The organism is Prosthecobacter fluviatilis (genome assembly GCF_042655725.1).
Taxonomy (GTDB): Bacteria; Verrucomicrobiota; Verrucomicrobiia; order Verrucomicrobiales; family Verrucomicrobiaceae; genus Prosthecobacter; species Prosthecobacter fluviatilis.
The window spans coordinates 1,036,154-1,091,286 of record NZ_JBHSMQ010000001.1; the positions used below are offsets into that span (position 1 = coordinate 1,036,154).

Annotated in this window: 56 protein-coding genes and 1 pseudogene (2 of these 57 running past the window's edge); 24 read left to right on the forward strand and 33 right to left on the reverse strand. The window is 62.4% G+C overall.

Annotated elements, in window-relative coordinates; all coding sequences use genetic code 11:
• The 3 genes in view from ACFQDI_RS03985 to ACFQDI_RS03995 are tightly spaced (at most 44 nt apart) and all read right to left on the reverse strand, a layout consistent with a single transcriptional unit that may run on beyond the window.
• Positions 1-529, reverse strand: partial view of a HEAT repeat domain-containing protein gene (locus ACFQDI_RS03985; RefSeq protein WP_377163644.1) — the 5' portion only. It extends 29 nt beyond the left edge of the window; 529 of the gene's 558 nt are visible here — the first part of the coding sequence; the start codon lies at positions 527-529; its stop codon lies off the left edge, out of view.
• Between the two features lie 40 nt (positions 530-569).
• A complete protein-coding gene (locus ACFQDI_RS03990) occupies positions 570-941 on the reverse strand; it encodes a VOC family protein (protein ID WP_377163646.1) in 372 nt (123 codons plus the stop codon).
• Between the two features lie 44 nt (positions 942-985).
• Positions 986-1,687, reverse strand: a complete 702-nt coding sequence (locus tag ACFQDI_RS03995) for a GAF domain-containing protein (protein ID WP_377163648.1) — start codon at positions 1,685-1,687, stop codon at positions 986-988.
• Positions 1,688-1,880: 193 nt separating this feature from the next.
• Between ACFQDI_RS03995 and ACFQDI_RS04000 the strand changes: the two genes are divergently transcribed.
• Together ACFQDI_RS04000 and ACFQDI_RS04005 are read left to right on the forward strand one after the other, a co-directional pair.
• Positions 1,881-3,107 carry a polysaccharide lyase 6 family protein gene (locus ACFQDI_RS04000; RefSeq protein WP_377163650.1) on the forward strand — a complete coding sequence of 409 codons (1,227 nt, stop codon included), beginning with the start codon at positions 1,881-1,883 and terminating at the stop codon, positions 3,105-3,107.
• Positions 3,108-3,114: 7 nt separating this feature from the next.
• Complete coding sequence (locus tag ACFQDI_RS04005) at positions 3,115-3,501, forward strand: DUF2237 family protein (protein WP_377163652.1); 387 nt, start codon at positions 3,115-3,117, stop codon at positions 3,499-3,501.
• Between the two features lie 42 nt (positions 3,502-3,543).
• Here the strand turns inward: ACFQDI_RS04005 and ACFQDI_RS04010 are convergent, their stop codons facing one another.
• The 3 genes from ACFQDI_RS04010 to ACFQDI_RS04020 form a co-directional block, all read right to left on the reverse strand.
• Complete coding sequence (locus ACFQDI_RS04010; protein ID WP_377163654.1) at positions 3,544-5,166, reverse strand: excinuclease ABC subunit UvrC; 1,623 nt, start codon at positions 5,164-5,166, stop codon at positions 3,544-3,546.
• A 201-nt stretch (positions 5,167-5,367) separates the two neighbouring features.
• Entirely contained in the window at positions 5,368-7,359 is a 1,992-nt protein-coding gene (locus tag ACFQDI_RS04015; RefSeq protein ID WP_377163656.1) for an adenylate/guanylate cyclase domain-containing protein, read from the reverse strand.
• 55 nt (positions 7,360-7,414) lie between these two features.
• Positions 7,415-7,861, reverse strand: a complete 447-nt coding sequence (locus ACFQDI_RS04020; RefSeq protein ID WP_377163658.1) for a hypothetical protein — start codon at positions 7,859-7,861, stop codon at positions 7,415-7,417.
• A gap of 127 nt (positions 7,862-7,988) precedes the next feature.
• On the opposite strand from ACFQDI_RS04020, the gene ACFQDI_RS04025 reads away from it, so the two are divergent.
• The 8 genes from ACFQDI_RS04025 (at position 7,989) to ACFQDI_RS04060 (ending at position 14,210) form a co-directional block, all read left to right on the forward strand.
• Positions 7,989-8,603, forward strand: a complete 615-nt coding sequence (locus tag ACFQDI_RS04025; RefSeq protein ID WP_377163660.1) for a superoxide dismutase — start codon at positions 7,989-7,991, stop codon at positions 8,601-8,603.
• A 102-nt stretch (positions 8,604-8,705) separates the two neighbouring features.
• Positions 8,706-9,023, forward strand: a complete 318-nt coding sequence (locus tag ACFQDI_RS04030; RefSeq protein WP_377163662.1) for a hypothetical protein — start codon at positions 8,706-8,708, stop codon at positions 9,021-9,023.
• Between the two features lie 11 nt (positions 9,024-9,034).
• Complete coding sequence (locus ACFQDI_RS04035; protein WP_377163664.1) at positions 9,035-9,940, forward strand: thiamine-phosphate kinase; 906 nt, start codon at positions 9,035-9,037, stop codon at positions 9,938-9,940.
• Between the two features lie 4 nt (positions 9,941-9,944).
• Entirely contained in the window at positions 9,945-10,232 is a 288-nt protein-coding gene (locus tag ACFQDI_RS04040) for a hypothetical protein (protein WP_377163666.1), read from the forward strand.
• Positions 10,229-10,651 carry a tRNA (adenosine(37)-N6)-threonylcarbamoyltransferase complex ATPase subunit type 1 TsaE gene (gene tsaE / locus ACFQDI_RS04045; RefSeq protein WP_377163668.1) on the forward strand — a complete coding sequence of 141 codons (423 nt, stop codon included), beginning with the start codon at positions 10,229-10,231 and terminating at the stop codon, positions 10,649-10,651. The genes ACFQDI_RS04040 and tsaE overlap by 4 nt, the downstream gene beginning before the upstream one ends.
• Positions 10,652-10,702: 51 nt before the next feature.
• Positions 10,703-11,341, forward strand: coding sequence for a tRNA (adenosine(37)-N6)-threonylcarbamoyltransferase complex dimerization subunit type 1 TsaB (gene tsaB, locus ACFQDI_RS04050; protein ID WP_377163670.1), 639 nt, complete (start codon positions 10,703-10,705; stop codon positions 11,339-11,341).
• Entirely contained in the window at positions 11,338-12,186 is an 849-nt protein-coding gene (locus ACFQDI_RS04055; RefSeq protein WP_377163672.1) for an SMP-30/gluconolactonase/LRE family protein, read from the forward strand. The genes tsaB and ACFQDI_RS04055 overlap by 4 nt, the downstream gene beginning before the upstream one ends.
• A 224-nt stretch (positions 12,187-12,410) precedes the next feature.
• The gene (locus ACFQDI_RS04060) at positions 12,411-14,210 is read left to right on the forward strand and encodes an FAD-dependent oxidoreductase (RefSeq protein WP_377163674.1); all 1,800 of its coding nucleotides are present in this window, start codon (positions 12,411-12,413) and stop codon (positions 14,208-14,210) included.
• Positions 14,211-14,260: 50 nt separating this feature from the next.
• Here the strand turns inward: ACFQDI_RS04060 and ACFQDI_RS04065 are convergent, their stop codons facing one another.
• A complete protein-coding gene (locus tag ACFQDI_RS04065; protein ID WP_377163676.1) occupies positions 14,261-15,265 on the reverse strand; it encodes a phosphodiester glycosidase family protein in 1,005 nt (334 codons plus the stop codon).
• Between the two features lie 105 nt (positions 15,266-15,370).
• Here ACFQDI_RS04065 and ACFQDI_RS04070 point away from each other — a divergent pair, with 105 nt between their 5' ends.
• Entirely contained in the window at positions 15,371-16,669 is a 1,299-nt protein-coding gene (locus ACFQDI_RS04070) for an acetylxylan esterase (RefSeq protein ID WP_377163678.1), read from the forward strand.
• 63 nt (positions 16,670-16,732) lie between these two features.
• On the opposite strand, the gene ygfZ is transcribed toward ACFQDI_RS04070, so the two are convergent.
• Complete coding sequence (gene ygfZ / locus ACFQDI_RS04075) at positions 16,733-17,620, reverse strand: CAF17-like 4Fe-4S cluster assembly/insertion protein YgfZ (protein WP_377163680.1); 888 nt, start codon at positions 17,618-17,620, stop codon at positions 16,733-16,735.
• A gap of 98 nt (positions 17,621-17,718) precedes the next feature.
• Here ygfZ and ACFQDI_RS04080 point away from each other — a divergent pair, with 98 nt between their 5' ends.
• Together ACFQDI_RS04080 and ACFQDI_RS04085 are read left to right on the forward strand one after the other, a co-directional pair.
• Positions 17,719-18,819 (forward strand): transporter substrate-binding domain-containing protein, encoded by a 1,101-nt coding sequence (locus ACFQDI_RS04080; RefSeq protein ID WP_377163682.1) that lies wholly within the window; start codon positions 17,719-17,721, stop codon positions 18,817-18,819.
• 29 nt (positions 18,820-18,848) lie between these two features.
• Complete coding sequence (locus tag ACFQDI_RS04085) at positions 18,849-19,538, forward strand: hypothetical protein (protein ID WP_377163684.1); 690 nt, start codon at positions 18,849-18,851, stop codon at positions 19,536-19,538.
• Positions 19,539-19,550: 12 nt separating this feature from the next.
• Here ACFQDI_RS04085 and ACFQDI_RS04090 read toward each other — a convergent pair whose 3' ends face one another.
• From ACFQDI_RS04090 to ACFQDI_RS04100, 3 genes are all read right to left on the reverse strand, one after another.
• Positions 19,551-20,249, reverse strand: coding sequence for an HPP family protein (locus ACFQDI_RS04090; protein WP_377163686.1), 699 nt, complete (start codon positions 20,247-20,249; stop codon positions 19,551-19,553).
• Positions 20,250-20,460: 211 nt separating this feature from the next.
• Complete coding sequence (locus ACFQDI_RS04095; protein ID WP_377163688.1) at positions 20,461-20,865, reverse strand: hypothetical protein; 405 nt, start codon at positions 20,863-20,865, stop codon at positions 20,461-20,463.
• A gap of 109 nt (positions 20,866-20,974) precedes the next feature.
• Positions 20,975-22,678: a chloride channel protein gene (locus ACFQDI_RS04100; RefSeq protein ID WP_377163690.1), complete on the reverse strand. Its 1,704-nt coding sequence runs from the start codon at positions 22,676-22,678 to the stop codon at positions 20,975-20,977.
• A 166-nt stretch (positions 22,679-22,844) separates the two neighbouring features.
• Between ACFQDI_RS04100 and ACFQDI_RS04105 the strand changes: the two genes are divergently transcribed.
• A complete protein-coding gene (locus tag ACFQDI_RS04105) occupies positions 22,845-23,264 on the forward strand; it encodes a MarR family winged helix-turn-helix transcriptional regulator (RefSeq protein WP_377163692.1) in 420 nt (139 codons plus the stop codon).
• Positions 23,265-23,289: 25 nt separating this feature from the next.
• Here the strand turns inward: ACFQDI_RS04105 and ACFQDI_RS04110 are convergent, their stop codons facing one another.
• The 4 genes from ACFQDI_RS04110 to cobA form a co-directional block, all read right to left on the reverse strand.
• On the reverse strand, positions 23,290-25,701 hold the full coding sequence (locus ACFQDI_RS04110) for a response regulator (RefSeq protein ID WP_377163694.1): 2,412 nt from the start codon (positions 25,699-25,701) through the stop codon (positions 23,290-23,292).
• Complete coding sequence (locus ACFQDI_RS04115; RefSeq protein WP_377163696.1) at positions 25,698-26,090, reverse strand: response regulator; 393 nt, start codon at positions 26,088-26,090, stop codon at positions 25,698-25,700. Before ACFQDI_RS04115 ends, ACFQDI_RS04110 begins: the two co-directional genes overlap by 4 nt.
• A gap of 3 nt (positions 26,091-26,093) precedes the next feature.
• Complete coding sequence (locus ACFQDI_RS04120; protein ID WP_377163698.1) at positions 26,094-28,259, reverse strand: ATP-binding protein; 2,166 nt, start codon at positions 28,257-28,259, stop codon at positions 26,094-26,096.
• A gap of 64 nt (positions 28,260-28,323) precedes the next feature.
• Positions 28,324-29,850 (reverse strand): uroporphyrinogen-III C-methyltransferase, encoded by a 1,527-nt coding sequence (gene cobA / locus ACFQDI_RS04125; RefSeq protein WP_377163700.1) that lies wholly within the window; start codon positions 29,848-29,850, stop codon positions 28,324-28,326.
• Positions 29,851-29,961: 111 nt separating this feature from the next.
• Between cobA and tilS the strand changes: the two genes are divergently transcribed.
• Positions 29,962-30,924, forward strand: coding sequence for a tRNA lysidine(34) synthetase TilS (gene tilS / locus ACFQDI_RS04130; protein WP_377163702.1), 963 nt, complete (start codon positions 29,962-29,964; stop codon positions 30,922-30,924).
• Positions 30,925-31,019: 95 nt separating this feature from the next.
• Here the strand turns inward: tilS and ACFQDI_RS04135 are convergent, their stop codons facing one another.
• The 3 genes from ACFQDI_RS04135 to ACFQDI_RS04145 form a co-directional block, all read right to left on the reverse strand.
• Positions 31,020-32,255 carry a DUF1015 domain-containing protein gene (locus ACFQDI_RS04135; protein WP_377163704.1) on the reverse strand — a complete coding sequence of 412 codons (1,236 nt, stop codon included), beginning with the start codon at positions 32,253-32,255 and terminating at the stop codon, positions 31,020-31,022.
• Between the two features lie 95 nt (positions 32,256-32,350).
• The gene (locus tag ACFQDI_RS04140) at positions 32,351-33,832 is read right to left on the reverse strand and encodes a CbiX/SirB N-terminal domain-containing protein (RefSeq protein WP_377163706.1); all 1,482 of its coding nucleotides are present in this window, start codon (positions 33,830-33,832) and stop codon (positions 32,351-32,353) included.
• Between the two features lie 278 nt (positions 33,833-34,110).
• Positions 34,111-34,488: a DciA family protein gene (locus ACFQDI_RS04145; protein ID WP_377163708.1), complete on the reverse strand. Its 378-nt coding sequence runs from the start codon at positions 34,486-34,488 to the stop codon at positions 34,111-34,113.
• A gap of 128 nt (positions 34,489-34,616) precedes the next feature.
• On the opposite strand from ACFQDI_RS04145, the gene ACFQDI_RS04150 reads away from it, so the two are divergent.
• A complete protein-coding gene (locus ACFQDI_RS04150; protein WP_377163710.1) occupies positions 34,617-35,762 on the forward strand; it encodes an Lrp/AsnC family transcriptional regulator in 1,146 nt (381 codons plus the stop codon).
• 254 nt (positions 35,763-36,016) lie between these two features.
• On the opposite strand, the gene ACFQDI_RS04155 is transcribed toward ACFQDI_RS04150, so the two are convergent.
• The 12 genes and pseudogenes from ACFQDI_RS04155 to ACFQDI_RS04210 form a co-directional block, all read right to left on the reverse strand.
• Positions 36,017-36,559: a hypothetical protein gene (locus ACFQDI_RS04155; RefSeq protein WP_377163712.1), complete on the reverse strand. Its 543-nt coding sequence runs from the start codon at positions 36,557-36,559 to the stop codon at positions 36,017-36,019.
• Between the two features lie 63 nt (positions 36,560-36,622).
• Positions 36,623-36,865, reverse strand: coding sequence for a hypothetical protein (locus ACFQDI_RS04160; protein ID WP_377163714.1), 243 nt, complete (start codon positions 36,863-36,865; stop codon positions 36,623-36,625).
• A gap of 3 nt (positions 36,866-36,868) precedes the next feature.
• On the reverse strand, positions 36,869-37,507 hold the full coding sequence (locus ACFQDI_RS04165; protein ID WP_377163716.1) for a hypothetical protein: 639 nt from the start codon (positions 37,505-37,507) through the stop codon (positions 36,869-36,871).
• Positions 37,508-37,712: 205 nt separating this feature from the next.
• A complete protein-coding gene (locus tag ACFQDI_RS04170) occupies positions 37,713-38,159 on the reverse strand; it encodes a hypothetical protein (RefSeq protein WP_377163717.1) in 447 nt (148 codons plus the stop codon).
• Positions 38,160-38,227: 68 nt separating this feature from the next.
• Positions 38,228-38,638: a hypothetical protein gene (locus tag ACFQDI_RS04175; RefSeq protein ID WP_377163718.1), complete on the reverse strand. Its 411-nt coding sequence runs from the start codon at positions 38,636-38,638 to the stop codon at positions 38,228-38,230.
• A 26-nt stretch (positions 38,639-38,664) separates the two neighbouring features.
• Positions 38,665-39,720, reverse strand: coding sequence for an acyltransferase family protein (locus ACFQDI_RS04180; protein ID WP_377163720.1), 1,056 nt, complete (start codon positions 39,718-39,720; stop codon positions 38,665-38,667).
• A gap of 121 nt (positions 39,721-39,841) precedes the next feature.
• Positions 39,842-40,402 (reverse strand): GrpB family protein, encoded by a 561-nt coding sequence (locus ACFQDI_RS04185; protein WP_377163722.1) that lies wholly within the window; start codon positions 40,400-40,402, stop codon positions 39,842-39,844.
• Positions 40,399-41,031: a glycerophosphodiester phosphodiesterase gene (locus tag ACFQDI_RS04190; RefSeq protein ID WP_377163724.1), complete on the reverse strand. Its 633-nt coding sequence runs from the start codon at positions 41,029-41,031 to the stop codon at positions 40,399-40,401. The genes ACFQDI_RS04185 and ACFQDI_RS04190 overlap by 4 nt, the downstream gene beginning before the upstream one ends.
• A 161-nt stretch (positions 41,032-41,192) precedes the next feature.
• Positions 41,193-41,631: pseudogene (locus ACFQDI_RS04195) on the reverse strand (IS200/IS605 family transposase).
• A gap of 249 nt (positions 41,632-41,880) precedes the next feature.
• Complete coding sequence (locus ACFQDI_RS04200; protein ID WP_377163728.1) at positions 41,881-42,258, reverse strand: hypothetical protein; 378 nt, start codon at positions 42,256-42,258, stop codon at positions 41,881-41,883.
• Between the two features lie 123 nt (positions 42,259-42,381).
• On the reverse strand, positions 42,382-43,245 hold the full coding sequence (locus ACFQDI_RS04205) for a sugar phosphate isomerase/epimerase family protein (RefSeq protein ID WP_377163730.1): 864 nt from the start codon (positions 43,243-43,245) through the stop codon (positions 42,382-42,384).
• A gap of 131 nt (positions 43,246-43,376) precedes the next feature.
• The gene (locus ACFQDI_RS04210) at positions 43,377-44,012 is read right to left on the reverse strand and encodes a hypothetical protein (protein WP_377163732.1); all 636 of its coding nucleotides are present in this window, start codon (positions 44,010-44,012) and stop codon (positions 43,377-43,379) included.
• A 148-nt stretch (positions 44,013-44,160) separates the two neighbouring features.
• Between ACFQDI_RS04210 and ACFQDI_RS04215 the strand changes: the two genes are divergently transcribed.
• From ACFQDI_RS04215 to ACFQDI_RS04240, 6 genes are all read left to right on the forward strand, one after another.
• A complete protein-coding gene (locus ACFQDI_RS04215) occupies positions 44,161-44,748 on the forward strand; it encodes a PEP-CTERM sorting domain-containing protein (RefSeq protein WP_377163734.1) in 588 nt (195 codons plus the stop codon).
• A gap of 123 nt (positions 44,749-44,871) precedes the next feature.
• The gene (locus ACFQDI_RS04220) at positions 44,872-45,927 is read left to right on the forward strand and encodes an NUDIX domain-containing protein (RefSeq protein WP_377163736.1); all 1,056 of its coding nucleotides are present in this window, start codon (positions 44,872-44,874) and stop codon (positions 45,925-45,927) included.
• Positions 45,928-46,047: 120 nt separating this feature from the next.
• A complete protein-coding gene (locus tag ACFQDI_RS04225) occupies positions 46,048-46,404 on the forward strand; it encodes a dihydroneopterin aldolase (RefSeq protein WP_377163738.1) in 357 nt (118 codons plus the stop codon).
• A gap of 101 nt (positions 46,405-46,505) precedes the next feature.
• Positions 46,506-46,736, forward strand: a complete 231-nt coding sequence (locus ACFQDI_RS04230) for a hypothetical protein (RefSeq protein WP_377163740.1) — start codon at positions 46,506-46,508, stop codon at positions 46,734-46,736.
• A 203-nt stretch (positions 46,737-46,939) separates the two neighbouring features.
• A complete protein-coding gene (locus tag ACFQDI_RS04235) occupies positions 46,940-47,260 on the forward strand; it encodes a hypothetical protein (protein WP_377163741.1) in 321 nt (106 codons plus the stop codon).
• A 49-nt stretch (positions 47,261-47,309) separates the two neighbouring features.
• Positions 47,310-48,278 carry a peptidylprolyl isomerase gene (locus ACFQDI_RS04240; RefSeq protein ID WP_377163743.1) on the forward strand — a complete coding sequence of 323 codons (969 nt, stop codon included), beginning with the start codon at positions 47,310-47,312 and terminating at the stop codon, positions 48,276-48,278.
• A gap of 306 nt (positions 48,279-48,584) precedes the next feature.
• On the opposite strand, the gene ACFQDI_RS04245 is transcribed toward ACFQDI_RS04240, so the two are convergent.
• Positions 48,585-50,117, reverse strand: coding sequence for an outer membrane protein assembly factor BamB family protein (locus tag ACFQDI_RS04245; protein WP_377163745.1), 1,533 nt, complete (start codon positions 50,115-50,117; stop codon positions 48,585-48,587).
• A 101-nt stretch (positions 50,118-50,218) separates the two neighbouring features.
• On the opposite strand from ACFQDI_RS04245, the gene ACFQDI_RS04250 reads away from it, so the two are divergent.
• Positions 50,219-51,214 (forward strand): ThuA domain-containing protein, encoded by a 996-nt coding sequence (locus ACFQDI_RS04250; protein ID WP_377163747.1) that lies wholly within the window; start codon positions 50,219-50,221, stop codon positions 51,212-51,214.
• Positions 51,215-51,547: 333 nt separating this feature from the next.
• The gene (locus ACFQDI_RS04255) at positions 51,548-53,251 is read left to right on the forward strand and encodes a hypothetical protein (RefSeq protein ID WP_377163749.1); all 1,704 of its coding nucleotides are present in this window, start codon (positions 51,548-51,550) and stop codon (positions 53,249-53,251) included.
• A gap of 85 nt (positions 53,252-53,336) precedes the next feature.
• Here ACFQDI_RS04255 and ACFQDI_RS04260 read toward each other — a convergent pair whose 3' ends face one another.
• Both ACFQDI_RS04260 and ACFQDI_RS04265 read right to left on the reverse strand, forming a co-directional pair.
• Entirely contained in the window at positions 53,337-54,746 is a 1,410-nt protein-coding gene (locus ACFQDI_RS04260; protein ID WP_377163751.1) for a DUF1501 domain-containing protein, read from the reverse strand.
• Positions 54,743-55,133 carry the 3' end of a DUF1553 domain-containing protein gene (locus ACFQDI_RS04265; protein ID WP_377163753.1) on the reverse strand. The gene runs 2,696 nt beyond the window's last position, so only the last 391 of its 3,087 coding nucleotides appear in the window; the start codon falls outside the window, past its right edge; its stop codon occupies positions 54,743-54,745. Before ACFQDI_RS04265 ends, ACFQDI_RS04260 begins: the two co-directional genes overlap by 4 nt.

Sequence of the window (55,133 nt, forward strand, 5' to 3'; positions counted from 1 at the left end):
TTCGGATTAAAGGCGGACCCTCTGCTATCAGGCGCGTGCGTTCATCGGAGGGAATTGTCCCTCCGAGCGCTTCGATGCAAGAGATCAGACTGCTGAGCCTGTCCAGATCCACCGTTTCTGTCGCCGAAGTTTCGTGAAGCTCGGCCAGCAGTTCCGGAATCACATCTTGATCGCCAAGCCACCTCAGAGCATGGCATGCCAGGTGTTGATAGGTTGAACGGTCATGAATCGCTCTCAGCAGGAATCGGTTATCAAGAGGCTGTTTGAAGTGAGCCAGCCCGATTGCAGCCAAAATTCGAATCGATTCGTCGGGAACCGATTCGGCCATTTCCTTCAATGGTGGAATCATAAAATCTCCGAAACGAGGAATTCGTTCTAAAACGAAATACGCATCGCCTGGGTAGAGCAGCATCAAAGAAGCGACTTGCTTAGCGTGCTTTTGCGGATCGAGCGCAGCTTTGTCAATTGCAGCCAATCGAGTTAATAAATCAGGGGCTTTTAACTCTCTGACAAGTGCATCTTCAGACATACATTTCAGACATACATATTTGAATGACGGTGTGCAAAAATCACCCCTCCGTCTCCGAATGCAGCGCGATGCAGTTTCCCTCTGAATCCAGCACCTCCGCGCGGAAGCCATATTCCCCGATCGAGTGCACATCCGCCTGCACTATCCCGCCATTCGCCCTCACCGCAGCCACCGCCTCCTTCAGCCGCCCGTTCACATCAAAGTAAATCATGATTCCGTCCGCCGAAGGCTTGAAATCCTTCACCACCACCACGCATCCCTGCTGCCCACCATCCGCCGTCGGCAGCATGGCGGTGGGGACGCCGCCGAAGTTTTCCTCCTTGATCTCCCGCCCGAGCACGGCGGAGTGGAAACGGATGGCGCGTGCGAGGTCGGTGGCAGGAATGTCGAACCAGACGAGATTGGGCTTCATGGGCGGGAGCTTGGATGCTCCGCAGGTGAAAGCAAATGCCTGCGCTAGCTGCAAATCGAAGGATAATGCACCTTCATGCAGGTCGGGCAGATGCCATGGCTGAAGTCCGCTTCGCTATGGGCATGCACGTAGCTTTCCACGCTCTCCCAGTAGCCGGCGTCATTGCGCACACTCTTGCAGTGGGAGCAGATGGGCAGCAGTCCGTGCAGCGTCTTCAGATCACTGAGCGCCGCCGCGAGATCTGCTGCCGTGCGGCGGAGTTCCAGCTGCGAAATGATCTGGCGGGCCAGTGTCTTCAGCAGCTTCTGCAGGGTCTGGCTTTGCTCAGCGGTGAGCGACCGGCGCTCGCGGTCGATGACACACAAGGTGCCCAGCCCATGGCCTTCCAAGTCAATCAAAGGCGCTCCGGCATAAAAGCGTATGTGGGGAGCTGCGGTGACGAGCGGATTCTGCGCGAACCGTTCATCTGCCGTCGCATCCGGCACTACCATGACCTCGGTGCCGAGAATCGCATGAGCGCAGAAGGCATGCTCGCGCGGAGTCTCGGTGGCCGTCAGTCCGACGCGCGCCTTGAACCACTGGCGATCCTCATCCACCAGAGTCATCAGCGCGATGGGCGTGCCGCACAGCGTGGAGGCAAGAAACGCGAAATCATCATAAGCCTGCTCTGCCGGAGTGTCGAGAATCTGATAACGACGCAACGCAGCGAGCCGTTTGGTTTCGTTCGGAGGAAGGGGGGCTGTCATATGAATCCTGCCAAAGTTTAGAATGCGAATGCCCTGATGTGCAGCGTTTTTTGCCAGGGTGCGATTTTGAATGCATCACTTAGCAAGTTGTGAAAGTGAACGCGGTGAAAGTCATGACGGAGAACAATTCTGCTGACGATCCTGGCCAGGATTTCCACCTTGCCGTCAAGCCTCCCCCGTCTCTGATGGCCCCATGCACAAGCCTTTGTTTCTCGCGCTCCTCCTTGCCCTACCCGCACTGGCCAAAGACATCCCCATCGCTGATGCCGCCGCATTTGCAGAGGCCGCCAAAAAGATTACCGCAGGAGACACCCTCATCCTCCAGGACGGCACCTGGGCAGATGCTCAGTTAAAACTCCACGCCGAAGGCACCGCCGAAAAGCCCGTCACCATCAAGGCGCAAACTCCCGGAAAAGTCATCTTCACCGGCACCTCCCGCCTCTCCGTCGGCGGCTCCCACATCATCGTGGACGGCCTCTGGTTCCAAAATCCTACCGGCGAACAAGTCATCGAACTCCGCAAAGATTCCAAGCAGCTCGCCTTCGACTCACGCATCACCAACTGCGCCGTCACTAACGATGCCCAGCTCACCTCCGCCAAGTCCTCCCAGTTCGTCTCCATTTACGGTGCACGCAATCGCGTCGATCACTGCTACATCGCAGGCAAGACCACCCAGGGAACCACCATGGTGGTCTGGCTCTCCAACGAAGCCAAAGACCAGGGCAAACACCAGATCGACCACAACCATTTTGGCCCCCGTCAGAGGCTGGGCCAGAACGGCGGCGAAACCATCCGCCTCGGCGACAGCAAGACCTCCATGCAAACCGCCTCCTGCATCGTCGAGCACAACCTCTTTGAGAAATGCGATGGCGAAGCCGAGTGCATCTCCAACAAATCCTGCGGCAATCTCTACCGCCACAACACCTTCAAAGGCGTGTCCGGCACCCTCACCCTCCGCCACGGCAACGGCTGCAAGGTGGAGAACAACGTCTTCGTTGGAGACGGGGCCAAAGGTGCCGGCGGCGTCCGCATCATTGGCGAAGACCACATCGTCACCGCCAACCGCTTTGAAAACCTCACCGGCGACAATGAACGCAGCGCCTTGTGCATCATGCTCGGCATCCCCGATTCCGTGCCCAACGGCTACTTCCAGGTCAAGCGCGCCAAAGTCACCGGCAACACCTTCATCAACTGCAAGCACAACATTCTCATCGGCATGAGCGGCGACAAAAAGGCCACCCTCCCACCGCTCGAAAGCGAGATCAGCGGCAACGCCATCCAGACCAACAAAGGAGAAGCCTTTGAGATCAAATGCACAGCAGAAGGCGTAACGATGAAGAACAATAACACTGGCACCGCCGAGCCTCCCGCTGCATCACCTTCCTCCCTCGAACCCACCGGCCCTTCCTGGAAAAAGTAGTCCCCCCATGCGTACCAACGTCCTCCGCAAACCACTCACCTGCTGCTGCCGCAAGCCCATGACCGGGTTCTACCGCGATGGCTACTGCCGCACCGGCCCCGGAGACGTCGGCCTGCACACCGTCTGCATCGAGGCCACCGAGGAGTTCCTCAATTTCTCCTACCTCAGCGGCAATGATCTCTCCACCCCCGCCCCCGAATGGGATTTTCCAGGTCTCAAGCCCGGCGACCGCTGGTGCCTCTGTGTTTCACGTTGGAAGGAAGCCCTTGATGCCGGCTGTGCCCCGCCAGTGTCTCTCTCAGCCACGCATGAGTCCGCCCTTGAATGGGTCGATCTCGAAGACCTCCGGGCCCATGCTCTCGATGATCCCGGTGAAGTGATGGATGATGAATGAGGAGTGCTGGGCAGTTTCTGGCTGACTCTCCATTTCTTGGATTCAGCGGCTCTCCAAAAACTCCCGCACCTGCTGCGCCAGCACCTTGCTGATGCCCGGCACTTGAGCGATCTCCTCCACCGTCGCCTTTCGCAGCCGTGTCACCGAGCCAAAGGTCTTCAGCAGCGCCGCCTTGCGTGTTTTGCTGATGCCGGGGCAGTCATCCAGGATGCTCTCGGCCACACGGCGGCCCAGCAGCAGCTGGTGGTAGCCATTGGCCCAGCGGTGGGCTTCATCGCGGATGCGTTGCAGCAGCTTCAGCGCGCCGCGCTCGTGCGGGATGATCACGGGATGGCTTTCCCCGGGGCGGTAAACTTCCTCGTTTTCCTTGGCCAGACCGATGATGGGCAGCTCATGCAGGCCCAGCTTTTGCAGCTCTGCCACGGCCATGCCGAGCTGGCCTTTGCCACCGTCCACAATCACCAGGTCCGGCAGGCGGATGAAGGTGGCGCCTCGGTCAGCAGATTCTGAATCTGTGCCTCCGTCGGCCTCGGCCTGCGCTTCGTCTTGTTCCAGCCGGCGCATGGCCTCCAGCGGAGACTCCTGGGAGAAATCGGCATCCGGTCCGGCGGCCTTGCGACCCAGCAGCAGGATGCGTGAAAAGCGGCGGCGTATGACCTCCGCCATGCTGATAAAGTCATTCTGCCCGGAGACGGACTTGATGCGGTAGCGGCGGTAGTTGGAGTTGTCCGGAACGCCGTTTTTAAAGCGCACCATGCTGGCCACACAGTGGGCGGTGCCGATGTTGGCAATGTCAAAGCACTCCATGACGAGCGGCGGCTTGTCCAGATGCAGCAGCTCCTTGAGCTCCTGTACGTCCGCCATGGGGTCGATGGTGCGGACGACGCGTGCCCGCGCACCACGCTCAAAGGTGCGGGAGGGAATGAGCGTCTTGCGGAAATCCTCGATCATGTCCCGAAGCTGGGCTGCTTTTTCGAAGTCCAGCTTGGCGGCGGCGTGCTGCATTTCCTCTTCCAGCGCGGTCACGAGATCCTTGGATTTTCCTTCCAGGAATTCGCAGGCCTGCTCCACACGCTTTCTGTAGTCCTCCAGAGAAATGCGCAGGATGCACGGCGCGGAGCAGTTTTTGATGATGTCGTTGGAGCAGTGCTTGTAGTCAGCCTCTCCCGGCCGCAGCGGGTTGCACACACGGAGGCCGAATTTTTTGTTGAGCCAGTTCAGCGTGGTGCGCAGCGCCATGCCATGGGGGAAGGGGCCAAAGTAGCGCGCGCCGTCGTCCTTCTTCAGTCGCGTGGTGGCAAGACGTGGCATGGCATCGCCAAAGTGAACGCGCACGAGCATGTAGCGCTTGTCATCGCGGAAGGTCACGTTGTAGCGAGGGCGGAATTCCTTGATGAGCTTTCCTTCCAGCAGCAGGGCCTCAGTGTTGTTCCTCACCTCATGCAGATCAAAGTCCCAGATGCTGGCGATGAGGGCGCGCGTCTTGCGGTCCGCCATGCGCGAGCGCGCCGGGGTGAAGTAGTTGGCCAGGCGCTTGCGTAGGTCCCGCGCCTTGCCCACGTAGATCACATTGTCCAGGCGGTCGCGCATGATGTACACGCCGGGGACGTGGGGCACATCACGGAGCTTGGCGATGAGATTGGGCCTTGGAATGGGGGGGGGCATTTAGAAGCGGAAAATGATAAACGAATGCAGATGACGCTGGGATGGCAGACTGAAAAGTGGGCGAAGCGAATCAATTGGAAACTGGGAACTGAGAATTGTGAGGCAGGGATCGTTGCGCGTTTCCTGGGTTGGTAAGGCGCATGGAGTGGGGGACGTTTGGCAGGGCGCGCCCTGCTGCTCTGCATACGCTTTCCACCACCGCTACGCCGCACGTGCCTGAAGAACACGCCAGGGATGCACCTGCTCCGAAAATCCCTTCAGCTGCATCGGCGGCATCGGTGCCGCCTCGATCAGGGCCTTGCTATCCTCGTAAGTTTCCTCATCCATGATGATCTCACCCGCCTGCGCGATGCTGCACAACCTTGACGCCAGATTCACCCGGTGCCCCAGCACCGTATAGCTCAGCCGCTGGTCTGAGCCCATGCAGCCGGCCACCACGGAGCCGGTGGCCAGTCCGATCCCCACTTCCAGCGAGTGTTTGGACACGCCGTTGAGCTCCCGCCGCACCCTGAGCATGTTCAGGGCGCATTGCACGGCACGCACTGCGTCCTCTCCCGTGCTCTGCGGCGCGCCAAAGAGCACCATGATCAGATCTCCCACAAATTTGTCCACGATGCCGCCGTGCTGGTAGGCCACGTCTGTCAGCGCGGTCATGTGTTCGTTCAGCAGGTCGATCACATCCGCCGGCGGCATGTTTTCTGTCAGCGCCGTGAAGCCGCGGATGTCGCAGAACAGCATCGTCACATGCCGGATTTCACCACCCAGGGCACCCCTTTGGCTGATCAGCTGCTCCGCCACCGAGCGGTCTGCCACCGCATTGAGCACGCTGCGGTACTTTTCCTGCAGGGCCAGGCCTGCGGCCATCTCATTGAAGGAGGATGCCAGACGGCCCAGCTCATCGTCGCGGCGCACGGGCACCCGTACATCGAAGTTTCCATGCTCAATCTGGTGCGTGCCGCTGACGATTTCGCTGATGGGGCCTGAAAGTCCGCGTGAGATGTAGAGCACCGCCACCAGCGCGATCAGCAAAGAAACCACGCCCAGCGCCCCCACATCACGTCGCAGCTCAGCCAGCTCATGGTCCATCGCCACCAGCGGGTAGAGGTTTACCTGAGCCGCCAGCGGGAAAGGGGAGCCCGGGTTCAGCACCCGGTAGTAAATCTGGTGGCGCTCTCCGTGGATGGAGACGGTCATGCCTCGCTGCGTTTTGTGAGTGTGGTGGATCGAGTCTGCGATGTGCGCCGCCACAATGTCCCGCTCATCTTTCGGGATCGTCGTGCTCACCAGCCCCTCTTCCACCCACACGCCGCTCATAATTTCGCCAAGGTCGGAGTGCTTGGTCTGCTCATACAGCACCTTTTCCGCCAGCACCTGCAGCGGCAGGCCGAAGAGGATGGCCCCGAGAAACTGGCCGGACTTGGGATCGCGCACCGGGGTGATGTAAACTTCTCGCACCTGCTCGTTGCGGTTGTCTTCTCCGAATTCCACCCGCAGGTAGCCGATTTCCTGCTCTTTGAGCACGTCTGCCAGCTTGCGGTCTCCCAGCCACTGAAGCTTGCCGGATCTGCGGCGAAACTCCGCGCTGGTGGAGCTCTCTCGTGGCAGGGCGGCTGGCAGGGCCGGAGGCAGCATGTCGCGGCCTGGAGGCAGGTTGTCACGCCCGCCGGGAGTGTTCTTTTTGGGGGAGAGGAGGAAATTGCCCTCGGGGTCGATCAGGGCGATGTACGGCAGCTGGGAGAGCGGAAGTCGGCTCAGCGGGTGGTCTTTAGGCCTGTCTTTGGGCTCTTTCTCTTTTTCTCCGCTGCTCGGGCGTCCTGGGGGGCTTTGCGGTTGGAGGTTGCCCAGGCGCGGCAGGTTGGCGCCGGGGATTTCGCTCAGGATGCGGTCGCTGGTCAGGTGCTCCAGCTCAGCACGCAGGAGTCGGTTGGCTTCAGCAAGGTCCTTTTTGGAGATGGCGCTGATGAGCTCGGTCTCGCGGGCAAGCTTGTCCAGCACCTTGGAAAGTGCCTCCGTGCGCTTCCTTTTGCCGGATGAGTAGCTGCTGATCTGGGAGTCAAACTGCTCCTCAAAGAGCCTGCGGTAGGACTCCATGAACTTCCACTCCGCCAGCACCAGCGTGGCGATGGTGATGCCCGCCACGACGGGAAACATCGTGAGGATGAGCTTGGCACGGAAGCTGTGGATCCACTTCATGGAGGAGGGCGCGGTGGTGACAAGGGATGAACCCCGCACCCGCACCTGTAGTTGCTCAGGGCACGCGTTTCATCGTGTAGGTGCCGCGGTCCATGGAGCTCTGATAGCAGGCATTGAAGTCATTACCTTTGATCGTGCCCTCGTAGTGGTAGAGGCCGCCTGCCCAGTCAGGCATTTTGTGCTCGCCTTTGAAGGTGTAGGTGCCGTCCTTCTGCTTCTGCACGGTATGCGTGGCCTTGTAGCTGCCGCTGAGGATCTTCTTCCAGGTGGCGTGGTAGAAGAATTCGTGGCCGCCTTTCTTATCAACCGGGGCGGAGACCACGCAGCGCAGTGTGCCTTGGTGGCCGGTGGCATCGCTGTGCCAGGTGCCGCTCCATTTTCCCTCTGCCCCGGTGGTGGCGGGTGCTTTTTTCCACGCAGAGCGGAACGCAAATCCGCAGGAGGGCAGGGTGGTCAGGAAAATCAGGCCAAGGGCAAGGCGGAGGAGGATGGCGCTTTTCATGGGGTTGGAGGGTAGCGTAAGAACGTCCGATCCGGGTGGGCTATTTCGTCGCTCCTGGTACAACCTTCCTCTTGCCCGCGCACGTATCTGCGATACTTACCCCCTAACCTCAACCCACCCCAACACCATGGCCCACACCCTCCCCCCGCTGCCCTACCCGACGAACGCGCTGGAACCCCACATCGACCAGCAGACGATGGAGATCCATCATGGTCGCCATCACAATGCCTACGTGACCAATCTGAACAACGCCATCGCCGGCAAGGCCGACCTTGAGGCGCTGTCCATCGAGGACCTCTGCAAGAACATCTCCAAGCTGCCCGCAGACGTGCAGGGGCCCATCCGCAACAACGGCGGCGGTCACTTCAACCACACCCTCTTCTGGAACATCATGGGTCCAAACGCCGGCGGCGCTCCCTCCGGAGCCCTCGGAGACGCCATCACTGCCGCCTTCGGCAGCTTTGACGCCTTCAAGGAAGCCTTCGCCAAGGCAGGTGCCACCCGCTTCGGCTCAGGCTGGGCATGGCTGGTGGTCAAGGATGGCAAGCTCGCCATCACCTCCACCCCGAACCAGGACAACCCGCTTATGGACGGCAGCGGCACCCCCATCCTCGGCTGCGACGTTTGGGAGCACGCCTACTACCTGAAGTACCAGAACAAGCGCCCCGACTACATCGCCGCCTGGTGGAACACCGTGAACTGGACTGCTGTGGCCGCCAACTACGCCGCCGCTCTGGGCTGATTCCCGCTTACACTGACCCACACGTCATTTCACAAAGCGCGGAACGGCCTGCCCGTCCCGCGCTTTGTCGCTTTTTACAGCCCGCCACATTCGTCATCGCCCATGTCCATGGTTCTCCACCGTCTCCGCTCCGGCCTGATCTACTCCCAGGACTTCGCAGAGTATTTGGAGTCCAAGCGCGATGCCGAGGCCATCGGCCACCCCGGGGACGTGCTGCACCTGGACTACGTTCGTTGCTCACAGGGCGAGCTCAGTGGCCAGGAGTGGTGCCAGCTCACCTGGGTGAGCGGGGCTCAGGCTGCGACTGAACACCGCCACCAGATTGGCGGGGTGGAGGTTTACATCCACAAGCAGGCCATGCGCGGGCTGAAGAACCGCCTGCTGCACTTTGATGGAACGAACGTGGTGGTAAAGAGTTGAATCACAGACCCATGCCCACCCTGGCCGACATCGGAGAAGACAACCTCATCCGCAAACTCATGCGCGGTGTGAAGCTGGACGGCGATGTCATCGCCGGGGCTGGGGATGACTGCGCGGTCGTTCGCGGCTCCAAGGACGAGCACACCCTCCTCAAAACCGACGCCCTCGTGCAGGACGTCCACTTCACCCTCGAAACCCCGCCCAAGCTCATCGGGCGCAAGGCCATCGCTCGGGTGGTCAGCGATTTCGCGGCCATGGGCGGCACGCCACGCCATGCCATGATCACGCTGGTGGCTCCGCCCAGCATGGAGGTGGAGTTTCTTTCCGAGGTGTATCGCGGCATGCGCGCCATCGCCAAGGAGTACGGCATCAACATCGTCGGTGGTGAAACCTCGCGCGGCCTCGTCCTCATGCTTTCCATTTCCATGAGCGGCACCGTCCCCTCCAAACGCTGGCTCTCCCGCAGCGAAGGAAAGGCAGGCGATGTCATCCTCGTCACCGGCCGTCTCGGCGGCTCCATCTCCGGCAAGCATCTCAAATTTCAGCCCCGCCTTGAGGAAGGCCGCTGGCTCTCTGAAAACGCCCATCCGCACGCCATGATGGACATCAGCGACGGCCTGGCCAAGGACCTCCCCCGTCTCGCCCTCGCCAGCGGCACACATTATCAAGTGAACGTCGCCTCCTTGCCCTGCAATCCCGGCTGCACCTTCGACCAGGCCTGGGGCGATGGCGAAGACTACGAACTCCTCCTCGCGGTCAATCCCCGCAGCGTGAAGTCACTGATGCAGAAATGGCGTGTGGCCTTCCCCAAGCTTCCCCTCACCATCATCGGCAAACTCGTCCTCCCCGGCGAAGGCCGCCCGCCGGACTTTGAGAGCACGGGCTGGGATCACTTTGCGCTGAGTGCGGATGGATGATCCTATGAATAAAGAGGATCACACGGCACAGCTTTCTGTCAGTTTGATTCTTCAAGTAACCGTTGTGCTGATGGCGTTTTCAATCTTGGGTCACGATTATCCAGTCAATGAATACCTGCTTGCGGATCTGTTCCTCGGTTCAAGTCTGCTTCCAGTCATCGCAGCATTACGCCGCGGCGATTGGACCAAAAAATGGGTGGCATGCATGCTTGCCGTACTGCCTTTGGCATACATGAGGATGAAGGTCGCCGTAGAACTGCCCAAATGCCAGGAACTGCTGTCCAACTCATGATCGCCGCCACCCTCGCAACTGCCGAAGACGCCCACGCCTGGGGCACCCAGCTCGCTCAGTCTCTCTCTGCGGGAGATGTGGTCGCTCTCTGCGGCACGCTGGGCGCGGGCAAGACGCAGATTACCCGCGGCATCGTCGCCGGCATGAACTCCCAGGCCGCCGTCACCAGCCCCACATTCACGCTGGTGCACGAGTATCTGGATGGCCGCCTCCCAGTCTTCCATTTCGACTTTTATCGCATGGATTCCGCCGCCGAGGTCATTGGCATCGGCTGGGATGAGTTTCTCATGGAGCCTGGCGTCGTCATCGTCGAATGGGCCGACATGTTCCCCGAGCTGCTGCCGCCGCACACGCGTTGGTTCCATATTGAGCCGCAGACGGGTGGAGAGCGCGTCGTTACGGAGTCGTCCAAATCATGACGAAACTTCTTGGTCATTGGCAGATCATCATTCATTCGTCATTTCCTTCTCATGCTTCTCGCTCTCGATCTCTCCACCGCCCACGGCAGCATTGCCGTGGTGCGTGGCGCGGAGGTGCTGTTTAGGGCTTCGTTTCAGTCGGAGCGCTCATACAATGCGCAGGTCTTTGCCCCGTTGCGCGAGGCGCTGGTGGCTGCGGGAGATGAGCTGAAGGGCATCGTGATTGGCAACGGGCCCGGGTCTTACACCGGCGTGCGCATCGCCATCGCGGCAGCGCAGGGTATCGCCATCTCTCGCGGCGTGTGGTGTGTGGGCTGGTCCTCGCTCACCGCCCCAGACGGGGAGGCACCGCAGAGCTACCCCGTCATTGGCGATGCCCGCCGGCAGAGCTTTTACCTGGCTCAGGTGGAAAACGGCCGGCTGCTGCCAGAGCTGGAAATTGTTTCTGCGGATGAAGCCCGCGCCCGCACCGCCGATGCGCGCGCGTGGTTCACCTTTGATCCCAAGCCACCGCTGGGCCTCGTCACCCTGCGCAGCGCCAGGCCGGATGCGGCACGGCTGGCGCAGATCGTGCAAACTCTGTCTGCCGATGAACTGGCCGCCCTCATCGCCCAGCCGCTTATTCCGCATTATCTGGCCGAAGCTTTCATCACCATGCCCAAGCGGCCGCTGCTCACTCCCACCACATGACTCCTGAACTCATTTCCAACCACGTCTCCGAATGGGGCGAAGGCCCCATCTGGCACGGCGACCGCCTGCTCTACGTCGATATCGAAACGCACAAGATCATCGCGCTCACGCCCTCCAGCGGCGAGGAGAAGGTGTGGGATGTGGGCCAGCGTGTGGGCACCGTGGTGCCGCGCGCCAGCGGCGGGCTGGTTTGGGCCGGGGATGACGGCTTCTATTTCCTCAATGAGGAAACCGGCGTCAGCACGCCTATTGCCGATCCTGAGCCTGGTATGCCGGACAACCGCTTTAATGATGGCAAATGCGATCCTGCAGGCCGTTTCTGGGCCGGCACCATCTGCCTGGCCAAGCGTGCCGAAGGTTCCCTTTACTGCCTGCACACCGACCTGCGCGTGGAGAAAAAATTTGGCCCCGTGACCAACTCCAATGGCATCATCTGGAGCGGCGATGCCAGCACGATGTACTACATCGACACGCCTAGCAAAAAGGTGCGCGCCTTTGATTTCGACAAAGACACCAGCGCCATCTCCAACGAGCGCGTGGTATGGGACACCAGCGCCGATCCTTCCTCTCCCGACGGCATGACGATCGACAGCGAGGACCGTCTCTGGATCGCCTTCTGCCACGGTGCCAAAGTGGTCTGCTATGATCCGAAGTCGCAAAAGGTTGAAGCACAGATCGACTTCCCCTGCGTGGAGACCACCGCCTGCGCCTTTGGCGGTCCCGACCTCAAAGACCTCTACATCACCACCGGCAAGAAGCCTGGCCTGGAGGAGCCGCTTGCTGGACGACTCTTTGTCTGCCGCCCCGGCGTGCAGGGCGTGCCGAGCCACGCATTCGGCGGGTGAGATCCTCGTGAAGAGCGATGGGCCCTCATGCCCGTCGATTAGTGCTCACTCCACGCAAAGAAGGAACGGGCGGTCAGCATTGTGTGGTCACTGGAGCTTGGCATGTGCGCTGGTACCGACAGACAGGAGCGTCCGTTGTACTTCCAAGAAACCCACATGACAGCCGCCTATCTCGTGGCCTGTTACGCTGCATGATTCGCGTCCTTCTAGTCCTTTCAGCACTGTTGACCTCACTCCATGCCGAAACCTCTTCCCGCAAAGTGGACGTCTGCATCTATGGCGCGACGCCCAGCGGCATCGTGGCGGCAGTAGCCGCGCATCAGGAGGGATGCTCGGTGCTCATCGTGGAGCCCAGCCGCTGGCTGGGTGGCATTCTAGGTGCGGGGATCAAGCCCATGCAGGACTGCGCCGCACCGGCGGCAGTGGGAGGGCTGACGACGAGCCGTGTCTTCAAGCTCGGCAACAGCCCTGAGGTCATCCGCAAGGCCTTCGCCGCATGGCTGGAGGAGGAGAGGATTCCCGTGCTCTTTGAGCATCGCGTGCAGAAGGCGGAGAAGGCTGGGGCGTTCATCACCAAGCTGGTGCTGGAGCTTGCGCCGCCAGATGCCCATGGCGTGCCTGCGCCAAAGGCCACCCAATCAGATGCGGCCACCGTGGAGGCCAAGGTCTTCATCGACGCGAGCTACGAGGGCGATGTGCTGGCTGCGGCTGCCGTCCCCTATGCAGTGGGGCGTGAGTCAAAGGATGTCTTCAACGAAGAACTCGCAGGCGTGGGGCCGACCACCAACTGGACGCCCATCGATCCCTATGTGATCCCGGGCGATCCACAGAGCGGTCTGCTGCCGCTGGTGGACAAAGACCACGGCCTGCCCAAAGGCGCGGCGGATGACTACACACAGGCCTACAACTACCGCTTCTACGTCACACGAGACCCCGCCAAACGCATCCCGATTGAAAAATCCGCAGGCTATGATGCGAAGAACTTCGAGGTGGTGGGCCGCTACGTGGAGCACCTCGTCCGCACTACCGAGGGCGGCGAAGCCAAGCTGCTCAAGCGTCTGCGCGACATCTTCCCCGGCTGGCTCAACAGCGGAGAGTACAACTACAAGCGCGACTCCCTCGTGACCATCGCGCCGCTGGGCGTGAGCCGTTACTATCAGGATGGCAGCCGTGAGGCAAAGACACGCGTGTGGCAGCAGCATCTGGACTACCTGAGCGGTCTGCATGAGTTCCTCAGCACCGACCCGCGTGTGCCGGAGAAGTTTCGCCAAGAGACAGCAGAGCTGGGGCTCAACCGAGCCATGCATGAAGACACCGCCGGCTGGCCCAATCAGCTCTACGTCCGCATCTCCCGGCGTATGCAGGGCCCGTATGTGCTCACCCTGGCGGATGTGTGGAACAAGACCCAGGTGACCGACAGTGTTGGATTGGCGCTCTACGGAGTGGATATCTATCCCGTGCGCCGCTATGCCGTGGCCGATCCCACCACCGGAAAGATGGGCGTGGCAACCGAGGGAAACATGTTTGTCGGCGGTGCGGAGGGCACGGGGCATCCTTATCCCATTCCGTATCGTGCGCTCACGCCCAAGGCCGAAGCTTGCGGCAATCTGCTGGTTCCCGTGTGCTTCTCGGCCAGCTACATCGCCTACGCCTCAGCCCGCATGGAGCCGGTGTTTTGCGTCATGGGAGAATCCGCCGGTGTGGCCGCCTCGCAGGCCATCCATGAAGGCGTGACCGTGCAGCAGATCGATGTGGCCAAACTGCAGCAGACTCTGCTCAAGCGCGGTCAGATTTTGCAATGGACCGGTCCCAGCGTGCGCCCCAAACCCGGAGCCGTGGCTGCGGGCGAGTGGGAGTCCAAGGAGGCTTGGAGCGAAGCCAAGCCCGGCTGGGAATGGCTCTTTCCCTTCATCGACACCAGCAAGGATGGCAAGATTTCCAGGGACGAACACGAGGCCTTTCAGGAGTACAAGCAGAAGCACCCCGACTGGGTCAAGGAGCTGAAGAGCAAGCAGGGACGGTAGATCGAACTTCCAAGTTCGCTTTCACATCCGACTAAACTTGGAACTGCGGTTTACTGCGGCCCCTGCACAATCGCAGGCGCCTTGCGCCTGACGCCGATGTAAACCGGCGACATCTGCCGCTCCAGCCACTTGTGCTTGAAGGGCAGCTCCGTGTTGAAAGCGTGGAAGTGCCATGGCCCGTCATCGGTGCGGATGGAGTACTGCAGGGCGCGGCCGCCGTCGAGGAGGGTGGCATGCTGCACGTCCAGCTTGCGGGCGATCTCGGTGACCTCGCTGACATTCATGACGCCTCCATCCCCGGAGAGCACGAAGACGATGGTGCCGTCCTGCCTCATGCCGGCGAGTGAGCGATAGCTGATCCTGCTGCCGTCAAAAAACTCGTCGGGCTTGAGGTCCACGTAGGAAAAGGTGGTGTGGTTCTTCATCACGGAGGGATAGACCTGGCAGCCTTCCTGGATGAGACCGGGGACTTCATTGAGGAGCGACTTGGGCCCGCACCAGGGACGGCCGTCCTTGACGAAGAAGCAGCCGCTCCAGTCACCGAAAGGGGTATTGACCTGGCGTCCCTCATGATAGACCCAGCCCATGGGGCGGCCTTTGGGGTCGCGGAAGTTTGCGGTGATGCAGAACCACAGATTGCCGTCCGCCATGCGCTCATGCGCCGTGGTGAGGGCAAACTTGGGCTGGTAGGTGGTCATGAAGTCGAAGCGGTCTGCTGAGAGGGTGACGACGTGTACTTCCGCCCCGAAAACCCGCTGGGCGATGCTGGCCGCGGTGCTGCCTGCACGCCGGACTTTGAGCGTGGCCCAGCGCATGCCGGTCTCGCGATGGCGCTCGATGAGGGCCGCATCCAGGTCACCGGCGGTCAGGGCCTGGGCGGGTTTCCATTCACCGCGTTTGGTGAGGATCTGGAGGGGGGATTTGGAGTCGCGCACCGCGACGGCGACGAGATTGCTGTTCAGGTTGAAAAAGACCTCCCCAGCAAGCCAGACCAGCAGCGCGCCGGCAAGGACGAGCAGCAGAAGCAGTTTCAGGCATCCGCGTTTGTTAGGCATGGGGGTGCGGCAGCATGGAGAACAAGTCAGGCACGATCAAGAGCCGATCTCATGCCGGATGAATGAAGATTGATTCGCGGCGGGGCCTTTACATGCTGGACGAGCATGAAATTTACACTGTTCTCCGCATTGTGTCTCTTTTTCTCCCTCGGTCTGCAGGCGCAGACACCCGCTCCGGGGCTCACCCTCAAGGCCAGCACGGACCACCCGGACGCCTTGTACAAGGTGGGTGAGACCGCGACCTTCACCATTGAGGCTCTGCAGGATGGCAAGCCGCTGGCTGAGGGAAAGGTGGTGTGTGTGCTTTCCAAGGACGGTGTGCAGCCGCAGCCGCCCCAGACACTGGCTCTGAAGGACGGCAAGGCGACGCTCATCGGCAAGCTGGATGAGCCCGGCTTTCTGCTCATGCGGGTGACGAGTGACAAGGCCTCGGCCATGGCCGCTGCGGGTTATGATCCGCTGCTGCTCAAGCCCAGCATGCCCGTGCCGGGGGATTTTGATGCGTTCTGGGCTGCGCAAAAGGCGGCTCTGGCGCAGGTGCCCCTGAAACCCACGCTCACTTCGGTGACCGCTGGCGTGCCGAAGGGAGTTGAAGCATTTGACGTGCAGATCGAATGCGCGGGTGGCAAGCCGGTGAGTGGTTACTTCGGCAGACCGGTGGGTGCAAAGCCCAAGTCCCTCCCCGCCATTCTCCATGTGCACGGTGCCGGTGTGCGCAGCTCGAATCTCGGGGCCGTGTCCTGGGCGCTCAATGAGGGAGGCATGCTTTCCATGGACATCAATGCCCACGGTCTGCCCAACGGCAAACCCAAGGAGTTCTACGACGCACTGGCTGCCGGAGAACTGAAGGATTACCGCATCGAAGGCGTCAAGGACCGCGAGAAGATTTACTTCAAAGGCATGTTTCTGCGTCTGATCCGCGCCATCGACTTCCTCACTGCCCAGCCTGAGTGGGATGGCAAGACCCTCATCGTTTACGGAGCCAGCCAGGGTGGCTTTCAGGCCTTTGCCGCCGCAGGGCTGGACTCACGCGTGTCCTTCATCTGCGCCGGGGTGCCTGCTGGCTGCGACCATACCGGCAGCCAGGCGAACCGCATCAGCGGCTGGCCCAAGATCGTGCCCAACGACGCCAGCGGCAAACCTGACGCCGAGGCTCTGCAGGCGTCGCGTTACTTTGACAATGTGAACTTTGCCATCCGCGCCAAGTGCCAAGGGGCCGCAGTCACTGTGGGCTTTATCGACACCACCTGCCCGCCCACCAGCGTGTATGCGGCCTACAATGCCCTGACGATTCCGAAGGAAATGCACGCCGACATTCTTTCCGGGCATACCAGCACGCCTGCGGCCAGCAAGTTTATGCAGGCGGCGGCGCTGAAGCACGTGCGTGAGAGCAAGGGTAAGTAAAGCCGGCGTCGTCTGCCCCCGCTGGGGGGTGGCTGAGTGCAGTCCGGCTTTTCGAGAGCCGGTCTAGCACTGCCTCAGCAGCGGCCCTGAGCTGCCGCCGAGGTGCAGACCTTCCGGTGCCGCGCCCTGCCTGACCATCGCCAGTCCGACGGTCAGGTCGGATGCGGGGTGTTTTGCCACGCTGGTGACCTTGCCGACGGCTTTTTCAGTCCAGAGCTCGTCTCCGGCATTCACGGTAAGTTCCGTCTCAAAGGCGATCATCTCCCGCGGCATCTTGCCGGTGGTCTTGATGCGTGAAAGCACCTCCTGGCCGATGTAGCAGCCTTTGGCAAAATCCATGGCCCTAGCTTCGAGACCGGCCTCCGGTGGGAATGTTTCGGTGTTGAGCTCATGGGGCCAGCGGGGGACCTTTTGCAGGATGCGCCAGGTTTCGAGGTCGGCGTCGGTCAGCACAGAAAGACCATCGAATATCGGATCGGCGAGGAAGCCGGGGAGCCACAGGTCCAGGCCTGGTGAGCCGTAGCGGGTGGAGTGCAGGAGGTGGTGAGGACGATCTTCCGCGTAAGGAGCGCTCTCGATGCGGGCAAGAGTGCCCGCATCACCCCAGACGTGCCAGAGATGCCACTCCTCTGTCATATCGGTGAGTTCCACGTCATCTGCCACGATGTAGCGCTCCAGTCGCATGGCCAGCGGTTCGTGGAGTTCGGGTTCGGCATCGAGCAGAAGGGCGTCATGGTAGGCATGGACGAAGACATCGCCGGCGATGCGGCCCTTCACATCGGTCACGCAGGCGTAGAGGGTTTCGTCCGTTTTGGCCCGGCGCACGTCATTGGTGACCTGGCCGTTGAGGTAGCGAATGCGGTCAGTTCCGGTGAGACGGAACTTGGCGCGGGAGGAAAGATCCACGGCGGCTCCGTGGGCAATGATTTGCTGATACAGCTCGGCGTTCATGCTGCATGAATGTGCAGACGCGGCGCTGCCGCAAGCGGGCAAAGCCTTGGGATTGTATTGACTCGAAACGGGCGCAGGGCAGAGTCGGCGCACCTTGCATGCGCGTTCTCTTGCTCTTCCTTTCTGCTGTTGCCATCCTGGGGCTTGCTGCGGAGGCCGCTGCCCAGGCTCCGGTGGCTGCTCCTGCCGGCAGGAAGCTGCGAGTCGTCACCCGCAACCTGGAGCCTTTCTCCTTTGAAAAAGACGGCCGCCGTGTGGGCTATGCGGCGGAGCTTTGGGACCAGCTGGCACGTGAGGCGAGGCTGGACTACGAGGTCCATGTGGTGCAGACCGCGCAGGAGGTCATCGACGCGCTGAAGAACAAAACGGCGGATGTGGGAGTGGGCGCCATCAGCGTCACTTCAAAGCGTGAGGAGGTCATCGATTTTTCACAGCCCTTTTATGAGTCCGGCCTGCAGGTGCTGGTCTCCGGCGCCAGCGGCAGCTTTGCGGACAATCTCATGGCCCTGGTCAAAAATCTCTTCAACGTCGAGCTGATCGGGGCTTTCGCATTGCTCATGGTGACGATGTTCATCATCTCGCACCTCGTCTGGCGCTATGAGCACAAGGTGAACAGCGACATGTGGCCAAAGGATTACAAGGCGGGCATGTGGGAGTCCTTCTGGTGGACGATCAGCACGCTGCTTGTCGGCGGGGCGGACAACAAAGGGCCCGTCGGGGTCGGGGGCCGCATTGTGGCCATCATCTGGATGCTGCTGAGCATTGTGCTTGTCTCGCTGCTCACCGCCTCCTTCACCACCACCCTGACGATCAACACTCTCAAAGGGGACATCAATGGTCCGGGCGATCTTCCCGGCCGCAAGGTGGCCACGGTCAAAGGCAGCACGGCAGAGAGCTGGCTGGCGGCCAAGGGGGCCAGGGTGGAGACGTTTGCGACGATCACAGAAGGTGTGCTGGCCCTCAAGGCGGAGGACGTGGACGCGGTGGTCTATGATGCTCCGGTGCTGCAGTATGAAGCCCGCAAGCTGAATGACGAAAAGCTGCAGATGGTCGGCCCGGTCTTTGAGCGCCAGAATTACGCGTTTGCGCTGCAGCAGGACAGCACGCTGCGCGAGAGCCTGAACCAGGCCCTGCTGAAGCTCACCGAGCAAGGGGTGGGCAACGAACTGCGGAAGAAATACTTCGGCGAGGACCACTAAGAGAGCGGCGCTTTGCTCTGATCCTGACCATGCCTCCCTCCTCTTCCTCAACGCCCGGCATTCTGGCCACCATCATGGCGGTGTTTCGGCAGAACCGCGTCCCATGCCTGGTGCTCAACGCGTTCGCCGTGGCCCTGGTGGTCAGCTACTACCAGGTGCCTGCGCTGGCGGGCTTTTGGGAGTCGGTGGGCGCATTCAAAACCCGCTGGGACTTCGCCTTTTCCTGTGTCTCCACCATGTTTGCCGCGGCGCTCATGCCCACGGGCATCCAGCGGATCATGGGCACGCTGCCGAAGGACGGCGGTGGAAAGCGTCTGCTGCTGCTCATGCTGTTCTGGGGTTATCGCGGCATGGAGATCGATCTCTTTTACCATTTCCAGACCTGGCTGTTTGGAGATGCGCATGATGCCGCCACGCTGGTGAAGAAGGTGCTGGTGGACCAGTTCGTCATGAGCCCGATCTGGTTTGTGCCGACGTATGTCATCGCACTGCGCTGGGTGGAGCAGGGCGGCTCATGGAAACGCACGCGGCCTACGCTGGACCACGAATTCTGGACCCGCACCTGCCCGACGGTGCTCATCACCAACTGGCTGGTCTGGATCCCCGCGCTGGCCCTTGTTTACAGCCTGCCGGCGGCTCTGCAGTTTCCGTTGTTCTCGGTGGTCATGTGCTTCTTTATTCTGGTGGTGACGGTGATGACACAGAGGGACGGGAAGTGAATCCCAGGCGGGTTACGCATTCCTGCCGGGATGTGTTCTCAGCACCTCAAGCAGCCGGAGGAGATCGTCTTCGCTGATGTCCACGAAGGAGTCGAGGGAGCGGATGGCGGCGATGATTTCCTCGTGTGTGGGCAGGGACTCGTTTTCGGCAATGCTGGGCTGCGGCGCATGGGTGGGGCGGTTGAGGGAGCTGGGATAGCGCCGCCAGTGGAAGGCGTAGTTGATGACAACGGCCAGCAGCACCATTACGAGGGCATTGGTGAGCACGGGGAAGACGACGAAGCTGAAGCCGAGCTGGTGAATGGCGCTGCCACCCATGACGGCGGTGAATGCAGTGGCACCGCCGGGAGGATGGATGCACTTGAGCTGCTGCATGGCTCCGATGGCCAGGCCGACGGCGCAGGCGGCGGCGATGGCGGGGTGAGCTATGAACTGCGCACAGGCGACACCAATAAGCGCGGAGACTCCATGCCCGGCGATGACCGGCCACGGCTGGGAGAGCTGGCCGTGAGGCACACCAAAGAGCAGCACGGCGCTGGCCCCCATGGAGGTGATGAGCGCGGCGGCACCACCTGCGGGCAGGGCATGCGTGGAGATGGTAATCAAAGCCAGAATGGCCAGCCCGCCGCCGAGGGCGGAGACGGCTTTTTCAGTGACGCTGACTTCGATCAGCTCGATGCCGAGCCATTGGCGCAGTTTGGGGGTGGGCACTGGGGAGGGGTGCTTTTCTATTTTGAAGTTTGTTCAGCGAAGTCCTCACTGGAAAATTCGGCGAGGTAGCAAGGGGGGCTGGTGTAGCACCGGGGTTCGGCTTCGGCCTCAGGAGCGGCCGCCCGGCGGGTCCGCCTGACTGGTCGCGTCTTTCCCTTGGTGTGGTCCCTCACATTTTTAGCAGGAGCCGTTTTGGCGGACGCAGGCTGCTTCATCGTGAAGGAGAAGGCTGGGCAGGGTGGGTGGCTGCGGAGAGGAAGCTCTGGCTGTTCCACCAGAGGCCTGCCAGGAGCGCCCCTGCGGCGTAAGCAACGACATCGGCAGGGTCTCCCATGGCATGGGTGGCTCGGGGAAGGGCCCACTCAAACACCCATGACCAGAACACGAGATGCACTGCGATCTCCGCAGGCCTGGGCGGCGCGTCATCTCCGCGCAGGCCCAGGAGGCGGTGCAGCCAGAGCACGGGCGGCAGGGCGCAGGGGATGAGCCACAGGTCATTGAAGTGACACGTCATGAAACCAGGCGCGACGTACGGCTTGATGAGGCAGCGGTTGATGCCATAGGCCAGGCAGGCAGTGATGAATAACGCATCACGGAAGTAGCGGAAACGCGGCATGTCAGCAGAGGGCGTAGATGATCCCGGCGGCACTCGCGGCTATGAGGAGCTTGATCAGCAGGGTTTTGAGGAGGAGCAGCATGAGGGGTAGGGTGGAGGCGGCTGCGCTTCAGCCTTTGGGATGGATCTTTTCCTCGTGGTGGAACCGCAGGCGGGCGGAGAGGATGGCCGCCCGGCCCAGATAACCGAGCACCTGTGCAGGCGCGGCGGGATCGACGACGGGGAGCCGGCCGATGTTGTGCTCGAGCATCCTGGCCAGCGCGGTGTGCAGAGGTTCGGCGGGATAGGTGACGATGAGATGGCGCGAGCCTATGCCTGCCACCGTCAGGCTGTCTGCCTCTGGATGCTGCAAGGCGCGGATGACATCGCCACGGGTGATGATGCCGGTCAGCCTGTTGTGATCATCGAGCAGCAGGGTGGCCTGCCGCTTGTTCAGTACATCCTCTGCGGACGCGATGCGTGCGGCGTACTCCCGCAGGGGCAGATGCGCAGGCACGGTGGGGGGCGTGGTGTCCATGACGTCCTGCACGCGGGTGAATTCAAAGGGGTCGATGCTGTACTCGCAGGTGATGTGCTGGCCGCGTCGGGAAAGCTTTTCGGTGAGGATGGAGCGCTTCATCAGGAGGACGTTCACCCCGAAGGAGACCACGGAGCCCAGCATGAGGGCTGGTAGCAGGTGGTAGTCGGAGGTGAGCTCTGCGCCAAAGAGCATGGCGGTGAAGGGGCAGCGCATGGAGCCGCTCATCATCGCCGTCATGCCCACCAGCGCCCACATGCCGGCATCTCCAGCATGCAGCCAGGGGGCCAACGCGGCACCGATGGAGCTGCCCATGATGAGCAGCGGAGCCAGCACACCGCCGGAGGTACCGGAGCCGAGCGCCGCAGACCAGACGAGAGCCTTGGCCAGCAGGAGGCCGAGCACTGCGGAGCCCACGATCTCGCCACGGAGCAGGGAGTGGATGGCTTCATAGCCGACGCCCAGCACCCGGGGCTCAAACACCCCGCCGATGCCGACGACCAATGCGCCGATGGCCGGCCACCACATCCAGTGCAGGGGCAGTTTTTGAAACAAGTCTTCAAAGCCATAGACAAGCAGCGTCAGCAGGCCGGCGCCAAAGCCCACCAGCAGGCCTACGAGCGCGGCGCAGGCCATCTCTGTGCCGGAGGCGGTGGCGTGCGGGAGGGTGGGGAAGACCGGCCCGCTGCCCAGAATGAAGACGCGAAAGACGGCGGCGACGCTGACGGCCGTGACCACAGGGATGAAGCTGCGGGGTTTCCACTCAAAAAGCAGCAGCTCCACGGCCAGCAGCACGGCGGCCACCGGGGTGGAAAAGATGGCCGTCATGCCGGCTGCGGCACCTGCGACGAGCAGCGTTTTGCGCTCCGCCGGGCTGAGGGAAAAGCGCTGCGCAAAGAGGGAGCCCAGCGCGCCGCCGGTCATGATGATGGGGCCTTCGGCGCCAAACGGCCCGCCTGTGCCGATGGAGATGGCTGCGGAGAGCGGCTTGAGGAGGGCGACTTTCAACTGGATGAAACTGCGCCCCAGCAGGATGGCCTCCAGCGCCTCGGGGATGCCATGACCACGAATCTTCTCCGAGCCAAAGCGTGCCATCAGGCCGATGATGACGGCGCCGATCACCGGTACAATGATGACCCACACCCCGAGGTGGTGGCCCTGCGGGGTGGCCGGCAGGGCGGACCAGTGCTGGTAGAAGGCCAGATGGGTGATCACCGAGATCAGCCAGGTCAGGGCATACGCGGCCAGGGTGCTGATAAGGCCCACCACCAGCGCCGCCGCAGAAATGAGAAGCACGCGCGGGCAGGTGGTGAAATCAGCCAGTCTGCCTGGAGGGGCTTGGCTTGGGGGCACGATATCGGCTGTCAGGCTTGGTTGGACTGGCATTCAGTCAAATTGTATCGTATTACGATATATGTCAAACATCGATGGCCTCCCGGGCCCGGAAAATGCTTCACCAGCCATGATGCCCAACCGCAGAATCATCTCCAAACCCCAGTACGAAAGCCTGGCGTCGTTCCGCTTTGCCCTGCGGAAATTCCTGCGTTTCAGCGAAGATGCCGCAGGCGCGGCAGGCCTGACTCCGCAGCAGCACCAGGCGCTGCTGGCCATCAAGGGGTTTCCGGGGCGGGATTACGTGACCGTCGGGGAGCTGGCGGAGCGCCTGCAGATCAAGCACCACAGCGCCGTGGGGCTGGTGGACCGTCTGGTGCTGGAAAAGCTGGTGCAGCGAGACGCCTCCGCCGAGGACCGGCGCTGTGTGAACATACGCCTGACGGCGCGTGGAGAGGCCGTGCTGGAGGAACTGTCCGCCCTGCACCGCGAGCAGCTGCGCCGCATCGGGCCGGAGCTGAGCACTCTGCTGCAGAGCCTGGGGCAGTGAGGAGTGGACTGCGGCGTCTCTGCTCTCAGGCCGGGGTTTGCAAAGCCTGGTTCAGAGTTTTGAGCAGCGTTTCGGCTGTGTAGGGCTTGGGGAGGAAATATTTGACGCCTGCGTTGACGGCTTTTGACGCCATGCCGCCTGTGCTGATGCCGCTGGAGGCGATGATGCGGACATCCGGATTGATACGCAGCAGCACCGGGATGATGGCCGCGCCGTCCATCTCCGGCATCATCATGTCTGTGATCACCGCGCGGATTTCATTTTTCCGCATGACATAGATGCCTGCGGCCTCGGTGCCGTCTGCGGCGAGCAGGACGCGATAGCCGAAGATCTCCAGAGTCTGACGGGTGATCTGCCGCACGGAGGCCTCGTCATCAATGACCAGGACGAGTTCGTCATTGCCACGTGGCAGATCGTTTTCGGCCGTGACTGCCAGGGGGGCTCCCGCCGTCTGGGCTGGCAGAAAGACACTGAACTTGGTCCCGACTTCGAGGTCGCTTTGCACGTGGATGAAACCGCCATGCCCTTTGACGATGGCCTGTGTGGTGGAAAGCCCCAGCCCGGTACCTTTGCCGAGTTCTTTGGTGGTGTAAAAGGGCTCGAAGATGCGCTCGATGACCTCGGGTGGCATGCCGCTGCCATTGTCCTCCACGACAACGACGACATGCGGGCCGGGTTTGGCACCGGGATTCATGGCCGCGTACTGGTCATCCACCTGCAGGTTTCTGGCAGAGAGCAGGAGGCGTCCTCCTGTGGGCATCGCATCCCGTGCATTGACGCAGAGGTTTAGCAGCACCTGGTGCAGCTGGGTGGGGTCCCCGAGGACCGTCCAGAGCCCGGTGGGTACGTCACAGGAGACATGGATGCTTTTGAGGAAGGTCTCGTTGGCCATTTTTTCGATCTCGCGCAGCAGGTGCCCGATCTGCACCTCCACCTGCCGGCCCTCGACGCCACGTGCAAAGGATAGCACCTGTTTGACCATGTCCGCCCCGCGTTTGGCGCTGGTTTCGATGGTCTTGAGGATGTCGAGCCTGCGTGCGTCCTTTTCCTGGAGTCGCAGCAGCTCAATGGACATCAGGATGGGGGCCAGCACATTGTTGAGGTCATGCGCGATGCCGCCGGCCAGTGTGCCGATGCTTTCCATGCGTTGGGTGCGCAGGAACTGCTGCTCCAGCTTTTTGCGCTCGGTGATGTCTGTGTTGATGGCCAGAATGCTGCTGGGGCGGCCCAGATCATCGCGGACAAGAGTCCAGCGGCCTTCGATGGTGAGGGTTTTTCCATCCCTGTTGTACTGATGGATCTCCCCGACCCACTCGCCTTTCTCCAGAGTCTCGCTGGTGGCGGCCAGGAATGGGGCCGGGTTTTGGTAGAGCAGTTCTTTGATGGAGCGCCCCACGGCTTCCTTCGACGTCCAGCCATAGAGCCGTTCGGCGCTGCGGTTCCAGTAAAGAATCCGATGTTCCAGATCCCGCACCACGATGGCGTCCTGCGCCTTGTCCAGCAGAGTGGCCTGTTCGTGAATCTTGTTCTCAGCCTGCTTGCGCTCAGTGATGTCACGGGAGATGCCGATGATGCCGATGATGTTCCCCTGGCTGTCGCGGTACGGAGCCTTGGACACCAGATAGGTTCGCGTCACACCCGCGGCGGTGAGCACCTCCTCCACCATCTGGGTCTGGCCGGAGATCATCACTTCGCGGTCGTTTGCCATTACAAAGCGGGCGTCTTCAGGGCTGAAGATCGTGGTGTCGTCCTGCCCCAGCACAGCTTCCACCGGGCGGCCGACCAGTCGTGAGGCACCCTTGTTGAAAAGCAGGTAACGGCCCTGCAAATCTTTGACGAAGACAGCGTCGGGGATGCCGTCCGCCATGGCGTGGAGGAGGTTGCTGGTCTGGCGTATCTGCGCCTCCATGTGCTTGCTTTTGGCAATGTCCTGCTGGAGGGCGCGGTTGGCCTCTTCCAGCTGCAGGCTTTTCTCCTCGAGCTTGCGGATGAGGGTCTCGCTGTAAACCTTGAGCAGGGCCTTTTCATCGCCTGCGGGGCTACGTGGGGTCGGCGGGCTGGCAGCCGAGTCATGGCTCTGCACTTCCTTCAGGCGGGCGATGAAGTCCTCCGGCTCGGCTGGTTTGAGGATGAAGGCGTCTGCGCCCAGGCTGAGTGCCAGCCGCTCGTCCTCCGCCTCGGTGTAGGTGGCCGTGTAAACGATGAAGGGGATATTCCGGAGCTGCGCGTCCGCCTTCCAGTGGCGCAGCAGGGTGTAGCCGTCCATCACGGGCATGAGCAGGTCTGAGATGACGACGTCCGGCGGTGCCTGACGGGCTTTGACCAGGGCTTCGGCCCCGTGTCGCGCGGTGATGACCTCGCAGCCGTGGCCGGTGAGCAGAACCTGCAGGTAGTAGAGATTCTCCTCTTTGTCATCTACGATCAGGGCACGCGTCATGGAGAGCGATGAGGTGGGATGTTGGACGGGATGTGGCGTTCAATTTCCGCCACGAAGGTGTCGGGATTGATCGGTTTTTCAATGTAGCCGTTGCAGCCGGAGGCGAGGGCTTTCTCGCGGTCGCCGACCATGGCGTAGGAGGTGACGGCGATGATCGGAATGTCACGCAAGGACTCGATGCCGCGCAGGGCTTGGGCGACGGCGTAGCCGTCCATGGTGGGCAGCTGGATGTCGAGCAGGATCAGGTGAGGGCCCAGGGTGCGGGCCAGCTCGATGCCGCGCAGGCCGTCCGGGGCGGACACGACCCGGTGGCCGTGCTGCTCCAGCAGGAATGTGCTCAGGTAGCGGTTCTGCTCGTTGTCCTCGATCAATAGGATGGTGCGGCTCATGGCTCAGGCGGGTGCTTGCAGCGGGAGGATGACGGTGAAGGTGCTGCCTTTGGACCATTCACTGGTGGCGGAGATTTTTCCCCCGAGCAGGGAGGTGAGACGGTGGCAGATCGCCAGTCCCAGCCCCGTGCCGTCATGCTGGCGGGTGAGGCCGCTGTCGATCTGGCGGAAGGGTTGAAACAGCTTGCTGAGATCCTCCGGCCTGATGCCGATGCCGGTGTCCGTCACCGAAAGCCGCACGGCAGGCTGCGGCGGGAGTTCCGGTGAGGGCTGGAAATCCGGGACCGGCTCGGCCGTAAGGGTGACGTGGCCCTGATCGGTGAACTTGATGGCGTTGTTCAGGAGGTTGAGCAGGATCTGGTCCACGCGGCGCTGGTCGCTCTCCATGGTGGCGAGCGCGGGGGAGAGCACGGTGGTCAGCGTGAGCTCCTTGGCTGCAGCCAGCGGCTTCACGGTGGCGGTCACGCGTTCGATGGAGGCTGGGATGTCAAATGATGTGGCGCGCAGTTCGAGCTGGCCCGCTTCGATTTTGGAAAGATCGAGCACATCGTTGATCAGCTCCAGCAGATGGCGTGCGCTGGTGCGCACCATGCCGAGCTGCTTGCTTTGTTCAGCGTTCAGGGGCCCGGCCAGGCCTTGAAGGAGGATGCCGGTGAATCCTATGATGGAGTTCAGCGGCGTGCGCAGCTCATGCGACATGGTGGCGAGAAAGGCGGATTTGAGCCGGTCCGCCGCCTCAGCGCGCACACGCGCGGCCTCCAGCTCGGTGGTGCGCGTGGCTACCTTGGCCTCCAGGCTCTCGTTGAGTTCGCGCAGCGCCACCTCGGCCTGGTGGCGCTCGGTGATGTCGATGGAAAGCAGGAAGACGCCTTCGGGCACCGGCTGGCCGCGTACATCGAACCAGCCAGTTTCGCCGTCGGGAAAAATGAACTCTGTTTCCTCATGGAACGGCAGCCTCTCCTCCAGGCAGCGCCGGATCAGGGCAAACACCCTGGACTGCTCGATGCCGGGCCAGGCGTCCTGCATGCGGCTGCCGAGCAGCTCGGTTTTTGGCCGGCGGTTTTGGATGGACGCCGCGTCGTTGAGGTAGAGGTAGCGCCATTCGAAATCGAGCAGCTGGCAGCCTTCGAGGATGTTGTCCAGCGTGCTGCGGTAGCGCTGCTCGCTCTTTTGCAGCGCCTGCTCCGCGGCATGACGCTCCGAGATGTCAATGCCCATGCCCACCAGGCAGGTGGTGCCCCTGAACACCACGCGCCGCCCGGTGAAAAAATACGGCCTGCTGCTGCCGTCCCGGCACATGAAGGGAGCTTCGACAGCGGATGCCCCCGTCTCAAAAGTCTGGGCGATGCGGTGAGCGACCTCCGTCTTGTGCTCGGAGCCAAAAAAATCCAGCGGATGCATCTGCGCGATCTCCTCGCTGCTGTACCCGGAGACGGTGGAGAAGTTCTGGTTCCAGCGCAAAAACTTGCCCTGCTCGTTGTAAAAATACACGATGCCCGGCATGCTCTCGATCATGGTTTCCATGAAGAGCCTTTCGTTTTCCGCCTCCTCCTGGGCATGCTGCCGCAGTGCCTCACGCTCCAGGTTTTCCAGCGCAAAGGAGACGTCCATGGCCGCCTCTTCCAGCAGCGCGATTTCCTGGTCCTGGAAGAAACCCGGCTCTGCCGCATAGACATTCAGCGTGCCACACACCGCGCCCTTTTGCCGGATGGGAAACACGGCGGACGCGCGCAGGTTGCGGCGGCCTGCCTCCGCACGCCAGGGCAGGGTGGCGGGGTCATTCAGCAGGTCATTGCAGATGTAGGGCCTGCCTTCACGAAACGCCGTGCCTGAGGGGCCCTGGCCTTCCGGCCGCTCATCGGTGTAAATCTGGATGTTGTGGAGATAGCCGCCGGTGTCGCCGCACTCCGCCACCGGCATGAGCCGCTTGGTTTCCGGGTCATTCCAGCCGATCCAGGCCATGAGGAAGCCTCCATGCCCGACCAGCACGGTGCAGATTTTTTTGAAAAGCTCCTCGCGCTGCGGTTTCCTCACGATGGCGTGGTTGATCTGGCTGAGCGCGGCATACAGGCGCCTGAGCCGCTCAATTTCGAGCTGGTGCTCCTGCAGCGCCTGGAGGCTGCTCGGGCTCTCGGGGCGGCTTGAGGATGGATCGGCAGAGTCAATCATCTAGGGGCAAGCCGGATGGCCTGCCTCTCTTATGCGAAGCTTCCCGCAGAATGCCAGCGTTGTTTTATTTCCAATACTTCTCCACCGCAGAGACGAGGCCGGGGATGCTGTTTTCCTGCGCCTCCACGTCCACCTTGAAGCCGTGGGCCTTGATGGCGGCACTGGTCACGGGGCCGATGCTGGCGATCTTGATGCCTTCCGGCAGCGGGACTTTGAGATTGAGGAAATGCTCGAAGGTGGAGGCGCTGGTGAAGGTGATCATGTCTGCGCCTTCTTCCTTGAGGCGGGCGAGGGCTTCGAGGTTGTCCTCCGTTTCGGCGATGGTGCGGTAGGCCTCCGCTTCATCGACGATGGCGCCCATGCCGCTGAGTTCGTTGGCGATGACTTCGCGCGTCTCCTGGGCGCGGACCCAGAGCACCTTCACGTTTTCCATGTCCTGGTGGTCCTTGAAGGCTTTGACGAGGCCTTCGGCGACGTAGTTTTTCTTGTCTGGCATGAGGTCCACGGCCAGATGGCGGGCCTTCACCTTTTCTGCGGTGCCGGGCCCGATGCAGGCGATGCGCACGCCGCCGATGCTACGGGTGTCGTTGTAGAGCTTGTCAAACATGGTGAAGAAGGCGTCCACGCCGTTCGGGCTGGTGAAGATGATCCAGTCGTAGGTGTGGCAGTCCTGCACGAGTTCGCCAAAGGACATCTGGTCTTCCACCGGCGCGATGCGGATGGTGGGGATCTCGATGACGTCGGCCCCGAGCGCGGAAAGCTGCTTGCTGAGCACACTGGCCTGGGCGCGTGTGCGGGTGACGACGATTTTTTTGCCAAACAGCGGGCGCTCTTCAAACCAGTTGAGCTGCGGGCGCTCGGTGACGACGTCTCCGATGACGGCGACTGCGGGGGCCTTGAAGCCTGCGGCCTTCACCTTGGCGGCGATGTCTGCCAGCGTGCCGGTGAGTGTTTGCTGGTGGGTGTGCGTGGCCCAGCGCACGAGTGCCACGGGGGTTTCCGGCTTGGCGCCGTGCTTCAAAAATTCGCGGGTGATCTCCTCGATGCGCTCCACGCCCATGAGGAAGACCTTGGTGCCGTCTGCCTGCGCCAGCTTGGCGTAGTCGAGCGAGGTGTCCGGCTTGGTGGGGTCTTCGTGGCCGGTGAAGATGGTGAGCTGGGAGGCGTGGGAGCGGTGGGTGACCGGGATGCCGGCATAGGCCGGGCCTGCGATGGCGGAGGTGATGCCGGGGACGATCTCAAACTTCACACCGGCTTCACGCAGCTCGGCGGCTTCCTCGGCCCCGCGGCCAAAGAGCACGGGATCACCGCCCTTGAGACGGGTGACGGTCTTGCCCTCGGTGGTGAGCTTGACGATGAGCTTGTTGATCTCTTCCTGGGAGAGGGTGTGGTCGCCGGCTTTCTTGCCCACGTAGATGCTGGCCGCGCCGTCCTTGGCATAGCGCAGGTGCGCGGGGTTGCAGAGGTAGTCGTAAACGAGCACGTCCGCCGCCTCGATGCATTCCTTTCCCTTGAGCGTGAGAAGTCCGGGGTCGCCGGGACCGGCGCCGACGAGGTAACAGATGCCAGGGGTGGTTTTCTTGGTGGCCATGGTTGGAAAGGGGGCGTGCAAGGTGTCGAATACATGGCTTATCGCAAGGCTGGATGATGGTTTCCCATTTACTGAATAAATAGCGGGGCTAAATCGTTAAGGATGCCCACCGTGCCTGCCATCCTTTTAAATCTGCCTCCTGCCTGTGATCCTGCTGAACCTGTGCTGCTGGCGATCTCAGGCGGGCGTGACTCGGTGGCGCTGCTGCACCTGCTGCGGGACGCTGGCTTTGCCCATCTGATCCTCTGCCACCTGAACCATGGCCTGCGTGGCAAGGAGTCGATCGACGATGCGGCGTTTGTGCGGCGGCTGGCGAAGAAGCTGGGGCTGAAGTGCGAGATCGAGACAGAGGATGTGGCGGCGCTGGCGGAGAAGAGCCGGCTTTCGACGGAGACGGCGGCGCGTGAGGCACGCCATGCCTTCCTGCTGCGCATGGCGGAGAAATACGACGTATGGGTGGTGCTGCTGGCGCACCATGCGGAGGATCAGGCGGAGACGATCCTGGGAAACCTCTGCCGTGGCACCGGGCTGGCCGGGCTGGCGGGCATGCGGGTGGTGCAGCGGCTGGAGTCAGGGCTGCACCTGGTGCGCCCGCTGCTGCACGTGCGGCGCAGCGAGATCGACGCCTACCTCAAGTCCAAGCGCTGCAAATACCGGGAAGACTCCAGCAACACCTCGCCCAAATACCGGCGCAACCGGTTGCGGCATGAGGCGCTGCCGCTGCTGAACGACATCTGTGTCCGCGATGTGGTGCCGCAGATGCTGCGGCTGGGCATGCTGGCAGAGCAGGATGACGACGCGCTGCAGCGGCTGGCGCTAGATTTTCTGCGTGTGGATGGCCGCGTGCTGGAGGACCGCTCCCTGCTGGTCTCTCCTGAGCTGCTGGCGCTGCACCCGGCGGTGTCCTCCCGCGTGTTTGCCCTCTGGCTGCGGGAGGTGTGGGGGCTGCCGGGCATCGACTATGAGGTGATCGATGCCGCGCTGGGCATGCTGGCGGCGGACGGGCCCGCAAAGACCAATCTGCCCGAGGGCAAGCACCTGCGCCGCAAGGCGAAGCGGCTGTGGGTGGAGTGAGGAGAAAGTACTCGTGAGCTTTAGCTCACTCTGAATTCTGGGACAATGACGTGCTGACCAGAGCGAGCTAAAGCTCGCGAGTACTTTGCAGAACCTCAGCCCTCCAGCGTGTTGATGAACAAACCGCTGCGCAGCTTGGGCTCAAACCAGGTGCTCTTCGGCGGCATGATCTGGCCGGCGTCTGAGATGGCCATGAGCTGGTCCACGGTGGTGGGGTACATGGAGAAGGCAACGGTGTGTTCCTTGCCATTCACCAGCTTTTCCAGTTCGGCGGTGCCACGGATGCCACCGATGAAGTCGATGCGCTTGCTGGTGCGCGGGTCGTCGATGCCGAGGATGGGCTTGAGCAGGCGGTCCTGCAGGATGCTGACATCGAGCTGGTCGATGGGACTGGCGTTTTTGTCCGCCTGCCAGGTGAGCTCATACCACTGGCCCTTGAGGTACATGCAGCACTGGCCGGGCTGGGTGGGGGACTTGAGCGTGGTGGGCTTGAGGGTGAAGACTGCGCTGACTTTCTTGAGGAACTCCTCGCGGTCCGTGCAGTTGAGGTCTTTCACCGCGCGGTTGTAGGGCAGGATTTTGAGCTCGTTGCCGGGGAAGAGCACGCTGAGGAACCAGTTGTAGTTTTCCTGACCGGTGTGGTTCGGGTTGGCCTCACGGCGCATCTTGCTGACGCGGAAGGCGCTGGCGGCACGGTGGTGTCCATCGGCCACGTAGGCGCAGGGCACCTGGCTCTCAAACAGGCCGGTCAGCGAGACGCAGAGGCCCAGGGAGAGGCGCCAGACCTGATGGCGCACGCCATCGGGAGCGGTGAAGTCATTGATGGGCTTCTCGTCCTTCATGAAGCTTTCGATGAGGGCGGTGATGCCCGGGCGCTGGCGGTAGGTGAGGAAGATGGGGCCGGTGTTGGCGTTGAGCTTGTCCACCAGGTTGGTGCGGTCGTCTTCCTTGTCCTGGCGGGTCTTTTCGTGCTTTTTGATGATGTCCTTCTCGTAGTCCTCGGTGTGGCAGACGGTCACCAGGCCGGTCTGGCTGTGGCCGGCGATGACCTGGCGGTAGAGGTACATGCAGGGCTTGGCCTCGCGGACGAGGATGCCGTCTTTTTGCAGGCGGTCAAAGTTCTCGCGGGCCTTGGCGTAAACGGGGGCGGAATACGGGTCGATCTCCGGGTCCAGGTCGATCTCGGCACGGTCCACATGCAGGAGACTGAAGGGCTTGCCAGTGGCAAGGGCGGCGGCCTCCTCGCGGTTGACCACGTCATAGGGGACGGCGGCGACTTCGGGGGCGTGTTGCTGGGCGGGGACGAGACCTTGGAATGTGCGGATGCGCATGGGGCGGGATAGAGCGCGGGGGGGCGCTTGTCAAACGCGGAGGCGGGGCGGGTGTGTCAGCAAAGCAAACCAGGTGCGGCGCAATTGGGCAACGGCTACCCCGCGGCGGCCTTTTCTTTCTCCTTCGCCTCATGGTTCTCCCTCGCCACTTTGCGGGCTGCGGAGACGACATGCGTGCAGGCTTCGATGCACAGGAGAGGGATGGCATTCGCGGCGTGGCTGGGCTGCGTCTTGGATGCGGCAGGGCCTTGCATGGGCTGGGTGGCATCCAGAGGCCAGAGGATGCGGCGCAGGCACTTGGTATTGGCACACGTGCGGCCGATCATGGCATGGGCCTGATCGTCGGTGATGGTGTTGACAAAGCGGTACATGCCGGTCTGGCGGCTCAAAACATCGCGCAGGGGCACGGCGGCGAGCTTTTCCTGCTCAAGGGCACGCGCCATGCCGATGGCGGCGGGGTAGAAGAAGTCGAGCGCGAGGCGCAGTTCGTCGAGATCGGGCAGATCGAGCCGCCAGCCGCGATTCAACGTCGGCGCGGAGTGCAGAGGGCGGAAGGCACCGCCAGAGTCGTTGCGGGCGATGTAAAGGGCATCGTGCGCCTCGTGGTGCACCTGCAGGCCGTCTTTGCCACGATCTGCGCTATGGCACAGCGAGTAGCTGCCGTCGGTGTTGGTGGTGATGGAGATCTCTCCGATCTCATCGAGGCCAGAATTGAGCCAGTAGGCGAGGGAGGATTTGATTTCGTCATTGGCCATGCCGGGCGGGTCCTTCACGCCGTGCTTCACGTCGAAGTCGTGCACCTGATCGAGGATGACATCGGCCATCAGCGCTTCCGTGCCGATGGCACCGCTGTAGTAGATGCTGCGGCCCTGGAGCTGGTGCGGGTTCTGGTGGAAGATGCCGCTCTCGCTGAGAGCTGCGCCCACCTCCTCCCGCATGCCGAGGAGCACGGGGATGTCCTGAAAGCTGTGCAGGCCGTCGGCGATGAAGAAGGGCACTACGACGACATTGGGCGCGGTGGTGAGCTCGGCCCACTTGGCCACAAAGGGGGCCTCCTCCATGTAAGCGTCGAGGACTTCGGCAAAGCCATAGTGCCCGGCGCGGATGAGCGCCACCTGGTCCTGGATGGCCTTGGTGGAGTTCTCATTGAGGCTGGTGCCGTGGCCCACGATGACGAGGCTGGTCTGCTCTCGCGGCACATGTGGCGCGACTTCATCGGCGCGCTGCAGCAGGAGGCGGGTCATGTTGGGGTGGATGCCCACGGGGTCGCAGTAGCGGATGGTTTTGCCATCGCGGTGCGTGGTGGGTCCGCTGAGCCGCAGCTCGCGTGGTAGCACCTGCTGGCAGAAGTAGCCCTCGCTGATGAAATTGGGCACGATGTAGATGACGTCGCTGTCCACCATCTCATAGACCTCGCGCATGTTGGGCTCCTCCTTCCAGAAGCAGCAGGCCACCTCGCGGAAAAGGCCTCGGCGGCGGATGCTGTCGGCGTGGCGGTGCGTGGGCTCGCTGGAGTCCGGGTTCGTGGTGGAACCATGACCGACGACGATGAGTGCGGCGTGTTTGTGTGAGGTCAAAGCGGGGAAAGTGAGGTGAAGTGTGTGAGTCGTCCTCGTTCTCCTGCTCGTCCTCGATCAAAACGCGAACGCTAGGTGATGCGGGGGGGGGCGAAGGACTGAAAACTGAAAATTGTCAGAGTCGGTATGCGGGAGTGGTATCGAGAATGAAAAACGGGCTGGTGTGACACTTCTCTACGCCAGCCGCCCCCGGATGGGAAACAATTCGTCATTCCGTGATTGATTCGCTTCGCTCGGCTCGGCTCGGCTCGGCTCGGCTCGGCTCGGCTCGGCATTTCTCACCCATGCCTGAACCTCACGTCCTTGATCTTGGCATCGGGCAGCTTTTCCTGCAGGCGGCGGAGGATTTTCACCTTTTCCTGCATTAGCGCGTGGTGGGCGGTGGGCTGGAGCAGGCGCACGGTCAGCACGCCGCGCTCAAAGGTGTCCGGGCGGGTGAGCCTGAAGAGAATGGTGCCCACGATCTCCTGCCAGGCGGCGAGGATGTCCTCCAGCTTCACACGGTTGGCCAGCCCGGCCTTGGCCACGATCTGGGTGGCCAGATCTCCCACCCGCAGCGTGGGCAGGTCCATCAGCGGACCGTCCTCCACACCACGCCAGGCGGCGATGAGGTTGTGGCGCCTGCGCATGGCGGCGGTGGGCTTGCGGGGGTCCATGGCGCGCATCCTAGACGGCAATCGACGCATGCTAAATCACAAATTTCAAATCTCGCATTCCTTCGGTGCGTTGTTAAAGGTGCCTCTTTCCTACCTGTCCCCCCCCAACCCCCAGCCGATTTTCAGCCATGTCCGTCGCCACCGCCACTCCCCCTGCTGCCGTCCCCACCGAGCACACCGACCCCGTGAACGCCCAGATCCTGGCTGTGAGCGAGGACCGCATCAAGGGCTTCACCCCCACGCCGTTTCAGGACATCGCCGAGGGCTGCGGCCTGCCGCTGGAGACCGTGGTGGAGCGCATCCGCGCCATGCTGCGCGCAGGCGTGATCCGCCGCGTGCGCCAGACGCTGCTTGCCAACAAGCTCGCTGAAGGCGCGCTGGTGGCCTGGAAGGTGCCCACCGAGAAGCTGGAGGCCGCCTTTGAGTTCCTCTTTAAAGAAGACCCCTTCAGCGGCCACGTGGTGCTGCGCTCCACCGACCGTGAGGTCAGCGGCAGCGACTACCGCCTGTGGACGACCCTGAAGGTGCCGCAGGACCGCAACATCAATGACCACTGCGATGTGCTGGCCCGCCTGATCGGTGCGGAGAATTACTACACCATGCAGGCCCACGGCATCTTTGCCCTGGGAGTGGGCCACGTGCGCCGCAAGACCATGGAGCCCGGCGAGAAAGCCGACGAGCCCGCCAAGATGATGACCACCAACATCGCCGAACTGGACGCCGAGGAGTGGAATGTGCTCCTGCACCTCAAGGGCGACCTGACCCCTGAAGAAGTGGGCCCCAACCCTTGGGAAGGCCGCGCCAAGGCCGCTGGTGTCTCACTGGAAAAATTCTGCGAAGTGGCCAAGCGTCTGGACCAGAAGGGCGTGATCGGCCGCTTCTCCACCTTCCTGGAGCACGTGAAGCCCAGCGCCGCTGGCGTGCGCGTGACGCGCTTCAATGCGCTTTTCCACTGGAAGGTGCCCAAGGGCATGGAAGAACGCGCCGGTGGCGAGGTGGGCCGCCACCCCATCATGACCCACTGCTACTGGCGTGAAGGCGGCGATCGCTTTGCCAATGTGAACATCATGGGCGTCATCCACGGCACCGACAAGGAAACCGTGCTGGCGCACAAGGCCGCCATCGACAAGCACCTGGCCGATGTGGGCATCCCCCTGGAATACACCAACGTCTTCTGGGGCGGCCGCAGCGAGATCAAGCCCAGCGAGATCTCACCCATCGTCTTCAAGGAATGGCACGAGAAGTATAAGGACGTGAAGGGGCCGGTGGTCTAAGCGAATGACAAAGCATGCGGCTTCGTAGGATGGGCGTGGCGACATCCCGCCCGTCCATAAGCGCGTGGCCATCATCAAGCGCCTGCGAGCGGCCACTGCACTCCCGTGATGGAGTGTGCCGTCAACGCTGGAGCGTGCGCACACGCTCGGGTCGGGCGGTTTGGCGGCGAGAGCTTGGCAGCCAGGAGAACTCCCGACGCCAAACACACCCAACCTACGTCCTAGCAAGCCCGCCATGCCTTGCGGGCCCAAGCTCACTCACTCTCCCCGTCGCCTTTCTGATGCTGCTGCCAGTGCTTCTCACTCTCCTGCAGCCAATGGTGGTATTTGGGATCGAGGACCTTCTGCTCGCGCAGGGCCTGGAGCACGGCGCGTGCGATGGCGCGGTCGTCGCTGCTCGCGGGCAGCAGATTGTGCCAGAGGGAGGTGCTGCGGTGCAGCTTGAGGGCAAAGGTTTTCGTCTTTTTCCGGCCGTCCACACTGCCCGTGACGGTGACGTTCACCGGATCGGGCCAGGAGTGCGGGACGAGGCCCAGCGTGAGAAAAGTGGACAAAAGATCCAAGCCACAGTGCGGCACGTGCGTGATGTGGTCCACCCTGGAGAGCGTGAAGCCATCCTCCTTGCGCCCGACGATGTAGCTGGCCACACGCGCCTCCTCGCTGCCGCCCTTGGGCGTCTTGGCATGCTTCCACTGCAGCCTGGGCGCGGAGAAATCACACGCCAGCCGCGTGGCGCAGGAGCCCAGGAAAAGCGGCAGGAGGAGCGCAAGGGCGTTGCAGAGCGGCGAGCGTGTCATGTGGGGGGGAGGCGACTGAGGGAGGATGGTCGGACGGCACCAAGGTTTCTGATTTCGGCCGGGTCATTCTCCCCTCCGGCAGAACAGGGCTGCGAGAAAACTGATGCCTGCAAGGGCAGAAATGCCGCCAGCCACTACGGCACCCTTTTTCGAGACATGCTCAAAGGTGTCGGGGCGTGAGAGCTTGGCAGATCCCGGACGCGCCACATCCACCTCAGAAGGATGAACGATCATGGCCGCGCCCACGAGCACGAGGCAGAGTCCAAGAATGAAGATGCCGTATTCGAAGCCGGTGAAGCGTCGCATGGATCAGCCGGGGTGACTGGGGGGCATGTCGGCCTGGGGTGGCTTGCTTTGAAGCGCATGAGGTTTCTGTCCGCTGAGCATCCACGAGCAGAATGTGGCCAGGAGCAGCAGCGCCATCACGGCAGACATGCAGCCGCCCTTTTTCTTTTGCGCCGGCCAGCCGGTATCCGGATGACCGTGGATGGCGGAGATGGGGCCGATCCGCACCGCCTCGCCCACAGGGTGGAAATGATCTGCAATGATGGAGAACAAGCGCTGACGCACCGCATCGATTTCGAGCGCGCCCTCGTAGCCTCCCATGTTGAGATGGCTGGACGCGGTAAAGACGCCCAGCACCGGCGGCCCGAGGCCGGAGGGTATGCTGCCGGCCATGCCCATCTTGGCCGCCACTTTCCCATAGTCCATGCGTTCTAATCCCACCACGAGGATGGGCTGGCTGGAGGGGCCGTGGGGATTCCGGTCCTTGCGGTAGTAAACGGTTACTGCAAAGGGGTAGTCCAGATCCCTATCATCTTCGGCAGGTTTGCCGGTCATTTCATTCATGATATCCAGCACCGTCTTGGGGTGGGTCTGCAGGACCAGCACATAGTCGCCCCACACCCAGGCCTCGCCTGGGCTGGTGCTGCTCAAGGGGGCAGGCATGGATGGAAATTGGGGGAGGGGGATCAGTGGATGCATGTGTTGATTAAAAAATAAGCTCAGGAAATCGGCAAGCTTTTTTGGGGGATTCCCTGATGGCGATGGGTGCCGCAGAATGACTGAACTCAAGTCGGTTCGATTGTGAAAAGGTGAGCCACTTGGGGGGGCTTGCACGAAGAATGCTTCCAGATTCCGTCCCCGGTTGATCTCAGAGGCTCTGCATGATGCAGGAGAACACCCCCAGATGACAAAGCCTGGCCAGAATCGCCACCATGGCCAGCGCGCAGAGCCCGTGCATCATCTTGTGGTAAGTGCTGGTATCTTTGAAAGACAAGCGTGCCAGCAAAACAAAAGCCAGCAGCGCTGCGGGATAGAGCAGCAGGGACCAGGGGGCCATCAAATAGATGAGCTTTCCCTCCGGCCCCCTGAACTTCATGCTGCCACTGGGCGTGTTGTCGTCCCCGTAATACTCCGTACGCCACGCTTCGATGCTGGCACCCCAGTCAAACACCAGCTCCGTGCCGTACCATGCCACGACGGAATAGACGCACATCAGCAGTGCCAGCGCCCTGCCAAACTCAAAGCAGCGCTGCCGGGTTTGAAGGAGCCCATGAGGTGTGTCCGACTCTGACTGAGGCGTCTGGTAGAGGTTCATGATCTGGCATCAAAAAAGATCGAAACGGCGGGACACTCCGCCAGGCTTTGCGCGAGTCCGCCCTGGGTTCATCTTTTACCCTCCACCTTCTTCGGAATCGCGAGGGTCACGGAGTAAGCGGCTGCGTCATTCGGGGAGTCGTCAAAGTAGAGGATGAAGCCGTCTGCGGTGGGCTCCAGGGCCACGAGATCGCGGCCCTGGCGCTGGGTGATGCGGGCGTGGGGGAGGTCCAGCGTGGCGTATTTGGACCACAGGGCGGGGGACTTGCGCGGGTTATACCACGGAATACCATCAAAGGTCAGGTCATCGGGCTCGGACCAGTGGAGGTGCGTCCACTTCACGCCCGCTGGGGTGAAGGTGAATCTTTCGCTGCCGTCGATCAGGCCGGTGATGGTCAGGTGCTCACATGCTGGCGGTGGCTTGGGCGTGGTGCAGCAGCTGGAGAGGAGGATAAATGCGAGGGCGGTGAGCGGTATCATGGGGAGTGCGGGAAGGGGTCGGGATGTCACAGTGCGGCGGTTCCGGGAGAGTCGGCCGCTGTGGCGGGCGCGTCGTTTTTCTGAGTTCCTCGTTCCCGGTAGCGGAGGCTGGAGGACCACCGCTGGGCCGGGAGCTCCACGCAGCGGTAGAGCAGCCACGCCGCGCCGATGGAGACGGCCACGGCTGCGAGCAGTGCGGCCAGCCTCCCTGGCATGGAAAGGTCAAACTTCTGGCTGAAATTCACCACCCGGCTGCCCACGGGGATGTGCAGCAGGTAGAGCGAGTAGGAGATCTGCCCCAGGAAGAGAAAGATGGGGTGCTCCTTCGGTCCGGACAGCCCCAGCAGCAAAGCCGTGGCGGCTGCGGTGGCCGCGATCAGGCCCCCATTTACCAGCCACGCACCGCCCCCCAACAGCAGCACTCCCAGCCAAAACCCGCTGCGCCCCAGCAGGCCCACGCGCAGCTGAAAGGCCGCCATGCCCAGCATGAAGAGAAACAGCCAGTGAAAGAGATGCTGCTCCGCCGGCAGCAGCACCGCCAGGCATGCCAGCACGGCAAACGCCGCCACACGCACGCCTGCGGCACGATGCGCCAGCACTGGAAACAGCAGGCCTACCAGCAAATAATACTGCAGCTCGATGGCCAGCGTCCAGAAGGCGGGATTCAGCCAGGGCTGCCCGGCCAGCGCATTCAGGTAGCCCAGATGCAGCACCACCTGCACAAAGGTGGGCTCAAAGGGCGGCCCCCTGAAGCCGGGCAGCGCGCTGCACACGTAGCCCAGCACGAGCAGGATGACGATGCTGGCGAGGTAGGGCGGGTCCAGCCGTATGATGCGCCTGAGGATGAAGCGGCCGTAGTCTGCCATGCGGTAGCCGCTGCGCTGCAGCGCATAAGGAATGATGAAGCCCGAGATAACAAAAAAGACCTCCACCCCCAGCCAGCCGTGGGTGCCGGACGACTTCAAAAGGCCCTCCGGCAGGAAATTTGCGCTGCCATTGGTAAAGTGGTACCAGCACACCGCCAGCGCCGCAAAGCCACGCAGCATGTCCACGACTGGAAGCCTGGGAGATGCGGAGGTCATGCGTCAGATGCCCGGAGTGACGGGGCCCGGTTCAACACGGGGAATGCCGGCATGGACTGCATCGCGGACGGGGGGCTGCTCATGCCTCAGTGTATTGCGGAGCTGCGCATGTGCGCAAGGATTATGCGGAGGCAGCGGGTGGAGCATGGAGATGCTGGCCTGAGGCGCGGGCCAGCGCGGCCTCCACCACCGTGCTTTTGGCGTCTGCGTAGGCGTTCATGTCCGGCCATTCCTGTGTGGCGAGCCTGCGCTTCACTGACTCGTAGTGCAGGCGGTCTTCTGAGTGGGTGCGCAGCCAGTCGCGGAACAGGACGTGCCGGGTGTGCTCCACGCAGCCGGTGGTGAAGATGTGAATGTGAACGTCCAGCTCCGGGGTGCGGAGCATGCGGTGCTGGTGCCAGTCCGGCTCGCGCACACGCAGGGTGTAGCCTGCGGCCAGCAGGGGCTCCAAGTAGGCGGCCTCGTTGGCGGAGTCTGCCACGAGCAGATCGATGTCGATGATCGGCTTGGCCGCCAGTCCGGGGACGGCGGTGGAGCCTACGTGCTCGATGGCCAGCGACTTTTCACCCAGTGCCTGGGAGATGATGGCGGCATGATGCTCAAACTTCGCCGCCCAGCGCGGATCGTGATCCACGATGACGATCTCACGCTTTTCAATGCCGCCGATCAGGACTTCGCTCATGGGGTGGGTGCGTTGGGATGACTGGGGTTTGATTCGCCGCTTTTCTTCTTCTCCGCATGCAGATTCACAAAGGCTCCGTCCACGCCCAGCCTGCGCACGCTCTGCCTGGAGCGCAGCTCCCACACGCAGCTCGCGAACACTTCATAGCCCCGCTGCTTCAGGGCCTTCACGAGCCGGCGTGTCAACACCAGCTGGTTGATCATGCAGCAGTCCCAAGGCTGCTGCTTCCACAAAGCCGCAAGGGCGGGGAGCAGGCCAAAGCGGGCCAGACGAATGTCGGGCATCAACTGCCGCATTCTGCGCAAAACGCTGCTCCTGTGCGAAGCCAGGACCACCTTCTCCCATGGGAGATGCTCTGCGAGGTAATCGGCCACGCAGATGAGATCTGCCTCGGAGTAATCGCCCTTGAGGTGGGCGATGAGGCGCATGTGGGGGCCAAGTTCCGCCAGGCATTCGCGCAGCTCGCACTTTGTATTCCACCCAAAATGCGCGCAGTGGAATTCGCCTTCCACAGCACGCATCACATCCAGTTCCACATAGTCTGCTTCATGCTGTGCAGCGAGGCGCACGCCGGCAGGGCTGTTTTGCATGCAGCGGGCCATGCCGCCACGGTGGGCGATGGTTTTCATGGGGCAGTGTGGACCACGGACGGCGCTGGATCAAAGCACCAAAAGTGCGATCTATCGCAGCTCAGAGCAACGCCCTGGGAATGCGGCACGAAAAGCCGGAAGCCCTGAAAGGGCGGCCTAACTCAGGTGGCCTTCGACATCAACCAACCGAACGTGCCGCGTCAATCCCACACATACCGTTCATCAAACGGCACCTTGTGCTTCGCCAGAAACTCCCGGTACTCTTCCTGAAACGTCTTTACCCGATGATGCTCCTCCTGATCGCGGATGTAGTTCGCCACCTTGGGCACATTCGATTTGCTGACCGAGAACGCCCCGTATCCCGCCTGTCAGTGCCGCATCCTGCGTCTTGATCCATTTGGAGGACGATTTCTTCACGTCTTCCACCACCAGCGCCAGCGTGACCGTGCGGCCCATGTTGAAAAGCAGATGCACGTGATCCGCCACCGAGTTGATGAGCACCGCCGGGGAGTTCAGGTTGGCCAGCACCGTGGCCATGTACGCGTACAGATCCGGACGCACCGAGGCGGACAGGCAGGGCACCCGTTCCTTCGTGGAGAAAATCAGGTGGATGTAGAGGTTCGCGAGCGATTGCGGCATGGGCGGATGGCGATGCGCGCGGAGGGACGGGAGTTGAAGGAATTAGGCCGCCCCTTCAGGGCTCCCGAAATAGAACCGGGAAACGGGTGGTTGTAAACCTAGGGCGTTGCCTTGGGCTGTGTTAGGTCGCACCTTTAGTGCTTCAAGCGGCAGCGAGAGCGCTCGTCCACCTCAGGCCGGAGAAAGGTGTGCGAAAATTTCGCCTCGACCGAGTTCCATTCATTTCAGGCGTTTTAACTATGGATGGTGTCATTTCTCAGAAAGTTTGGCCAACTCGATCTCGAGCTCTTTCTCCTTGATGAGATGATAAAGCAGATGGGCTCGAGATGCCAAGGCTGATGACTCGGGGTTATGTTTGCCACGCTTCTGCATGTAGTCTGCCAAGATCGCCCGCACTTCTTCGGTTTTTCCCTGGTTCAGGAGATTGTCGCACTTTTTTATAAACTCGTCGAGACGCGCACTTTGTGCTCCTGTAGACGCATACATTTCCAAGACTCGATACGCGAAAATGATCCCTGGAATGGCTAAGATGGCGAGAATTACTCTGAGGCGTCGCGAATGCGGAAGCGTTGGAAGGATAACCAACAGTATCAGGGCCAGGAAGAAGAGAGCGATGACAATTTCCATGTGCTTGTTCTGCTTGGACGCTTGTTCTTATCGAATCAGAAAAGCCTTCGCGGATCAATCAAAAACGCCTTCCCCTTTTCAGGAGAAGGCGTCGGATGAATCGAAAGATCCGTGAGTCCTAACTTACGCCACAATCGGCAGCAAGTTCGCTTTGCACCACTCACCGTTCTGCTTGGTGACGCCATCGGGGTCGTCCACGGCGCAGTGGGCTTCGTCTTCGCAGATGATCCAGCCGGAGTAGTTGCGGGCGACGAGCCATTCGGTGATCTTATGGAAGTCGAGCTTGCCGGTGCCCATCTGGGCCCAGGGCTCGGCGCCGTTGCCGGAGAAGTCCTTGTAGTGAATGTGGTTCACCAGGTGCTGCCACTTGTTGAGAGTGGCGATGACGTCCATGCCGCCGCGGATGATGTGGCCCACGTCCGGGGTCCAGCCGGTGACCTTGGGGTCGAGGCTGCTGAGGACGACGTCGTAGTCTTCCTGCGTGCGGACGAGGGAGGCGGGCGGGGAGTTCGGGTGGTAGGAGGCCTTGATGCCGAGATCAGCGGCGCGCTTGGAGACGGCGTTGACGTTCTTGGCGATGTTGAGGCGGCGATTTTGGAGGTTGTCTTTGCGGCCGCTTGGCAGCGTGACGGTGCCGAGCATGGAGCCGGGGAAGTGCTTGAGGAAATTGAGCGTGAAGTCAGCGGCTTCCTTTTCGTTTGGCGCTTCGGTTTCACCGTCCCAGGCGCAGACCAGGGCCAGGCCGGCGAGCTGCACGTTGTACTTCTGCAGCACGTCCTTGAGCTTGATGGGGTCGATGAAGTCACCGAGCCAGTACTTGGAGCAGCCGAGGGCGCTCTGGGAGATCTCCAGCACCATCGGCTCGATGCCGGTGAAGCCTGCTTCTGAGGCGACCTTGATCATGTGGTCGAGCTTGTTGTCGTAGCCTTTGCCGGTGCCCTGCATGAACCAGGTGTAAACTTCGGAGCCGAATTGGATTTTGCCCATGGTGTGTGTGTGGTTGTCGGTTTTGCGTTTCTAGGTGGAAATCACCCCGGCTGTTTTTAGAGAAAAAGCCGGAGGCGCGGCATTGGAGACGAACGAGTGCGGACTGTCCAGCGGCAAAGTGGTGCGCGTGCTTACGGCTTTTCCGGCGGCGGGGGGAGGCCAGCGGGGATGTCTGCGGTGTCGCGGTTGCGGATGTCGTGGGCGATCTCGGCGATGACGTTGGTGCTGTCCCGGCGTTTGGTCTTGGTGAGCACCAGCGGAATGCGCAGGGTGCCGCGCGTGGGGCCGCTGCGGCGCATGACGAGGACCTCGGCATCGAGCACGATGTCGTGCTGCTTTTCGGCATCGAGGCTGACGTAGGGGCCCAGCAGCAGGCTGGCGCGGGTGAGACCGGCTGTTTTTGCGGGCTGGAATCCGGCGCGGCCGGCAAAGCCCCTTGGCTCCATAGGGGCCTGAAAGCCCTCCGCCCCGCTGAGGCGCAGGCTTTTCACTTCAAACCACTGCTGATCTCCCGGCTGGCCAAAGGCGTGCAGGCGCATCTGGTAGGGACCCACTTCAGACACCACCGCGCTGCCGACGACCACGGCGCTCAGCGCCAGACCGGACTCGGTGGCCTTGGGGATGAACTCCACCCGAAAGGCGCTGCCGCCTGCCGTGGGGGCCGGGGTGCTGGACTGGTAGTCGTAACGTGTGGTGAAGACATGGACGCAGGAGGGCAGCCAGAGGAGGGCAAGCAGGGCGATCAGCAGGCGCATGCGGGCGAGCATGCAGGGGAGGTGGGATGGAAGCGAGCGGGAAGAGCGCTTGGGGACATTTCACATTGAGAAATGAATCACTTGTGTTGACAATATTAGTTAAGTTTAATATAATTACCATAATATGCCGATTTCTCGTTTCTTTGTTCTGTTAGCCGTTTTGCTCCTGCCTTTCGGCATGGCGCAGGCGCTGACTTGGGACGAGGGGCTGAACGGCGACCTCTCGGATGACGGGGCAGCACCGACGCTGCTGGGCACCCTGAGCGCCGGCAGCAATCTGATCACCGGCACCATGGGCGCTCTCAATGGTGCGCCGCCGCTGGATGCGGACATCTGGAATTTCACGATCGCCCCTGGCTATTACCTCACGGGGATCAATCTGGTGGGGTATTCCAGCGCCAGCGGCAGCCTGGGAAATGATTCCTTCATGGCCATTGCCAACGGGGGCTCCATCAATCTGAGCGACCCCTCGCAGCATTTGAGCAATGCACTCTGGGGTTACGCGCAGGATGGCTTTGGCAACACCTACAACGACCTGCTGATGCTGCTGGACCTGGGGCCGGAGTTTGGCGGCATCGGCTTTGACGGGCCGCTGCCTTCGGGAAACTACACCTTTTGGATTCAGGAGGGCTCAGACCAGATCAATTACAGCATCGACTTTGTGACGACGCCCGTGCCGGTGCCGGAGCCGGGGAGCCTGATGCTGCTGGGGGTGGCGGGGCTGTGGATGCTGCGCCGCCGGAGGTGAGCGGGGCAGGGGAGGACTGTGAGACCAGGGCGGGGGCTCTGACCGCTGATTGCTGGCCATCGGCCACCGACAGAGGGGAGAGGGTTTGCAAAGAGGCTGGGCTGCGGCTAAGGCGGGCGGCACATGATTCGGAATCTCTTGTTCGACTGGTCCGGGACGCTGGTGGATGACCTGCCAGGGGTGGTGGGCGCTGTGAATGGCATGCTGCGCAGCGTCGGGGCGGCGGAAATGAGCCGGGAGGAGTTCCGGGCACGCTTCCGGCTGCCCTACACCGAATTCTTTGCCGAGGTGCTGCCTGAGGTGCCGCTGCAGCGCCTGCAGGAGCTCTACCTGGAGCATTTCACCCATGCGCATGAGGATCTGGAGATCCTGCCTCACGCGCTGGAGTTCATCCAGTTTGCCGCAGTCACAGGCAGGCGCATGGTGGTGCTCAGCAGCGCGCCCCTGCCGCATGTCACGGCCCAGGCGGAGGCGCTGGGTGTGCGGGCTGCCTTTGAGGTCCTGCGCTGCGGCGTGGTGGACAAGCGGGAGGAAATCCACGGCCTGCTGGCAGAGCTGGACATGACCCCGGAGGAGACTGCCTTCATCGGCGACATGCGGCATGACATCGACGCCGGAAAAGCCGCAGGGGTGGTGAGCATCGCCACCTGCACGGGGTATGAGACGGCGGCCCAGCTCCTCACCTCCGGGCCGGACATGCTGGTGCCAGATCTCTCCCGCCTGCCCGCGCTCCTGGGTGGCCTGGGCGGGCATGACAAGGCCTACCCCGTGGCCACGGTGGGCGCGCTGATTTTGAATTCCAAAGACGAGTTGCTTCTCATCCGCACGCACAAGTGGAGCCACCGCTGGGGCATCCCGGGCGGCAAGATCAAGCGCGGGGAGACCTGCGAGGAGGCGCTGATCCGCGAGATTCAGGAGGAGACGGCGCTCACGCTGCGGGACATCGAATTCATCATGGTGCAGGACTGCATCGAGCCGCCCGAGTTTCAGCGCTCCGCGCACTTCCTGCTGCTCAACTACACCGCACGTTGCGCGGATGCGCAGCCGCAGGTGGTGCTGAATGAGGAGGCCCAGGATTTCCGCTGGGTGCCTCTGGCCGCAGCGCTGCAGATGGACCTGAACATCCCCACGCGCGTGCTGATTGATGAGTGTGTCAGGCGGGGGCTCTTGGAGAAATGACCAAGCAAGGCCAAATGCCAAAAGCTGCGCAGCACGCTTTCGTCATTATTTCGGCATTCGGACTTACTCATTCGTCATTCTTTGCGCTAAATATCCCCTCCACTCCCTTTGTCTTTCCCCATGCTCCCTCCTGACGAAATCCGTATCTCCGCCCTGCGCCTGACCACCCACATCGGGGTGCCGGAGGAGGAGCGCGCCACGAGCCAGGTGCTGGAGGCGGACATCACGCTGCGCATCGCCGCCCGCTTTGAGGCGATGCAAGACGACATCGCCGCCACCATCGACTACGCCGCTGTGGCCACCCGCTTGCAGGCGCTGTCGGCAGAGCGCCCCCGCAGGCTGATCGAGACCCTGGCGGCCGAGATGGTCGCGTGCGTGATGGAGGAATTTGGGGCCCAGGGGGTCAGCCTCGAGCTGCGCAAGCGCATCCTGCCAGAGACGGACCATGTGGCGGTGCGTCTGGTGCGTGGAAACTGAACAGAACCGCCGGGGCAAAGTCCAAGCCCCCCGCGCCTGCCTGTCCGGGCAGGGCCGGACCCCGCGTCCGTGACCCGCCAACCACACCACCCTGCACAGCCATGACCTCTCTGCGCCTCTTTCTGGCCGCCCTGCTCGCCGCCACGCTTTTGCCCTCCTGTGAGACCCCGGCGGACTCACGCCTGCCCACGGTGTCCCAGCAGGACGCCTGCGACGTCAGCTGGGGCCTGGAACCGCGCAAAGCACGGGGGAACCCCAAGATGCGCTACCAGTACAACTCCAGGGCCGAGCCCCAGCCCGGAGACCTGCCGACCGCAGAGGTGCCGCGCTAGGGTGTTTTCCATAGTTTCGTGTCTGACAAAGTGAGGGCTGTCACAGGCTCCGGAAGGGGGGCTGAAACATGGGCCTACGGGGAGGCGTGCCGCACGCAGACTGAACAAAAGGCCCGGTGGCAGCGTCTCAGACTTCGATCTTGCCAGCCACAGGCAGCCCGCCTAGTATCGCGGTCTCGTTTAGAATCCACTTTTGCCAAACAATGACATCTCTGCGTTTCATCTTTGCCGCTCTGGTTGCTCCGGCGCTTCTCGTATCCTGCGGCTCCTTTGAGCATTACGACTCGAAGTTCCCCACCGTGAGCCAGCAGGATGCCTACGATGTGAGCTGGGGACTGTCTCCGCGCAAGGCGCGCGGCAACCCCAAAATGCGCTACCAGTACAACGCCCGTGCCGAGCAGGCCGCCGGCATGAGCCTAGAGCCTTCAGCGCCCGCAGCTCCGGCCCTGGCCCCTGCGCCCGAGCCTGCCCCCAGCCGCCCCGCCCCGAGCAGCAGCCCGACGATCCCGCCCACCCTGCGCTAGCTGCGGCATGGCTCCTGCTTTCCCCCTGTTTTTCCAATCCATTCGACACGTGAAGACCCCGCTCCTGACCTGCCTGCTTGCCTTTGGCTGCCATGCTGCATTGACCGCCCAGCAGCTCAAGGCACCGGACTCCCTCCGGCCTAGCACGGCACCGGTGCTGCCTCCCGCCGCGGCTCCGGCCACGACGCCTGCCACGACGCCCGCTACCACTGAAATCGACAAGCTCGCGGAGGAGGCCCAGAAAGCGCTCTTCAAGTCCGTGGACAAAGCCGGTGGCGCAGCCGCCACCACTCCTGGCAAGACAGACGGCGTGCAGTACACCCCCTACGCCCCTACCACCAACTCCATGCGCCTGCCTGCCCAGCGGATGGAAGACCCCTCCCTCTGGGCCAAGGATTCCGTGCGCAAGATTGCCGTCATGGAAGTGGCGTTTGGCGGCGCGCGTGAGACCGTCATGATCGAGCTCTATCCAAACGACGCACCGCAGACGGTGAACCATTTCATCGACCTTTGCGACAGCGGCTTCTACAACGGCCTGGCCTTCCACCGCGCCATTGAAAACTTCCTGGTGCAGACTGGCGATCCGCTGACGGCGGACGAGTCCGCACGGCTCAAATGGGGCACTGGCGGCGAGGACAAAACCATCCCGGCCGAGATCAAGCTCCCGCACCGCGTCGGAGCCGTGGCCATGGCCCGCCGCTCGGACAAGGTCAACCCAGAGCGCCGCTCCAACGGCTCGCAGTTTTACGTGGCCCTGGGCAACTACAGTGCACTCGAAGGCAAGTACACCGTCTTTGGCCAGGTGGTCTCCGGCCTCGAAACCTTTCAGCGCATCTCCATCATGCCGGTGGACGCCAATGACTGCCCCGTGGCACGCATCGAGATCAAGTCCATGAAGGTCATCACGCAAAAGGGCCCCATGCAGGTGCCGGCCATCTCCAGCGGGGAAGGCCGCCGCTTCATGAAGCCAGACGCGGCACGCAGCATGGTGAGCCGCTTCTTCCACCGAGTGTGGTAAAAGACCGGCGCAGGCCGGGCTGGCGCGCTTGAAGCAGCAGCGCGCGCGGCCGCTTCGGCTGACATCTTTCCGCCACGCGCCATTGAAAACGAGCCTGGGCAGGCTTTTGCACGCTTAGCGTGGTGCTCCGGTCGTAGGTTGGCCGTGTTTGGTGCCGCAACCGCTTCTTTGCTCCACCGCTCCCTCCGCCAAACCGTCCGACCACAGCGCGCGCCGATGTTTGCGGAACGCTGATGGGTGCATGGGCAGGACCTCTCCGGTGCTTTTGGCAGCGCATCGCGGCAGCCAGAGGCCGCGCTCACGCATTCACCTGGCAGCCAGCTCGTAGCACACGGCCTCGCGGTCATTGCGCACCAGCAGCCAGCGTCCGGCGAGCGTGGGCGGGTTCCACGTCTTGCTGCTCAGCGCCTGCAGCCTGGACACTTCCTCCAGTTTGGCGGGACTGGCCTTCACCAGGGCCACCTGACCCTTTTCCGCCTGCACCAGCAGCCACTGGTCTCCCAGCTTGATCTGCTGGCCAAAGCCGTAGCGTCCTTCGCGCCACACGCGCTCGCCGGTGGCCAGATCCACGCAGCAGAGGGTGCCCTCGTCCAGCGCGTAGGCATGGCTGCCGAGGACGCTGGGGCTGCTGAACTTCGTGCGCGGCGCGCTGCTGCTCCACACGGAGGAGACGCTCATCTTGCCTGCGGCATCCGCCTTGATCTCCAGCAGGTTGCTTTTCAGCCCGTAGCTGGTGGTCACGAGGATGCGCTCGGGCGTCACCTGCACGGGCTGGCAGACTTTGGGAAACATGCCCGGCCAGTCAAACGACCACAGCACCGCGCCCGTGGCGGGATCGTGTCCGGTCACGGAGTTGGCGTTTACGCTCACGATCTGCTCGCGCCTGGCCACGGTGGCCAGCACAGGAGAGCTATAGCTGCCACCGTCTGCACCCGCTTTCCACACAAGCTGCCCGTCCGCGATGCGGTAGGCCGCGAGGGTGATGCCCTTGTCGCCACCGCTGACGATCACGTGTTCCCCCACGATGAGCGGGGAGGTGCTCTTGCCCCATTCGGGGGACTTGGTGCTCTCGCAGTCCTTCAGCACGTCCTTGCTCCAGCGTGGTTTTCCGGTGGCCAGGTCCAGGCAGTTCAGCAGGCCCCGGGCACCGAGCGCCAGCACCGCATTATGTGCCACATCCACCGTGGGCGTGGCACGGGGGCCTATGCCGCCCATGGGCTCGTCAAAGCGTGCCATGTCCGCATGGGCCCAGAGCAGCTTTCCGGTGGCCAGGTCATAGCAGGTCACATACTCCTCCTCGCCGCGCTGCTCCTGCGTCAGGGCGCGTCCGCCCGCCACAGAAAAGCCCGCCCAGCCATCACCCACCTTGATGCGCCAGACCTCGCGCGGCGGATGTGCCGCCCAGTCCGTCTGCCAGTTGGGCTCGGGGTAGGCGCCGTCTCCTTTCAGGCCAAAGAAGCGCGGCATGTCTGCTGCACCCGCCGGCATGGGAGAGGGGGCCGTGCCTGCGTCTGCCGCAGCCGCTTTCAAGGCGGGCAGAGCTTCCGGCTTCTGCCAGCGCCAGGTCAGGCTGGGCATGGCCGAGCCGTCTGCGCTGCCGTCATAGCGGATCGCGTATTTGAACAAGCCCCAGATGCAGGCGATGCCGAGCGCGAAGACGCCCAGGCGCCGGAGCCGCACGCCTTTCTTGTGCAGCGCCCACCACAGGCTCATGAGCAGCAGCCAAAGCGGGAGCAGCAGCATGATGCTGGCGGCGCGGAAGGTATGATCGGTGCTCCACATCCAGGTGAAAACGCCGCCCACCAGCAAGGTGAGAACGAGGGGAAATTTGGGAATCATGGGAAAAGGGTGCGCTGCATTCTACGTCTGCCGCAGGTCGGAGGAAATGGCTGGCATTATCTGACGTATGTCTCATCCTCGCCCACTTCCAACCCACGTTCATGAAACATCTTTTTCTCTCCCTCCTTGCCGCATCCGGTCTCATGGCTGCTGACCACGTCGTCTATGAACCCGCCGGCACGACCAAAGGAAAGCACATCGTGCTGCTCTCCGGAGACGAGGAATACCGCAGCGAGGAGGCCATGCCCATGCTGGGCAAGCTCCTGAGCCAGCGCCACGGCTTCAAATGCACCGTGCTCTTCAGCCTGGGCGCAGATGGCACCATCGACCCCAAGAACGGTGCCAGCCTGACGCACCCGGAGGCGCTGGACAGTGCCGATGCCATCGTGATGCTGCTGCGCTTCCGCCACTGGGACGAGGCCACCACCAGGAAATTTGAGGCTGCGGTGAACCGTGGCGTGCCCATCGTGGCCCTGCGCACCAGCACGCACGCCTTCAGCGGCTATCCCAAGGACAGCCCCTATGCCTCCTGGAATTGGAACAGCAACGGCGGCTGGGGCAAAAAAGTCCTCGGCGAGACCTGGGTCAGCCACTGGGGCAAGCACAAGGTGGAGGCCACCAAAGGCGTCATCGAGGCCGCCAACGCCAACCACCCCGTGCTGCGCGGCGTGAGCGATCTCTTTGCCAACACCGACGTGTATGAGGCCGCCCCGCCCGCCGATGCCGTCGTGCTGGTGCGCGGCCAGATCCTCCAGGGTATGACGCCCGACACCGCCCCCGCCACCTACCGCAAAGCCACCGCCGCCAAGGTGGAGCAGGACGTGAACAGTCCCATGATGCCCGTGGCCTGGCTGCGTGTGGTGAAGAATGACGCCGGCACCGAAAACAAGATCCTCGCCTCCACCATGGGCGCCGCCACCGACCTGACCAACGAAGGCCTCCGTCGCCTGGTCGTCAATGGCCTGCACTGGGGGCTCGGCCTCGAAGTGCCTGAAAAGGCGGACGTCACCCCCGTGGGCGACTACAAGCCCACGATGTACGGCTTCGGCGAGTTCCAAAAAGGGCTCAAGCCGGATGACTTCGTGCTGGTGAAGTAATCCCCCGGAGTATTGGAAAAAGGGTCTGTACTTCTGTCTCAGCGAGGGCTGTTCTCGCACAGGTGAACGACACGGCGCCCTGGCCGTAGGTCGGTCGTGTTTGGCGTCCCAGGCAACCTCACATTCCATCGGACTCTCCGCCAAACCGGCCCGCTGCGAGGACGTGCGCACGCCCCTGTGCCTGCCGTACGCTGATGGATGCACGGGCTGGCGGGGACGCTTCGAAATGCAGTACCGCAAGCGGGATGCAGTACTTTGATGATGGGGGTTGGGTATATTTTTGCCACAGTTCTGGAATTGATTCTGCTGATGTCCTTGGCATCATTCTGCTCCATGATTCTCAGAATTCTTCCTGTCCTCGCGCTCCTGGGTCTTGCCCAGTGTAACAAAAATACTGAACCAGCTGCTGCGGCAGGCAGTCCCGGGCTCACGCTCGTTTCTATGGGCGGCTCGCCGCATTTCCAGGCGGTGGCCTCCAGGCTGGAGGTGGGCGGGGCCTCCTTCACGTATGGGGAGGAGGAAAATGTGGCCGGGCTGCTGGGCGCCTTTATGGAGGAGGCCTTCAAGAAGATGCCTGCCGAGGAAAAGGCCAAGCTGCCGCCGAATTTTTCCTTTCAGAGGATGATGGCGCTGACCGGCTTTTACTCCATCAAGGCCAGCGGGACGAGCTCGCGCAAGGTGTCTGAGGGCCTGAATCACCACCGCAGCTTTGCCTACACGCCCGAAGGCCGGAAAGGCTTTCTTACGCTGAGCGGAGGACCGGCGGAGCCCCTGCTGACCCCCGCCCTGGCCCCGCAGGACACGGATCTCGCGCTGGAGTTTCCGTTGCATCTGAAGGATCTCATGGCTGAGGCCTGGCCGGTGATTCTGGAATCTTCCCCGAAGGAGCAGCGGGCCATGATCGAGGCGATGGCCTCCGCCCGGCAGCCGATGCTGGGCATGTCCTACCGCGAGATGCTGGAAAAGCTCTCCGTGCGGGTGGCCCTCTTTGCCACGCTGGTGCCTGAGCAGACGTTTTCCGCACCGGGCTCGGCGGTGACCTTTCCGGGGGTGAACGCCGCCATCGTGATCGACAAGCTGGGCTGGATCAAAGACGTGCTCAAAACACAGGTGCTGCCGATGTTTCAGGCGCCGGGCTCGCCGGTGGAAGTGCAGGAGGTCAACGGTGCCGTGGTGGGTCGCTTTCGCGGACCCATGGGGCCGCCACCGATGGACTTCCAGCCCATCTTTACGCTGGATGCGGCAGGTGACCGCCTCATCATCGCGACACGTCCGGCCTACCATGACGCCGTGATGGCCAAGGATGCCAAGCTCAGCAGCCAGCCAGATTTTGCCCGGGTGTGGCAGGGCATGCCAGCGGAAGGCAACGGCGGCATGTTTCTCTCCAAGCGCCTGATGGTGACCCTGATCGATGTCCTGAAGACCGAGGCTGCAGCCTCCCTCGCCAAATCCACAGACAAGGACAAGTCGGCCAATGAAATGGCGGTGTCTCTGATCAACATGATCTCCAGCCATGCGCGCTATCCGCAGGCCTTTTGCTACGCCAATCTGCCGGATGGCGTCCTGAACGTCAGCAACAGCAGCATTCCCGCGATGAACCCCGGATCACTCTCCAGCATCACCTCCCTGGCGGTGATCTCCTCGCTGGTCGTCCCGGCGCTGAGCACCGTACAGCAGCGTGGTGCCGAGGCGAAAACGCTTAGCAACGGCCGTCAGGTGCTCCTCGCGCTGAAGTCGTATGCCGCAGGGCACGGCGGCAAGTACCCCGCCAAGCTGCAGGAACTGATCGACTCCGGCGCCCTCACCAAACCCGAGCTGCTCACGCTGGCCGCCAAGCCGGGCGAGGAACCCCAGCCCTGGCTCTACGACAGCACACTGACTCCGGACTCGCCGCGCATCAGCATCGTGCTGGCGGCTCCTTTCACCAGCAAAGGCGCCGGTGGCAAGGAGACGCGCGTGGTCATCCGCAACGACGGCCGCGCCGAGATGCTGCCGGAGGATGACTTTCAGCGCGTCAAAGATTTCTACCTGCGCTGAGTGCGCATGAGCTTGGCCGGGGCAGGCAGGGGATTTTGATTCACCTGCCTGCTTCACTTTTCCAAAACGAATTTGGAAATTCGTTTTACGCCAGCAGGTCTCTGAGCACGCGGCCGTGCACATCCGTGAGGCGGAAGTCGCGGCCTTCGGCGCGGTAGGTGAGGCGCTCGTGGTCGATGCCGAGGAGGTGCAGCAGCGTGGCATTCAGGTCATGCACATGCACAGGGTGGCGGGCGATGTTGAAGCAGAAGTCGTCGGTCTCGCCGTATTGCAAGCCGGGCTTCACACCGCCCCCGGCCAGCCACATGGTGAAGCAGCCGCCATGGTGGTCGCGGCCGTGATTGGTGGGCTCCAGCTTGCCCTGGGAGTAGGTGGTGCGGCCAAACTCGCCGCCCCAGACGATGAGCGTGTCGTCCAGCAGGCCACGCTGCTTGAGGTCGCTGATGAGCGCGGCGCAGGGCTGGTCGATGTCGCGGCATTGGAGACGCAGATCACTGGGCAGATTGTAGTGCTGGTCCCAGCCGCGATGGTAGAGCTGGATGAAGCGCACGCCGCTCTCCGCCATTCGGCGCGCGAGGAGGCAGTTCGCCGCAAAGCTGCCGGGCACGCGTGATTGCGGCCCGTAGGCCTCAAAGGTGGCGGCGCTCTCGTCCTTGAGGCTGATCAGATCCGGCACGCTGCTCTGCATGCGGTAGGCCATTTCATACTGCGAAATGCGCGTGTCGATCTCGGGATCGAGCTGCTGCGTGAGTTGTTTGCGGTTCAGCGCCTGGATGATGTCCAGCTCATCGCGCCGTGTGGCGGCGCTGATGCCGGGAGGGTTGGAGAGATAGAGAACGGGATCGCCGCTGCTGCGGAAGCTCACACCTTGATGATTGGAAGGCAGAAAGCCGGAGCCCCACAGCCGCGCATAGAGCGGATCGGCAGGGCGCGCGGCGCTGCCGCGTGAGATGAGCACCACAAAGGCGGGCAGGCTGGCATTCTCGCTGCCGAGGCCGTAGCTGGCCCACGCGCCAAAGCTCGGGCGCCCGGGCTGCTGGTGGCCCGTCTGCAGCAGCGTCACGCCCGGATCGTGATTGATGGCCTCCGTGTGCATGGAGCGGATGATGCACATCTCATCGGCCACGCGGCCCATGTGCGGCAGCAACTCGCTCATCCATGCGCCGGACTGGCCATGCTGCTGAAAGCGGAACATCGACGCGGTGATGGGCTTGCTCTTCTGCCCGCTGGTCATGCCGGTGAGGCGCTGATCTCCGAGCACGGAGGCGGGGAACTCCTGGCCGTGCAGCTTTTGCAGGCCAGGCTTGTGATCAAACAGATCGAGCTGCGACGGCCCACCGTGCATGAAGAGGTAGATCACGCGCTTGGCCTTGGGCGCGAAATGCGGCGCGGCCAGCGCCTGCCCCTGGCCCAGCAGCGAGGCCAGCGCGGCGGTGCCGATGCCTGAGGAAGCATGGCCAAAAAGCTCACGGCGGGTCATCAGGGCGGCGTTCATCGGCGTGTGATGGTTTCGTCGAGATTGAAAAGCGTGTGCAGCGTCACGGTCCACGCGGCCAGCTCGGCGGGATCGAGCGTTCTGCCAAGAGGCGAGGCACCCACAGCGATCAGTTTCGCAGCGGCCTCGGGCTCGGAGGCAAAGCGTGTGCGTTGTCGGCTCAAAAGACTGCGCAGCAGCTCCAGCTCACCGGCTTCTGGCGCACGGCAGAGTACCCGGCGGAAAGTGAGCGAGAGCTTCTCGGATTCGCCGCCCTGCTGCGCCAGCGACCATGCGGCGAGTGCGCGCGAGGCTTCGATGTAGGTCTCGTCATTCAGCAGCACCAGTGACTGCAGCGGCGTGTTGGTGCGGGTGCGGCGCACGGTGCATTTCTCACGCGTGGGTCCG

Excerpts from the sequence above, each read along its gene's own strand:
- ACFQDI_RS03990 (WP_377163646.1), bottom strand. The coding sequence starts at position 941 with ATGAAGCCCAATCTCGTCTGGTTCGACATTCCTGCCACCGACCTCGCA.
- ACFQDI_RS03995 (WP_377163648.1), bottom strand. The coding sequence starts at position 1,687 with ATGACAGCCCCCCTTCCTCCGAACGAAACCAAACGGCTCGCTGCGTTG.
- ACFQDI_RS04000 (WP_377163650.1), top strand. The coding sequence starts at position 1,881 with ATGCACAAGCCTTTGTTTCTCGCGCTCCTCCTTGCCCTACCCGCACTG.
- ACFQDI_RS04005 (WP_377163652.1), top strand. The coding sequence starts at position 3,115 with ATGCGTACCAACGTCCTCCGCAAACCACTCACCTGCTGCTGCCGCAAG.
- ACFQDI_RS04010 (WP_377163654.1), bottom strand. The coding sequence starts at position 5,166 with ATGCCCCCCCCCATTCCAAGGCCCAATCTCATCGCCAAGCTCCGTGAT.
- ACFQDI_RS04015 (WP_377163656.1), bottom strand. The coding sequence starts at position 7,359 with ATGAAGTGGATCCACAGCTTCCGTGCCAAGCTCATCCTCACGATGTTT.
- ACFQDI_RS04020 (WP_377163658.1), bottom strand. The coding sequence starts at position 7,861 with ATGAAAAGCGCCATCCTCCTCCGCCTTGCCCTTGGCCTGATTTTCCTG.
- ACFQDI_RS04025 (WP_377163660.1), top strand. The coding sequence starts at position 7,989 with ATGGCCCACACCCTCCCCCCGCTGCCCTACCCGACGAACGCGCTGGAA.
- ACFQDI_RS04030 (WP_377163662.1), top strand. The coding sequence starts at position 8,706 with ATGTCCATGGTTCTCCACCGTCTCCGCTCCGGCCTGATCTACTCCCAG.
- ACFQDI_RS04035 (WP_377163664.1), top strand. The coding sequence starts at position 9,035 with ATGCCCACCCTGGCCGACATCGGAGAAGACAACCTCATCCGCAAACTC.
- ACFQDI_RS04040 (WP_377163666.1), top strand. The coding sequence starts at position 9,945 with ATGAATAAAGAGGATCACACGGCACAGCTTTCTGTCAGTTTGATTCTT.
- tsaE (WP_377163668.1), top strand. The coding sequence starts at position 10,229 with ATGATCGCCGCCACCCTCGCAACTGCCGAAGACGCCCACGCCTGGGGC.
- tsaB (WP_377163670.1), top strand. The coding sequence starts at position 10,703 with ATGCTTCTCGCTCTCGATCTCTCCACCGCCCACGGCAGCATTGCCGTG.
- ACFQDI_RS04055 (WP_377163672.1), top strand. The coding sequence starts at position 11,338 with ATGACTCCTGAACTCATTTCCAACCACGTCTCCGAATGGGGCGAAGGC.
- ACFQDI_RS04065 (WP_377163676.1), bottom strand. The coding sequence starts at position 15,265 with ATGCCTAACAAACGCGGATGCCTGAAACTGCTTCTGCTGCTCGTCCTT.
- ACFQDI_RS04070 (WP_377163678.1), top strand. The coding sequence starts at position 15,371 with ATGAAATTTACACTGTTCTCCGCATTGTGTCTCTTTTTCTCCCTCGGT.
- ygfZ (WP_377163680.1), bottom strand. The coding sequence starts at position 17,620 with ATGAACGCCGAGCTGTATCAGCAAATCATTGCCCACGGAGCCGCCGTG.
- ACFQDI_RS04080 (WP_377163682.1), top strand. The coding sequence starts at position 17,719 with ATGCGCGTTCTCTTGCTCTTCCTTTCTGCTGTTGCCATCCTGGGGCTT.
- ACFQDI_RS04085 (WP_377163684.1), top strand. The coding sequence starts at position 18,849 with ATGCCTCCCTCCTCTTCCTCAACGCCCGGCATTCTGGCCACCATCATG.
- ACFQDI_RS04095 (WP_377163688.1), bottom strand. The coding sequence starts at position 20,865 with ATGCCGCGTTTCCGCTACTTCCGTGATGCGTTATTCATCACTGCCTGC.
- ACFQDI_RS04105 (WP_377163692.1), top strand. The coding sequence starts at position 22,845 with ATGATGCCCAACCGCAGAATCATCTCCAAACCCCAGTACGAAAGCCTG.
- ACFQDI_RS04110 (WP_377163694.1), bottom strand. The coding sequence starts at position 25,701 with ATGACGCGTGCCCTGATCGTAGATGACAAAGAGGAGAATCTCTACTAC.
- ACFQDI_RS04115 (WP_377163696.1), bottom strand. The coding sequence starts at position 26,090 with ATGAGCCGCACCATCCTATTGATCGAGGACAACGAGCAGAACCGCTAC.
- ACFQDI_RS04120 (WP_377163698.1), bottom strand. The coding sequence starts at position 28,259 with ATGATTGACTCTGCCGATCCATCCTCAAGCCGCCCCGAGAGCCCGAGC.
- cobA (WP_377163700.1), bottom strand. The coding sequence starts at position 29,850 with ATGGCCACCAAGAAAACCACCCCTGGCATCTGTTACCTCGTCGGCGCC.
- ACFQDI_RS04135 (WP_377163704.1), bottom strand. The coding sequence starts at position 32,255 with ATGCGCATCCGCACATTCCAAGGTCTCGTCCCCGCCCAGCAACACGCC.
- ACFQDI_RS04145 (WP_377163708.1), bottom strand. The coding sequence starts at position 34,488 with ATGGACCCCCGCAAGCCCACCGCCGCCATGCGCAGGCGCCACAACCTC.
- ACFQDI_RS04150 (WP_377163710.1), top strand. The coding sequence starts at position 34,617 with ATGTCCGTCGCCACCGCCACTCCCCCTGCTGCCGTCCCCACCGAGCAC.
- ACFQDI_RS04155 (WP_377163712.1), bottom strand. The coding sequence starts at position 36,559 with ATGACACGCTCGCCGCTCTGCAACGCCCTTGCGCTCCTCCTGCCGCTT.
- ACFQDI_RS04160 (WP_377163714.1), bottom strand. The coding sequence starts at position 36,865 with ATGCGACGCTTCACCGGCTTCGAATACGGCATCTTCATTCTTGGACTC.
- ACFQDI_RS04165 (WP_377163716.1), bottom strand. The coding sequence starts at position 37,507 with ATGCCTGCCCCCTTGAGCAGCACCAGCCCAGGCGAGGCCTGGGTGTGG.
- ACFQDI_RS04170 (WP_377163717.1), bottom strand. The coding sequence starts at position 38,159 with ATGAACCTCTACCAGACGCCTCAGTCAGAGTCGGACACACCTCATGGG.
- ACFQDI_RS04175 (WP_377163718.1), bottom strand. The coding sequence starts at position 38,638 with ATGATACCGCTCACCGCCCTCGCATTTATCCTCCTCTCCAGCTGCTGC.
- ACFQDI_RS04180 (WP_377163720.1), bottom strand. The coding sequence starts at position 39,720 with ATGACCTCCGCATCTCCCAGGCTTCCAGTCGTGGACATGCTGCGTGGC.
- ACFQDI_RS04185 (WP_377163722.1), bottom strand. The coding sequence starts at position 40,402 with ATGAGCGAAGTCCTGATCGGCGGCATTGAAAAGCGTGAGATCGTCATC.
- ACFQDI_RS04190 (WP_377163724.1), bottom strand. The coding sequence starts at position 41,031 with ATGAAAACCATCGCCCACCGTGGCGGCATGGCCCGCTGCATGCAAAAC.
- ACFQDI_RS04200 (WP_377163728.1), bottom strand. The coding sequence starts at position 42,258 with ATGGAAATTGTCATCGCTCTCTTCTTCCTGGCCCTGATACTGTTGGTT.
- ACFQDI_RS04205 (WP_377163730.1), bottom strand. The coding sequence starts at position 43,245 with ATGGGCAAAATCCAATTCGGCTCCGAAGTTTACACCTGGTTCATGCAG.
- ACFQDI_RS04210 (WP_377163732.1), bottom strand. The coding sequence starts at position 44,012 with ATGCTCGCCCGCATGCGCCTGCTGATCGCCCTGCTTGCCCTCCTCTGG.
- ACFQDI_RS04220 (WP_377163736.1), top strand. The coding sequence starts at position 44,872 with ATGATTCGGAATCTCTTGTTCGACTGGTCCGGGACGCTGGTGGATGAC.
- ACFQDI_RS04225 (WP_377163738.1), top strand. The coding sequence starts at position 46,048 with ATGCTCCCTCCTGACGAAATCCGTATCTCCGCCCTGCGCCTGACCACC.
- ACFQDI_RS04230 (WP_377163740.1), top strand. The coding sequence starts at position 46,506 with ATGACCTCTCTGCGCCTCTTTCTGGCCGCCCTGCTCGCCGCCACGCTT.
- ACFQDI_RS04235 (WP_377163741.1), top strand. The coding sequence starts at position 46,940 with ATGACATCTCTGCGTTTCATCTTTGCCGCTCTGGTTGCTCCGGCGCTT.
- ACFQDI_RS04245 (WP_377163745.1), bottom strand. The coding sequence starts at position 50,117 with ATGATTCCCAAATTTCCCCTCGTTCTCACCTTGCTGGTGGGCGGCGTT.
- ACFQDI_RS04250 (WP_377163747.1), top strand. The coding sequence starts at position 50,219 with ATGAAACATCTTTTTCTCTCCCTCCTTGCCGCATCCGGTCTCATGGCT.
- ACFQDI_RS04255 (WP_377163749.1), top strand. The coding sequence starts at position 51,548 with ATGATTCTCAGAATTCTTCCTGTCCTCGCGCTCCTGGGTCTTGCCCAG.
- ACFQDI_RS04260 (WP_377163751.1), bottom strand. The coding sequence starts at position 54,746 with ATGAACGCCGCCCTGATGACCCGCCGTGAGCTTTTTGGCCATGCTTCC.